Source organism: Saccharomonospora glauca K62, from assembly GCF_000243395.2.
Taxonomy (GTDB): domain Bacteria; phylum Actinomycetota; class Actinomycetes; order Mycobacteriales; family Pseudonocardiaceae; genus Saccharomonospora; species Saccharomonospora glauca.
Window position 1 is genome coordinate 4,287,820 of record NZ_CM001484.1, and the last position, 55,245, is coordinate 4,343,064.

Annotated in this window: 57 protein-coding genes and 1 tRNA gene (1 of these 58 only partly in view); 37 read left to right on the forward strand and 21 right to left on the reverse strand. The window is 68.7% G+C overall.

Going from position 1 to position 55,245, the window contains the following annotated elements; genetic code table 11:
• Positions 1-5 precede the first annotated feature (5 nt).
• Positions 6-2,069, reverse strand: coding sequence for an MMPL family transporter (locus SACGLDRAFT_RS20050; protein WP_005466827.1), 2,064 nt, complete (start codon positions 2,067-2,069; stop codon positions 6-8).
• 131 nt (positions 2,070-2,200) lie between these two features.
• Here SACGLDRAFT_RS20050 and SACGLDRAFT_RS20055 point away from each other — a divergent pair, with 131 nt between their 5' ends.
• Complete coding sequence (locus tag SACGLDRAFT_RS20055; protein ID WP_005466828.1) at positions 2,201-2,680, forward strand: MarR family winged helix-turn-helix transcriptional regulator; 480 nt, start codon at positions 2,201-2,203, stop codon at positions 2,678-2,680.
• Positions 2,681-2,685: 5 nt separating this feature from the next.
• Here SACGLDRAFT_RS20055 and SACGLDRAFT_RS20060 read toward each other — a convergent pair whose 3' ends face one another.
• Positions 2,686-3,399 carry a TetR/AcrR family transcriptional regulator C-terminal domain-containing protein gene (locus tag SACGLDRAFT_RS20060; protein WP_005466829.1) on the reverse strand — a complete coding sequence of 238 codons (714 nt, stop codon included), beginning with the start codon at positions 3,397-3,399 and terminating at the stop codon, positions 2,686-2,688.
• A 62-nt stretch (positions 3,400-3,461) separates the two neighbouring features.
• On the opposite strand from SACGLDRAFT_RS20060, the gene SACGLDRAFT_RS20065 reads away from it, so the two are divergent.
• The 8 genes from SACGLDRAFT_RS20065 (at position 3,462) to SACGLDRAFT_RS20100 (ending at position 11,224) form a co-directional block, all read left to right on the forward strand.
• Positions 3,462-4,403: a daunorubicin resistance protein DrrA family ABC transporter ATP-binding protein gene (locus SACGLDRAFT_RS20065; protein WP_005466830.1), complete on the forward strand. Its 942-nt coding sequence runs from the start codon at positions 3,462-3,464 to the stop codon at positions 4,401-4,403.
• Positions 4,400-5,260, forward strand: a complete 861-nt coding sequence (locus tag SACGLDRAFT_RS20070) for an ABC transporter permease (RefSeq protein WP_005466831.1) — start codon at positions 4,400-4,402, stop codon at positions 5,258-5,260. Before SACGLDRAFT_RS20065 ends, SACGLDRAFT_RS20070 begins: the two co-directional genes overlap by 4 nt.
• Positions 5,261-5,413: 153 nt before the next feature.
• Positions 5,414-6,298 (forward strand): homocysteine S-methyltransferase, encoded by an 885-nt coding sequence (gene mmuM, locus SACGLDRAFT_RS20075; RefSeq protein WP_005466832.1) that lies wholly within the window; start codon positions 5,414-5,416, stop codon positions 6,296-6,298.
• 247 nt (positions 6,299-6,545) lie between these two features.
• A complete protein-coding gene (idi, locus tag SACGLDRAFT_RS20080; RefSeq protein ID WP_040919357.1) occupies positions 6,546-7,175 on the forward strand; it encodes an isopentenyl-diphosphate Delta-isomerase in 630 nt (209 codons plus the stop codon).
• A gap of 175 nt (positions 7,176-7,350) precedes the next feature.
• Positions 7,351-9,831: a sensor histidine kinase gene (locus SACGLDRAFT_RS20085; protein WP_005466834.1), complete on the forward strand. Its 2,481-nt coding sequence runs from the start codon at positions 7,351-7,353 to the stop codon at positions 9,829-9,831.
• A gap of 20 nt (positions 9,832-9,851) precedes the next feature.
• Positions 9,852-10,268, forward strand: coding sequence for a roadblock/LC7 domain-containing protein (locus SACGLDRAFT_RS20090; RefSeq protein WP_005466836.1), 417 nt, complete (start codon positions 9,852-9,854; stop codon positions 10,266-10,268).
• A gap of 1 nt (position 10,269) precedes the next feature.
• On the forward strand, positions 10,270-10,635 hold the full coding sequence (locus SACGLDRAFT_RS20095; RefSeq protein ID WP_005466837.1) for a DUF742 domain-containing protein: 366 nt from the start codon (positions 10,270-10,272) through the stop codon (positions 10,633-10,635).
• Entirely contained in the window at positions 10,616-11,224 is a 609-nt protein-coding gene (locus SACGLDRAFT_RS20100; protein WP_005466838.1) for a GTP-binding protein, read from the forward strand. Before SACGLDRAFT_RS20095 ends, SACGLDRAFT_RS20100 begins: the two co-directional genes overlap by 20 nt.
• A 111-nt stretch (positions 11,225-11,335) precedes the next feature.
• Here the strand turns inward: SACGLDRAFT_RS20100 and SACGLDRAFT_RS20105 are convergent, their stop codons facing one another.
• Entirely contained in the window at positions 11,336-12,025 is a 690-nt protein-coding gene (locus SACGLDRAFT_RS20105; RefSeq protein WP_232284005.1) for a TetR/AcrR family transcriptional regulator, read from the reverse strand.
• 134 nt (positions 12,026-12,159) lie between these two features.
• On the opposite strand from SACGLDRAFT_RS20105, the gene SACGLDRAFT_RS20110 reads away from it, so the two are divergent.
• The 4 genes from SACGLDRAFT_RS20110 to SACGLDRAFT_RS20125 all read left to right on the forward strand — a co-directional run bounded on the left by SACGLDRAFT_RS20110 (position 12,160) and on the right by SACGLDRAFT_RS20125 (position 16,799).
• The gene (locus tag SACGLDRAFT_RS20110) at positions 12,160-13,593 is read left to right on the forward strand and encodes an MFS transporter (protein WP_005466840.1); all 1,434 of its coding nucleotides are present in this window, start codon (positions 12,160-12,162) and stop codon (positions 13,591-13,593) included.
• A gap of 259 nt (positions 13,594-13,852) precedes the next feature.
• Positions 13,853-15,046 carry a DNA cytosine methyltransferase gene (locus tag SACGLDRAFT_RS20115; RefSeq protein ID WP_005466841.1) on the forward strand — a complete coding sequence of 398 codons (1,194 nt, stop codon included), beginning with the start codon at positions 13,853-13,855 and terminating at the stop codon, positions 15,044-15,046.
• Positions 15,047-15,163: 117 nt separating this feature from the next.
• Entirely contained in the window at positions 15,164-15,589 is a 426-nt protein-coding gene (locus SACGLDRAFT_RS20120; protein WP_005466842.1) for a very short patch repair endonuclease, read from the forward strand.
• A gap of 307 nt (positions 15,590-15,896) precedes the next feature.
• Entirely contained in the window at positions 15,897-16,799 is a 903-nt protein-coding gene (locus tag SACGLDRAFT_RS20125; RefSeq protein WP_005466843.1) for an alpha/beta fold hydrolase, read from the forward strand.
• A gap of 250 nt (positions 16,800-17,049) precedes the next feature.
• Here the strand turns inward: SACGLDRAFT_RS20125 and SACGLDRAFT_RS20130 are convergent.
• Positions 17,050-17,125, reverse strand: a tRNA-Lys gene (locus SACGLDRAFT_RS20130).
• Positions 17,126-17,672: 547 nt separating this feature from the next.
• Between SACGLDRAFT_RS20130 and SACGLDRAFT_RS20135 the strand changes: the two genes are divergently transcribed.
• Positions 17,673-18,758 carry a hypothetical protein gene (locus SACGLDRAFT_RS20135; protein WP_005466845.1) on the forward strand — a complete coding sequence of 362 codons (1,086 nt, stop codon included), beginning with the start codon at positions 17,673-17,675 and terminating at the stop codon, positions 18,756-18,758.
• Positions 18,759-19,064: 306 nt separating this feature from the next.
• Here SACGLDRAFT_RS20135 and SACGLDRAFT_RS20140 read toward each other — a convergent pair whose 3' ends face one another.
• Together SACGLDRAFT_RS20140 and SACGLDRAFT_RS20145 are read right to left on the reverse strand one after the other, a co-directional pair.
• Positions 19,065-19,529: a DUF6328 family protein gene (locus SACGLDRAFT_RS20140; protein WP_005466846.1), complete on the reverse strand. Its 465-nt coding sequence runs from the start codon at positions 19,527-19,529 to the stop codon at positions 19,065-19,067.
• Positions 19,526-20,461, reverse strand: a complete 936-nt coding sequence (locus SACGLDRAFT_RS20145) for a DMT family transporter (protein WP_005466847.1) — start codon at positions 20,459-20,461, stop codon at positions 19,526-19,528. Before SACGLDRAFT_RS20145 ends, SACGLDRAFT_RS20140 begins: the two co-directional genes overlap by 4 nt.
• Before the next feature lie 118 nt (positions 20,462-20,579).
• Between SACGLDRAFT_RS20145 and SACGLDRAFT_RS20150 the strand changes: the two genes are divergently transcribed.
• On the forward strand, positions 20,580-21,146 hold the full coding sequence (locus SACGLDRAFT_RS20150) for a superoxide dismutase family protein (RefSeq protein ID WP_005466848.1): 567 nt from the start codon (positions 20,580-20,582) through the stop codon (positions 21,144-21,146).
• A gap of 62 nt (positions 21,147-21,208) precedes the next feature.
• On the opposite strand, the gene SACGLDRAFT_RS20155 is transcribed toward SACGLDRAFT_RS20150, so the two are convergent.
• Positions 21,209-21,595 carry a winged helix-turn-helix transcriptional regulator gene (locus SACGLDRAFT_RS20155; protein ID WP_005466849.1) on the reverse strand — a complete coding sequence of 129 codons (387 nt, stop codon included), beginning with the start codon at positions 21,593-21,595 and terminating at the stop codon, positions 21,209-21,211.
• Positions 21,596-21,671: 76 nt separating this feature from the next.
• On the opposite strand from SACGLDRAFT_RS20155, the gene SACGLDRAFT_RS20160 reads away from it, so the two are divergent.
• The 9 genes from SACGLDRAFT_RS20160 (at position 21,672) to pstB (ending at position 32,833) form a co-directional block, all read left to right on the forward strand.
• The gene (locus SACGLDRAFT_RS20160; protein ID WP_005466850.1) at positions 21,672-23,108 is read left to right on the forward strand and encodes a DHA2 family efflux MFS transporter permease subunit; all 1,437 of its coding nucleotides are present in this window, start codon (positions 21,672-21,674) and stop codon (positions 23,106-23,108) included.
• 57 nt (positions 23,109-23,165) lie between these two features.
• Positions 23,166-24,305 (forward strand): tRNA dihydrouridine synthase DusB, encoded by a 1,140-nt coding sequence (dusB, locus tag SACGLDRAFT_RS20165; protein WP_005466851.1) that lies wholly within the window; start codon positions 23,166-23,168, stop codon positions 24,303-24,305.
• A 96-nt stretch (positions 24,306-24,401) separates the two neighbouring features.
• On the forward strand, positions 24,402-25,088 hold the full coding sequence (locus tag SACGLDRAFT_RS20170) for a winged helix-turn-helix transcriptional regulator (RefSeq protein ID WP_040920224.1): 687 nt from the start codon (positions 24,402-24,404) through the stop codon (positions 25,086-25,088).
• A gap of 1,265 nt (positions 25,089-26,353) precedes the next feature.
• A complete protein-coding gene (locus SACGLDRAFT_RS23035; RefSeq protein WP_051036276.1) occupies positions 26,354-27,787 on the forward strand; it encodes an LCP family protein in 1,434 nt (477 codons plus the stop codon).
• 78 nt (positions 27,788-27,865) lie between these two features.
• A complete protein-coding gene (gene phoU / locus SACGLDRAFT_RS20180; protein ID WP_005466856.1) occupies positions 27,866-28,528 on the forward strand; it encodes a phosphate signaling complex protein PhoU in 663 nt (220 codons plus the stop codon).
• Positions 28,529-28,774: 246 nt separating this feature from the next.
• Complete coding sequence (pstS, locus tag SACGLDRAFT_RS20185; RefSeq protein WP_005466857.1) at positions 28,775-29,872, forward strand: phosphate ABC transporter substrate-binding protein PstS; 1,098 nt, start codon at positions 28,775-28,777, stop codon at positions 29,870-29,872.
• 120 nt (positions 29,873-29,992) lie between these two features.
• Positions 29,993-30,937 (forward strand): phosphate ABC transporter permease subunit PstC, encoded by a 945-nt coding sequence (pstC, locus tag SACGLDRAFT_RS20190; protein ID WP_005466858.1) that lies wholly within the window; start codon positions 29,993-29,995, stop codon positions 30,935-30,937.
• Positions 30,937-32,028: a phosphate ABC transporter permease PstA gene (pstA, locus tag SACGLDRAFT_RS20195; RefSeq protein ID WP_005466859.1), complete on the forward strand. Its 1,092-nt coding sequence runs from the start codon at positions 30,937-30,939 to the stop codon at positions 32,026-32,028. Before pstC ends, pstA begins: the two co-directional genes overlap by 1 nt.
• 25 nt (positions 32,029-32,053) lie before the next feature.
• Positions 32,054-32,833: a phosphate ABC transporter ATP-binding protein PstB gene (pstB, locus tag SACGLDRAFT_RS20200; RefSeq protein ID WP_005466860.1), complete on the forward strand. Its 780-nt coding sequence runs from the start codon at positions 32,054-32,056 to the stop codon at positions 32,831-32,833.
• A gap of 45 nt (positions 32,834-32,878) precedes the next feature.
• Here the strand turns inward: pstB and mshD are convergent, their stop codons facing one another.
• The 5 genes from mshD to SACGLDRAFT_RS20225 form a co-directional block, all read right to left on the reverse strand.
• A complete protein-coding gene (gene mshD, locus SACGLDRAFT_RS20205; RefSeq protein WP_005466861.1) occupies positions 32,879-33,802 on the reverse strand; it encodes a mycothiol synthase in 924 nt (307 codons plus the stop codon).
• Between the two features lie 25 nt (positions 33,803-33,827).
• Positions 33,828-34,520 carry an ABC transporter permease gene (locus tag SACGLDRAFT_RS20210; RefSeq protein WP_005466862.1) on the reverse strand — a complete coding sequence of 231 codons (693 nt, stop codon included), beginning with the start codon at positions 34,518-34,520 and terminating at the stop codon, positions 33,828-33,830.
• On the reverse strand, positions 34,517-35,344 hold the full coding sequence (locus SACGLDRAFT_RS20215) for an ATP-binding cassette domain-containing protein (RefSeq protein WP_005466864.1): 828 nt from the start codon (positions 35,342-35,344) through the stop codon (positions 34,517-34,519). The genes SACGLDRAFT_RS20210 and SACGLDRAFT_RS20215 overlap by 4 nt, the downstream gene beginning before the upstream one ends.
• A complete protein-coding gene (locus SACGLDRAFT_RS20220; RefSeq protein WP_040919365.1) occupies positions 35,344-35,676 on the reverse strand; it encodes a PadR family transcriptional regulator in 333 nt (110 codons plus the stop codon). Before SACGLDRAFT_RS20220 ends, SACGLDRAFT_RS20215 begins: the two co-directional genes overlap by 1 nt.
• A 100-nt stretch (positions 35,677-35,776) precedes the next feature.
• Complete coding sequence (locus SACGLDRAFT_RS20225) at positions 35,777-36,514, reverse strand: winged helix-turn-helix transcriptional regulator (protein WP_005466867.1); 738 nt, start codon at positions 36,512-36,514, stop codon at positions 35,777-35,779.
• Between the two features lie 215 nt (positions 36,515-36,729).
• Here SACGLDRAFT_RS20225 and SACGLDRAFT_RS20230 point away from each other — a divergent pair, with 215 nt between their 5' ends.
• The 6 genes from SACGLDRAFT_RS20230 to SACGLDRAFT_RS20255 all read left to right on the forward strand — a co-directional run bounded on the left by SACGLDRAFT_RS20230 (position 36,730) and on the right by SACGLDRAFT_RS20255 (position 40,688).
• Entirely contained in the window at positions 36,730-37,542 is an 813-nt protein-coding gene (locus SACGLDRAFT_RS20230; protein ID WP_005466868.1) for an LmeA family phospholipid-binding protein, read from the forward strand.
• 7 nt (positions 37,543-37,549) lie between these two features.
• A complete protein-coding gene (locus SACGLDRAFT_RS20235; protein WP_005466870.1) occupies positions 37,550-37,978 on the forward strand; it encodes a TlpA family protein disulfide reductase in 429 nt (142 codons plus the stop codon).
• A 162-nt stretch (positions 37,979-38,140) separates the two neighbouring features.
• Entirely contained in the window at positions 38,141-38,575 is a 435-nt protein-coding gene (locus SACGLDRAFT_RS20240) for a DUF4395 domain-containing protein (RefSeq protein WP_005466871.1), read from the forward strand.
• Between the two features lie 61 nt (positions 38,576-38,636).
• Positions 38,637-39,476, forward strand: coding sequence for a sulfurtransferase (locus tag SACGLDRAFT_RS20245; RefSeq protein WP_005466872.1), 840 nt, complete (start codon positions 38,637-38,639; stop codon positions 39,474-39,476).
• Positions 39,473-39,778, forward strand: coding sequence for a DUF1416 domain-containing protein (locus tag SACGLDRAFT_RS20250; RefSeq protein WP_005466873.1), 306 nt, complete (start codon positions 39,473-39,475; stop codon positions 39,776-39,778). Before SACGLDRAFT_RS20245 ends, SACGLDRAFT_RS20250 begins: the two co-directional genes overlap by 4 nt.
• A gap of 295 nt (positions 39,779-40,073) precedes the next feature.
• A complete protein-coding gene (locus tag SACGLDRAFT_RS20255; RefSeq protein WP_005466875.1) occupies positions 40,074-40,688 on the forward strand; it encodes an FABP family protein in 615 nt (204 codons plus the stop codon).
• Positions 40,689-40,698: 10 nt separating this feature from the next.
• On the opposite strand, the gene SACGLDRAFT_RS20260 is transcribed toward SACGLDRAFT_RS20255, so the two are convergent.
• Positions 40,699-41,547 carry an aminodeoxychorismate lyase gene (locus SACGLDRAFT_RS20260; protein WP_005466876.1) on the reverse strand — a complete coding sequence of 283 codons (849 nt, stop codon included), beginning with the start codon at positions 41,545-41,547 and terminating at the stop codon, positions 40,699-40,701.
• 49 nt (positions 41,548-41,596) lie between these two features.
• On the opposite strand from SACGLDRAFT_RS20260, the gene ygfZ reads away from it, so the two are divergent.
• The 3 genes from ygfZ to SACGLDRAFT_RS20275 are packed head-to-tail and all read left to right on the forward strand — an operon-like array spanning position 41,597 to position 44,338.
• Positions 41,597-42,727: a CAF17-like 4Fe-4S cluster assembly/insertion protein YgfZ gene (ygfZ, locus tag SACGLDRAFT_RS20265; protein WP_005466877.1), complete on the forward strand. Its 1,131-nt coding sequence runs from the start codon at positions 41,597-41,599 to the stop codon at positions 42,725-42,727.
• Between the two features lie 51 nt (positions 42,728-42,778).
• Positions 42,779-43,360: an RsiG family protein gene (locus SACGLDRAFT_RS20270; RefSeq protein ID WP_005466879.1), complete on the forward strand. Its 582-nt coding sequence runs from the start codon at positions 42,779-42,781 to the stop codon at positions 43,358-43,360.
• A 12-nt stretch (positions 43,361-43,372) separates the two neighbouring features.
• Positions 43,373-44,338: an asparaginase gene (locus SACGLDRAFT_RS20275; protein WP_005466880.1), complete on the forward strand. Its 966-nt coding sequence runs from the start codon at positions 43,373-43,375 to the stop codon at positions 44,336-44,338.
• Here the strand turns inward: SACGLDRAFT_RS20275 and SACGLDRAFT_RS20280 are convergent.
• Positions 44,299-45,204: a hypothetical protein gene (locus SACGLDRAFT_RS20280; RefSeq protein ID WP_005466881.1), complete on the reverse strand. Its 906-nt coding sequence runs from the start codon at positions 45,202-45,204 to the stop codon at positions 44,299-44,301. The genes SACGLDRAFT_RS20275 and SACGLDRAFT_RS20280 overlap by 40 nt on opposite strands.
• A gap of 206 nt (positions 45,205-45,410) precedes the next feature.
• Here SACGLDRAFT_RS20280 and SACGLDRAFT_RS20285 point away from each other — a divergent pair, with 206 nt between their 5' ends.
• Together SACGLDRAFT_RS20285 and SACGLDRAFT_RS20290 are read left to right on the forward strand one after the other, a co-directional pair.
• Positions 45,411-45,599: a DUF3073 domain-containing protein gene (locus SACGLDRAFT_RS20285; RefSeq protein ID WP_005460313.1), complete on the forward strand. Its 189-nt coding sequence runs from the start codon at positions 45,411-45,413 to the stop codon at positions 45,597-45,599.
• A gap of 178 nt (positions 45,600-45,777) precedes the next feature.
• Complete coding sequence (locus SACGLDRAFT_RS20290; protein ID WP_040919367.1) at positions 45,778-46,668, forward strand: Gfo/Idh/MocA family protein; 891 nt, start codon at positions 45,778-45,780, stop codon at positions 46,666-46,668.
• A gap of 7 nt (positions 46,669-46,675) precedes the next feature.
• On the opposite strand, the gene SACGLDRAFT_RS20295 is transcribed toward SACGLDRAFT_RS20290, so the two are convergent.
• Genes SACGLDRAFT_RS20295 through SACGLDRAFT_RS20305 form a run of 3 tightly spaced genes read right to left on the reverse strand, consistent with a single transcriptional unit; the run spans position 46,676 to position 49,731 of the window.
• Entirely contained in the window at positions 46,676-48,193 is a 1,518-nt protein-coding gene (locus SACGLDRAFT_RS20295) for a tripartite tricarboxylate transporter permease (RefSeq protein WP_005466883.1), read from the reverse strand.
• Positions 48,194-48,196: 3 nt separating this feature from the next.
• Complete coding sequence (locus SACGLDRAFT_RS20300) at positions 48,197-48,748, reverse strand: tripartite tricarboxylate transporter TctB family protein (RefSeq protein ID WP_005466884.1); 552 nt, start codon at positions 48,746-48,748, stop codon at positions 48,197-48,199.
• Complete coding sequence (locus SACGLDRAFT_RS20305) at positions 48,745-49,731, reverse strand: Bug family tripartite tricarboxylate transporter substrate binding protein (protein WP_005466885.1); 987 nt, start codon at positions 49,729-49,731, stop codon at positions 48,745-48,747. Before SACGLDRAFT_RS20305 ends, SACGLDRAFT_RS20300 begins: the two co-directional genes overlap by 4 nt.
• 145 nt (positions 49,732-49,876) lie before the next feature.
• On the opposite strand from SACGLDRAFT_RS20305, the gene SACGLDRAFT_RS20310 reads away from it, so the two are divergent.
• Entirely contained in the window at positions 49,877-51,460 is a 1,584-nt protein-coding gene (locus SACGLDRAFT_RS20310) for a sensor histidine kinase (RefSeq protein ID WP_040919369.1), read from the forward strand.
• Positions 51,457-51,795 (forward strand): helix-turn-helix domain-containing protein, encoded by a 339-nt coding sequence (locus tag SACGLDRAFT_RS20315; RefSeq protein WP_005466887.1) that lies wholly within the window; start codon positions 51,457-51,459, stop codon positions 51,793-51,795. The genes SACGLDRAFT_RS20310 and SACGLDRAFT_RS20315 overlap by 4 nt, the downstream gene beginning before the upstream one ends.
• A gap of 16 nt (positions 51,796-51,811) precedes the next feature.
• On the opposite strand, the gene SACGLDRAFT_RS20320 is transcribed toward SACGLDRAFT_RS20315, so the two are convergent.
• From SACGLDRAFT_RS20320 to purF, 4 genes are all read right to left on the reverse strand, one after another.
• Complete coding sequence (locus SACGLDRAFT_RS20320; RefSeq protein ID WP_232284006.1) at positions 51,812-52,522, reverse strand: hypothetical protein; 711 nt, start codon at positions 52,520-52,522, stop codon at positions 51,812-51,814.
• Positions 52,523-52,524: 2 nt separating this feature from the next.
• Positions 52,525-52,707 carry a hypothetical protein gene (locus SACGLDRAFT_RS20325; RefSeq protein WP_005466889.1) on the reverse strand — a complete coding sequence of 61 codons (183 nt, stop codon included), beginning with the start codon at positions 52,705-52,707 and terminating at the stop codon, positions 52,525-52,527.
• 313 nt (positions 52,708-53,020) lie between these two features.
• Positions 53,021-54,091, reverse strand: coding sequence for a phosphoribosylformylglycinamidine cyclo-ligase (gene purM, locus SACGLDRAFT_RS20330; RefSeq protein ID WP_005466890.1), 1,071 nt, complete (start codon positions 54,089-54,091; stop codon positions 53,021-53,023).
• Positions 54,092-54,121: 30 nt separating this feature from the next.
• A protein-coding gene (gene purF / locus SACGLDRAFT_RS20335; RefSeq protein WP_005466891.1) for an amidophosphoribosyltransferase crosses the window boundary here: on the reverse strand, positions 54,122-55,245 show its 3' portion. Its footprint extends 427 nt past the window's final position; the window shows 1,124 of its 1,551 coding nt (coding positions 428-1,551); its start codon lies off the right edge, out of view; it ends in the stop codon at positions 54,122-54,124.

A 55,245-nucleotide genomic window follows, 5' to 3' on the forward strand; every position in this document is an offset into this window, starting at 1 on the left:
ACCGCTCACTCACCCGAGCGGGAGTCCTCCTTCTCACCCTCCGGCGGTGTCGGCTCGGCCTTCGCCAGCTTCGACGGCCACCAGACCTTCCTGCCGATGTCGATGGTCAACGCCGGCACCAGCAGCGAACGCACGATGAGGGTGTCGAGCAGGACACCGAACGCCACGATGAACGCGAGCTGCGCCAGGAAGAGGATGGGCAGCACCGCGAGCGCGGAGAACGTCGCCGCGAGCACCACGCCCGCCGACGTGATGACCCCGCCCGTCACCGTGAGGCCGCGCAGGGTGCCCTCGTGGGTGCCAACCGACAACGTCTCCTCCCGCACGCGGGTCATGAGGAAGATGTTGTAGTCGATGCCGAGCGCCACCAGGAACACGAACCCGAACAGCGGCACCGCCGGGTCGGCGCCGGGGAAGTCGAACACGTGGTTGAACACCAGCGCCGACACGCCCATGGTCGCGGCGAACGACAGCACCACCGTGGCGATGAGCAGCAGCGGCGCCACCAACGCCCGCAGCAGCAGCGCGAGCACCGCAAACACCACCACCAGCACGATCGGAATGATCACCGTGCGGTCGCGCTCGGAGGTCGTCCGCGTGTCCAGTTGCTCGGCCGTCGACCCACCCACCAAGGCGTCCGCGCCGTCGACGGCGTGCACGGACTCACGCAGCCGCTCGACCGTGGCGATGGCCTCGTCGGAGTCGGCGGCGTCGGACAGCGTGGCGCTGATGCGGACGAGCCCGTCGGCGGTGCCGGTGATCTCCGCCTCCGCCACTCCCCGCACGCCCTCGGTGGCGGCGAGCACCTCGTCGGCCCGCGAGGCGTCGGCGATCACCACGGCGGGCGAGCCGGAACCGCCGGGGAAGTGCCGCGACAGCACTTCCTGCCCCGCCACCGACTCGACCTCGTTCAGGAAGATGTCGGACTCCGCCGTGCCACTCGCCTTCAGCTGCGGGACGAACGCCGCACCGACGAGCAACACCAGCGACGTCACCAGCCACACCGCGCGCGGACGCTTGTCGACCCGCTTGGCGATGCGGCCCCAGAGGGCACCGGACTCCGGCGGCGCCGAACCCTCCATCGGCCGGAACGGCCAGTACGCCGCCCGACCGATGAGTGCCAGCACGGCGGGCAGGAAGGTCATGGACGCCAGCACCGACGACACGATGCCGATGGTCGCCACGGGACCGAGTCCCTTGTTCGACTCCAGGTCGCTGAACAGCAGGCAGAGCAGGCCCAGGATGACGGTGCCCGCCGACGCCACGACGGGTTCGATCGTCGCGCGCCACGCCGTGCGCATCGCCGCCACCTTGTCGCCCGTCGTGCGCAGTTCCTCGCGGTAGCGCGCGACGAGCAGCAACGCGTAGTCGGTCGCCGCGCCGAAGACCAGGATGAACAGGATGCCCTGGCTCTGGCTGTTGAGGCTGATGACGTCGGCGTCGGCGAGCACGTAGACGAGCACGCTCGCCAGCGAGAGCGCGAAGACCGACGAGATCAGCACCACCAGCGGCAGCAGCGGGCTCCGGTAGACGACCACCAGGATCAGCGCGACCACCGCGGCGGCCACCAGCAGCAACAAGCCGTCGATGCCGCCGAACGCCTCGGCGATGTCCGCGACCTGCCCCGCGGGGCCGGTGACGTACACCGAGAGACCGTCCGGCGGACTTGCGAAGAGCTCGCGCATCGGTTCGACCACGTCGCCCGGTTTGGCGGTGATGGGCACGATGAGCTCCAGCGCCCGACCGTCCTCCGAGGGAATGGGCGGGGGACCCTGCATCGTGCCGTCCCAGCCGGCGATCTCCGCGCCCTTCTCGGCCAGGTACCGCTGGTCCTCGCCCGTGATGCCGGAACCGCGTTCGGCGACCACGATGGCCGGGATCGCCTCGGTGTCGGCGAACTGGCGTTCCAGCTCGGTCACGCGAGTCGACTCGGCCGATTCGGGCAGGAAGTACGAACTGTTGTTCTCGGAGATGCTGCTCAGCTTGCCCGCGTACTGCCCGCCGAACGAACCGACGGCGAGCCAGACGACGATGAGCAAGGCCGGGACCAGCCATCGAGCCGTGCGCACAGCGTTCCAATCTTTCGATTATCGAAACAAATCTACGGACGGAATACTAAGGCCGGGCTCCGAGCACGGCGTTTCGGGCCCGGACCTGGGTTACCTCTAGTGCCCCGAACCGAGGGAAAGGACACACGGCGGTGAGCGGCGACACACGCGGGGTGGACGACGGCACGCTCGTCGGTTACATCCGCGCGCTCATGATCGAATCGAGCCGGTTCATCAACGCCTTCGGCGACTCGCACGCCCTGCACCGCTCCGACCTGGCGGCACTGGTGGCGATCATGGACGCGGCCGGTCGCGGTCGTCCGCTCAGTCAGGGCGAGCTCGCGACCGAACTACGGCTCAGCGCCTCGGCCACCACGTCGGTACTCGACCGGCTGCAGGCACTCGGACACATCGAACGCCGCCGGGACTCCCGCGACCGCAGGCGGGTCGTCCTGCACATCCGCCCCTCGGCCCAGAAGCTGGGGTTCGAACTGTTCGGCCCGCTCGGCATGGCGTACGCGCAAGCCTGGGCCCAGTTCGACGAAGACGAGCGGCGTATCATCGCCCGGTTCCTCGCCGCGACCGTGGAGGCCACGAAGCACACCCGGCTCCAGCCGCACCGGGAGGCCTGAGTCGTTCAGTCCCCGACACGCTCGGCATGCCAGGCGCGCAGGCCGCGCACCAGCAGGTCCAGCCCGAACTGGAAGGTCTCCATAGGCTCACGGTGGGCGCCGACGCGAATGGCGGCCGCAAGGTACGGGTACCGCTCGGCGTCGGTGACGGCCGTGTACAGCTCACTGTCGTCGACGTCCTCCAGTGAGCGGTTCGCCTCCTGCTGCCATTCGAGCGCCATACCGCCGATGTAGCCCCCCAGCACGAAGAACACCTGCTGCGCGTCGGCGGGCGTGAACCCGGCGTCCACGAGCACGCCGATCGACCTGTCGATCTCGGCCAGGCTTTCGGGTGTCGGCCGGTTACCCGCGATGACCTGCGGCGCGTCGCGAACGGAGATCATCGCCTCGAACATCGCGCGGGTACGTTCCATCAACCATTCCCACCAGGGCTGACCGTCCGCGGGGCCGTCGAAGGAGTCGGTACGGCCACGCCGGAGCAGGTACTCGGCCATGCTGTCGAGCAGCTCCCGCTTGTCGGAGATGTGCCAGTACAGAGTCGGTGCGGACACGCCGAGTTCGGTGGCGATGCGGCGCAGGGTCACGGCGGCGAGTCCATGCCTGCCCAGCAGGTCCACGGCCTTCTCGACGATCAGCTCTTTCGACAGCGCCTTCCCGGCCTTTCCGGCCTTCCCCGACTTCTCCACCTTCTCCGGCTTTCCCGGCGCCCCACCAGCCATGCTTGACACTCTAACACCGTTAGAGGCATCGTTTTCTCTAACAGCGTTAGAGAGGGGATGCGATGACGACACCGGCGATCCACGTCACCGGACTGGAGAAGTCCTACGGCTCCACCACCGCCGTGGCCGGGATCGACCTCGACGTGCACCGCGGCGAGATGTTCGGCTTTCTCGGGCCGAACGGCGCCGGCAAGTCGAGCGCGGTCAAGGTGCTGTGCACGCTGACCGAACCCACGGCGGGCACGGCGGTGGTAGCCGGACACGACGTGCGTACCGAACGGCACCACGTGCGCAGACGCATCGGAGCTGTGTTCCAGGAGTCCACACTGGACATCTTTCTCCCGGCGGAGCAGAACCTGCGTTTCCACGGCGAACTCCACGGTCTGCCGAGAAAAGTTCTGCGTCGCCGCATCGACGAGGTACTCGACTTCGTCGGTCTGACGAAGCGCCGCCACGATCCGGTACTGAGCTTCTCCGGCGGGATGAAACGGAAGCTGGAGATCGGCCGGGGACTGCTGCACACGCCGGAGGTGCTCTTCCTCGACGAACCCACCGTCGGACTCGACCCCCACACCAGGGCGTCGGTGTGGGAGTACATCGCGACGTTGCGCGACGCCTGGAACGTCACGGTCTTCGTCACCACCCACTATCTCGACGAAGCCGAGCACTGCGACCGCATCGCCATCATGAACGAGGGCCGCATCGTCGCACTGGACGCACCGGACGCTCTCAAGAGCACCGTCGGAGCCGACCGCGTCCGGCTGCGCACCGAGAACGACACCGCCGCCGTCAAACAGCTCCGCGACTCCTTCGGCATCGACGCCACCGTCCACGACGGCTCCGTGACGTTCGCAATCGCCGACGGAGGCGCCTTCGTGCCCCGGCTGTTCGAACGCCTCGACATCGCCATCGACACCGTCACCGTGACCCGGCCGAGCCTGGACGACGTGTTCATGGCCTACACCGGGCGCACCATCACCACCCCGGAAGGAACCGCCCGATGAACCAGGCACTGACGACTACCCCGACATCCCTGCCGACCATGTCGCCGGGCGGCCTCACACACGAGCTGCGGGCCGTGGTCGCGGTGTGGCGCAGAGAGGTGGCATGGCTCGCCCACGACAAGCGGCGCGCCGTCATGACGCTGTTGCAACCGCTGATGTACCTGTTCGTCATGGGCACCGGTCTCGCCGGGATCGTCGAACCGGGTGGGCCGCTCGACTTCAAGACTTTCCTCTTCCCCGGCGTGTTGGCCATGGGCGTGGTGTTCACGGCCGCGTTCGGTGGCGTCTCCGTGGTGTGGGACAGGGAGACGGGCTTCCTCCGCGAGATGCTGGTGGCCCCGATCTCGAAGTCCGCCATCATCCTCGGCAAGGCGCTGGGAGCGGCCACCACCGCGATGGCGCAGTCGGCCGTCCTGCTGCTGCTGGCCGGACTCGCCGGCGTGCCCTACGACCCGCTGCTGTTCGTGGCCCTGCTCGCGTTGCTGTTCGTCGGTGCGCTGCTGGTCACGGCGTTGATCATGCTGCTCACCGTGCGGATAAAGCGCGCCCAGTCGGCGATGCCCACGAGCAGCATGGTGATCACGCCCATGATGTTCCTCTCCGGAGCGCTGTTCCCGGTGGGCGACCTGCCCGGCTGGCTGCACGTGGCCACGGTCCTCAACCCGTTCACGTACGTCGTGGGCCCCATGCGGGCGGCGGTGTTCGCCTCACTCGATCCCGCCGTGTCGGAGAACGTCCATGCCGGACTCACCTGGGCGGGCTGGGCCGTGCCCGTGCCGGTGCAGGTGTTGGTGGCCGTCGCGAGCACGGTCGTGTTGCTGGGCTCCGCCGTCGCGCGGTTCAACCGCACGGAATGAGCGGGTTTCCGACGGCCCGACGCGCTGTGGCCGCACCTCGTCACGGGGCGGACGCGTACCCGAACTGCGGACACGCGTGCGTAGCTTGCGGACACGCGTGCGTAGTCTGCGGACACGGCGGGGTGGCGGCCCGGCGCTCCTAGAGTGGTTTCCGTGGAACTGTTCGACGGTGGCCCCGTGGTGAGCGACGGCGGGTTGGCGACCGAGCTGGAGGCGCGGGGGCACGACCTCTCCGACGCGTTGTGGTCGGCACGGCTGCTGCTCGACGCCCCGGACGAGATCGTCGCGGCCCATCGCGCCTTCTACGAGGCGGGTGCGGTCGTGGCCACCACCGCGAGCTACCAGGCCTCCTTCCCCGGTTTCGCCGAACGCGGCCTCGACCGCGCGGAGACCACGAGGCTGCTGCACCGCAGCGTGGCGCTGGCGCGCCGGGCCGGGGAGGAGTTTTCCGGCGACGGACGGCGTCGGTTCGTGGCCGCCTCGGTCGGCCCGTACGGCGCGGCACTCGCCGACGGCTCGGAGTACCGGGGCGACTACGGGCTCACGGTGGCTCAGCTCCGCGACTGGCATCTCCCCCGCCTCGAAGCCCTGGCCGAGGCCGAACCCGACCTGCTGGCCGTCGAGACCGTTCCCGACGTCGTCGAAGCGGAGGCGCTGGTCGGCGCGTTGGCCGGACTCGGTGTGCCCGCCTGGCTGACCTACACCGTCGAGGGCGATCGCACCCGCGCGGGTCAGCCGCTCGCCGAGGCCCTCGCGGTCGCGGCGGAGGCACCCGACGTCGTGGCGGTGGGGGTGAACTGCTGCGCGCCCACCGACGTGGCGGACGCAATCGCTTGCGCCCGAGCCGTCACGGACAAACCCGTCGTGGTGTACCCAAACAGCGGCGAGAAGTGGGACGCGCGCCGACGCGCCTGGACGGGCCCCTCGCGGTACTCCTCGGAACTCGCGAGGCAGTGGGTGGCCGCGGGCGCGCGGGTGATCGGCGGCTGCTGCCGGGTGAGCCCGGCCGACATCGCGGAGGTCGCCCGCGTGCTGTGAGCGCCCCGCGCCTCACTCGAAAGTGACAGCGCCATTCATCGACAGACCGTTCCGGACGGTGCAACCGCGATTACCCGAAACGTGGTCGCAGGCATAGTCCCGAGGAAGTAAGGGAACACGCGAAGCGGCTCCGGCGAGTTGCCCGTGTACCGTAGAAGTGATCCACTCGAAGTCGGCACACGGGGCACGACACAACGCACGACACAACAATGTCTCGTGGGCGAGGATGAAGGGTGGTAATGCCGCGATGACCTCAATACTCGATCCCGACGTTGAGTACGTCGTGCTGTGCGGATCGCGGCACGAACGCATCGGCTACGCACCGAAGGCCGAGGTCCACCACGAGTCCACCCCGTTGCACCTGGCGTTCTCCTGCTACCTATTCGATCAGGAAGGCAATTTCCTGGTCACCTGGCGCGCCAAACACAAGCGCACCTTCCCCGGCGTCCGCACCAATTCCTGCTGCGGCCACCCCGGCCCCGGCGAAATCATTCCGGACGCGATCGCACGGCGGCTCGCCGAGGAACTCGGGACGACGGCCGATCGCATCGAGCTGGTGCTGCCCGAATTCCGCTACGAGGCCACCATGGCGGACGGCGTCCGCGAAAACGAGGTGTGCCCCGTGTACCGCGCCACGGTGAACACTCGACCGAACGTCGTTCCGAATCCCGAGGAGGTCGACGACACGGCCTGGGTCCCGTGGCGACAATTCGTGGCCGAAGTGGAGGCCGACCGCACCAGCGTGTCACCGTGGTGCGCCCTCCAGGTCGACCAACTGCTCGCTCTCGGCCCCGACCCGCTCTCCTGGCCGGTCTCCGACGACAGCCGGCTGCCCGACGCGGCACGGGAGCCGCTGGAAGCCCGCCGCTGGACGTAGGACCGCGGCAAAGCAGGGGCTGTCACACGACGACGAACCGAATACGCCATGATCACCCCTCGGCAAGGCACGAACGGGTGACCGATGGCACGGGCGCGAGTACGCCGTGCCCGGTCTCGGCGGACACCCGCATGTCAGGTGCCGGCAGCGGTTCGACAGGTCGTCGTGGAGCGTCGTGAGCAACGGAGACAAACCAACGCAGGACAACGGTCGGGGGCACCACAGGTCGATCCGGAAGCGGCTGGCGGGCACCGTGCTGGTCCCGAGCATCGCGCTCCTGCTGCTGTGGGTCGGAATGTCCGCGTACTTCGTCGTGGACGCGTTCTCCCTGCGTGCCGTGGGGTCGAGCGTGCAGCGGGTGTCGATCCCCGCGATCACCTCGCTGAGCCGACTACAGCAGGAACGGCAGCTGTCCCTGGTCTACCTCGAAAAGCAGTGGGTCGGCCTGCTGGAACTCCAGCAACAGCACCAACGAGTCGACGACTCCATCGCCACCCTGCGGGAGGCGATGGACGAGATCCGGGACGACCTGCCCGAGGAGATCGCAAGCCGTATCGGCGATCTCGAACGCGGCCTCGCCCGGCTTCCCGACGTTCGTTCCGGAATCAATCTGCGAACCTCCTCGCCCGAGGAGGTGAACGAGTACTACAACGGACTCATCGACACCGCCACGCGCCTGTTCGACACGCAGGCCCGCCTCGTTCCGGACGTGGAGGCCACCCAGAACGGTCTCATGGCGACTGAGCTCTTCCGGGCCTCCGACCACATGTCGCGGGCGGCCTCACTGGCCTCGACGGCCTTCGCCCACGGCAACTTCACCTCGACCGACCACCGCATGTTCTCCGAGCTGGTCGGCTCCTACCGCTCGATACTCAGCGCGGCCGCCCCCAACCTGCTCCCCGACACCCGCCGCTCCTACGACGAGCTGGTCTCGGCCGAACGCTGGGAAGCCCTGCAACGCGTCGAGAACGAGCTGATCGCCCACGGCCCCGGCCATCTCGACGTGGCCGGGTTCTCCCTCACCGGCGTCGAGCTGCGCGACCTCACCAACCAGGTCTCCAACGACCTCGCGTCACTCACCATCACGCAGGCCGATCGAACGGCGTCGGAAGCACTGGAGGGCGCGAGCAGCAATCTCACCAACGTGCTGCTGGGCAGCGCGCTCACGCTCCTCGCCGCCCTCGCGTCGATCCTGGTCGCCTTCCGGGTCTCCAACACGTTGGTCGACCGCACCCTGATGACCCGACTCGAACGGCTGCGCAACGACTCGCTCGAACTCGCCAGCACCCGACTGCCGAACATCGTGAAGCGGTTGAAGGACGGCGAGGCCGTGGACGTGAACGCCGAGCTGCCCCGACTCGACCACGGTCGGGACGAGATCGGGCAGGTGGCCGAGGCGTTCAACCTCGCTCAGCTCACGGCCGTCAACGCGGCGGTCAGCGAAGCGAAGGCCCGCAAGGGTGTGAACAACGTGTTTCTCGGCATCGCCCACCGCAACCAGGGCCTGGTGCATCGCCAGCTGCAGATCCTCGACCGGATGGAGAGCCGGGAGGAGAATCCGGCGCAGCTCAAGAGCCTGTTCCAGCTCGACAACCTCGCCACCCGAGCTCGCCGCACCACCGAGAACCTGATCATTCTCGGCGGAAAGCAGCCCGGTCGGCGCTGGCGCAAGCCCGTCAAGCTCCTGGACGTGCTCCGAGCCGCGATCTCCGAGACCGAGCACTTCTCACGCGTCGAGGTGGAGCCCGTCCCCGACGTGGCGCTCGTGGGGTCCGCGGTGGCCGACACCATTCACCTCGTCGCCGAGCTGGTGGACAACGCGACGACGTTCTCACCTCCGGGATCGCCCGTGTACCTGAGCGGGACGAAGGTGGCGCGCGGCGTGATCATCGACATCGCCGACCAAGGGCTCGGGATGAAGGACGAGGTCCGCGAATGGGCGAACTCGATGATGGCCGAGCCGCCCGAGTTCGACGCCATGGCCATGAAGGCCGATTCGAGTCTCGGCTTGTTCGTGGTCGCGCGGCTCGCACACCGCCTCGGCGCGAAGGTCACCTTTGACTCCTCCCGCTACGGCGGTACCCGAGCCACCGTGTTGCTGCCCACCGACGTGCTGGCCAGTGAGGAGCAGGCCACCGACACCGACTCGGGTTTTCACGCCATGCTGGCGAAGACGCCCGAGCTCAAGGTGCACGACCCAGCCGTCACGACGCCGGAGCAAGAGGCCGCGGCGGCAGCGACGCAGGCCTCGCCGAACCCGATGTCCGCCCCGGAACAGCCCACGCACCAGTCGCCCGCTCACGCGCCTCGGTTCGAGTCGGCCGTCCCCGTGAACGGGTCGTCCCCCACGACGCCGACGTCCCGACCGGGTGAAGCGGGGACGGCCCCCGTGCGGGAGGAGGAACCTTCGGCCACGGCCGGAGTCTCCGAAACGCCCGCCGGGGGACTTCCGCGGCGAAAGGGAGGACGCGCGCTGCTGCCGAAACGAAGGCCACAGGAAAATCTCGTTGAGCAACTGCGGAACGATCCCGAATCCGCCCACAGCGACTTCGAACGCTACGCGGACCGAACCCGCAATACGCTGACGGCGTTCCACAGGGGCACCCGCAGGGGACGCGACGCCGACGACGCGTCCCGATCGACCGAAGCTAACTGATAGGGGGAGCGGACCCAGCGATGAACGACACCGGTAATTCCGCGTCGGATCTCAACTGGCTGCTGGACGACATGGTGGATCGTGTGGTCGGGGCTCAGCACGCCGTGGTGCTGTCGGCCGACGGTCTGCTGATGGGCAAGTCCAACGCCTTGTCCAAGGACGACTCGGACCAACTCTCCGCGATGGCCTCCAGCCTCCAAAGCCTCGCCAAGGGCGTCAGCCGTCACTTCCAGCGCGGCCCCGTGCTGCAGACCCTGGTGGAGATGGCCGAGGGCTACTTGTTCGTCTCCGCCGCCGGTACGGGCGCGTGCCTCGCCGTGCTCGCCGAGGAGTCGGTGGACGTCGAAATGATCGCCTACGAGATGAACCGCCTGGTCAAACGCGTCGGCGACTACATGACCGCCGCGCCGAGGAACCCGGCGGCCTCGGGGACGTGAGATGGACGAGCAGTGGTACGACGAAGCGGCCGGACCGCTGGTGCGGCCGTACACCATCACCAAGGGCCGAATACCGGGGCCGGAACTCACCCTGGACATCGCCACCCAGGTGATGGCGCTGTCCGGAGCGAAACGCGAGGGGTCGGGCCTCACCCCCGAACACGTAGCGATCCTCGATCTCTGTGAACGCCCGTTGGCGATCGCGGAGATCGCGGCTCATCTGAAGGTCCCGATCGCCGTGGTGAAGGTGCTGTGCGGCGATCTCATCGAACGAGGTCAGGTGATCGTGCGGTCGCCCTCCCGACCGACGCAAGCCCCGGATCGTCACTTACTTCAGGCGGTGCTCGATGGTCTTACCAAGCTCTGACGGCGGCACGACGTCCGTGGTGCCCACCCCGCTCAAAATCATCGTCGCCGGTGGCTTCGGCGTGGGCAAGACCACGCTGGTGGGTTCGGTGAGCGAGATCCCTCCTCTGTCCACAGAGGAATTGATGACGACGGCCAGCGACGGGGTCGACGACCTCACCGGGATCGAGGCGAAGCGAACGACGACGGTCGCGCTCGACTTCGGCCGCATCACCATCTCGCCGCACCTCGTGCTGTACCTGTTCGGCACGCCGGGCCAGGAGCGCTTCTGGTACATGTGGGACGAGCTCGCGCGGGGAGCGATCGGCACCGTCGTGTTGGTGGACACCCGCAGGCTCGACAGCAGCTTCTCGGCCATCGACTTCTTCGAACACCGGCAGATCCCGTTCATCGTGGCGGTGAACCGCTTCGCCGACGCGGACGACTACACCGAGGAGGAGATCCGCGGCGCCTTGGCGATCTCGCCGAACGTGCCGCTGATGTTCTGCGACGCGCGCCAGCGGGAGTCCAGCAAGCTCGTGCTGATCCGACTCGTGCGCCACGTGATGAGCAAACTGCCCAAACCCGCGATGGCGGCCTCGAACGCCTAGGCCCGAACTCGCTGAAGGCCACCTCCCCGTCCGTGGGAGGTGGCCTTCGCCGTGGGCGAGTCGAACCCGGCGGGCGACTGTTCGCGGACGAGGTGCCGTGGCGGCCGCGTACTACGGTGTGGTCGACGTGGCTCGCGCGAGCAGCCCGTCGACGAAGGCCCGAAGCCCTTGCAGGTAGGTGTCCCGCGCCGAGAGGGTGACCCATTCCCCACCGAGAGAGGTCAGGTGCGGAAACCGGGTCGTGCTGAGATCGGCGAAGAAATCGTCGCGGTCGACGGGGCGCACGTCCTCCGGAGGTCGCCCCGCGGAACGCGCCCGGACCAGGATCTCGCCGACCGTGTAGTACCACAGGCTGCGGAAGACGTACACGGCCTGCGCGGGAGTACAACCGCCGGCGACGGCGCCCTCCACGATGGCCTCGACCAGCCGGAGGGCCGAGTCGCCGACCCGGACGACGAAGCCGTCCGCGGTGAGGATCTCCGCGGCCCACGGCCAGGCCGCGAGCGCGTCGTGGATGGCGGCCGTGGCCACGACGATGCGTTCCCGAGGATCGCTCGGCAGGTCGGGTAGCGGTACCCGGTCGGCGTACTCGCGGATCAACAGGAGCAGCAGGTCCTGTTTGCTCCGCACGTGGTGATACAGGGTCGTCGTTCCGACGCCGAGCTCGGCGGCCAGTTGCCGAACGGTCAGTTTCTCCCAGCCGTCGCGGTCGATGAGCCGACGGGCCGCCGCGAGGATCTGCGCGCGGGAGGTCACCGGCGGCCTGCCCGCACGACTTCGCGATTCGTTGCGTCGGACCACCGCCCCATCATGCCCCTCCCGCTCAGCCACCCGGCACTCGCCGTTGTGTGTTCGACAGCACTCCGCTTCGGTGCTACATTTCGGAACATGTTCGAAAATTATGCTGGGGGACGGCGCGGGGAGGCCGGGCCGCGATGACGAACACGGAATCGGCGCCCGACGGCCCCCGTCTGGCCGGAAACACTCGTTCCGGACTCACCCTTGCCTCGGTAGCGGTCGTTCAGTTCCTCGTGTCCGTGGACCTCACGATCGTGAACGTCGGACTTCCCCGGATCGCCGAAGGTCTCGGGTTCGACGGCGTGGGCCTCACCTGGGTCGTCCACGCCTACGCCCTCACCTTCGGAGGGCTGCTCCTCCTGGGCGGGAAGATCGCCGACCGGTACGGCCACAAACGCGTCCTGACATTGGGGCTCACCGTGTTCGCCCTCGCCTCGCTCGCCGGCGGTTTCGCCACGGAACCGGGCCACCTGATCGCCGCGCGCGCGGTTCAGGGCGTGGGCGCCGCCGCACTGGCGCCTGCCGCGCTCGCGCTACTGACCGCGACCTTCCCGTCGGGCGCCCCTCGCGTCAAGGCCTTCGGGATCTGGAGCGCGATGAACGCCGCCGGAGGCGCCCTCGGGGTTCTGATCGGCGGCCTGCTCACCGAGTACGCCGGTTGGCAGTGGGTCATGTTCGTCAACGTTCCGATGGCGGGCTGCGCATTGGCACTGACCTGGCGCGGAGTCTCCGTCGACCGGCCCGCCGCCCGCCGTGGCCGCCCGGATGTGCCGGGGGCCGTGCTCGCCACCGCGGGGATGACCCTGCTCGTGTTCGGCATCGTCCGGACCGAGCGGTATTCGTGGACGTCGACGACCACGTTGGCGACCCTGCTCATCGCCGTCGTCCTGCTGGCCGCGTTCCTTCACGTCGAGCGCACCACCTCCCGCGACCCGCTGATCCGGCTCGGGTTGTTCACCAACCGGTCGGTGGCCGGCGCCAACGCCTACAACCTGCTGCTCGGCGCCGCCATGGCCTCGGCCTTCTACTTCGTGTCCCTCTACCTCCAACGAGTGCTCGGCAGCGGCCCGGCACTGGCCGGTGTCCAGTGCCTGCCGTTCGCGATCGGGGTGATCGTGGGCTCCGTCCTCGCCGTCAAACTCGGACTCCGGGTGCCCCGCCGAACCCTTCTGGTCATCGGCGGTGTGGTGACCGCGGCGGGATTCGCGTGGTTCGGGACGCTGAGCGCCGACGGCTCGTTCCTCGCCGACGTCCTGGGCGCGTCGCTCGTCACCAGCGTCGGATTCGGGCTCTGCCTCGGACCGGTCGTCTCCACGGCCACCGTGGGCGTCGCACCCCACGAAGCCGGTACCGCGTCGGGCCTGCTCAGCAGCACCAGGCAGATCGGCGCGTCACTCGGCCTCGCCGCCCTCGGCACCACCGCCCACGACCACACCGGAGGAAGCACCACGGCCGAGGCACTCGCCGGAGGCTACGCACTGGGCATGACGATCTGTGCCGTGCTGCTGCTCGGGGCCGCGTTCGTCGCCCTCACCGTGTTGCCGCGCACGGACCCGAAACCGGCGACGTAGCACCCACTTCGAGGGCGACTCCCAATTGGTCCTAAAAGGATCGACCGACTTCGGAACGTAGCCGCCTGCCAGTTCATTGTGGATATCGAAATTCGCCGGGCGCGGCCGGTCGGCACGGCAGCGAGTTCGACCGCACCTCGCGGTGGTCCGTCGCGACCCGAACACGAAGCGTAGCGGTGTTCGAGCCACCGGTTGACCGGCTCTCGCCTCCCGCCTGTCTCACGAAAGTTGCCGCACCGGTCGACTAGGCTCCCTCCGCATGCCGGGTAGGGTCGCACGTTGGACCGTGGTGGACTTGTTCTCCGGTGCTGGCGGAGCCAGCGCCGGTTTTCACGCACATCCGGATTTCGCCGTTGTCGCCGCCGCGGACGCGCAACTGGGAAAACCCAGCAGCCCTCCCGGAAAACTCGGCTGCAACGACACCTATCGCACCAACATCGGCATCTCCCCGCTCGAAATCGATCTGGGCAGGTCGAGCGGGGACGAACTCAAGGAAATACTGCGACTGGCGGAACCGCCGACCGTACTGATCGCGTGTCCCCCTTGTACGGGATTCTCCCGCACCAACGCCACCAATCACCTCCGCGACGACCCCCGGAACAGCTTGGTGAGCCACGTAGCCGAGTACGTGAAATCACTCCGGCCGTCGATAGTCGTCATGGAGAACGCCAGGGAATTGCTCATGGGCCGCTTCGCCCATCACTTCCGCTCCCTCAAGGAACGAATCGAGGAACAGGGTTACGAGGTCCGAGCTCGAACCCACTTCCTCAACGAGTTCGGACTACCCCAGACACGGGAACGCGCGTTGGTCGTCGCCGCGCGTAAGCCGCTTCGCGTGCGCACCCTGGAAGAGTTGTGGGAGGGCTTTCGGATCGACGAGAAGGCCACCCACGTGCGCCGCGCCATCTGGGAGCTACCGCCGGTCAAGGCGGGGCAGACACACCCCGACGACCCCATGCACGTGTCCCCCACCTTCCGGAAGAGCACCTCGCTGAAAAGACTCAAGGCGATTCCGCGCGACGGCGGCTCTTGGCGCGATCTGACCCGCTCGAAAAGAACGCGTCGATTCATGACACCGGTGATGCGTCGCCTGGAGGAGGCGGGGAAGTTCGGCAGCTTTCCCGACGTGTACGGACGCCTGTGGTGGGATCGCCCTTCCGTCACCATCAAGCGGGAATGCAGCCATGTCGGCAACGGCCGGTACGCCCATCCCGAACAGGACCGACTCTGCACCGTACGCGAGATGGCCATCCTTCAGGGATTCCCCGCCGACTACGTCTTCGAGGGCAGCGTCAACAACCGCTACCGCCATATCGGCGACGCGGTTCCCCCGTTGATTTCCCGCCAACTCGCCAGTGTCTGTGAATGGGTTCTCAGCGGAAGGAAACCCGACATCGAGGAAACCATCCTGCCCAACACCCACCTGTCGGTCGGCGACATACTGCGCAGCTAGCTCGCCGCGACGAGGAAACCAGCTTTCCCGGCGCGTACAATCCGGCGAAGCTGACCCGCCCGACCGAAAACGGTCACGACGTTCGCTCGGCCCACGGACACGAGGCTCGGTGATGACATGGGTGCCGCCGGGAGAAACCCCGCTGCCTCCTCGCCCTCCGTGACGGCTCGCATGCGGTCGCAGCGAGAACGGGACACGACGACCGAGCTTCGCATCCGCAGGTTGCTCTGGCGGAACGGACACCGGTACCGGAAGCACTACCGGGCTCTTCCCGGCCTACGTCGCGAGGTGGACATAGCCTTTCCGGGGAAGAAAGTCGCCGTCTTCGTCGACGGTTGCTTCTGGCACGGCTGCACGGAGCACAAATCCACCCCGAAGGCCAACCGGAAGTGGTGGCTCGACAAGATCGAGGAGAATCGTCGTCGCGACCGGGACACCGACGAACGCCTGAAGAAGCTGGGCTGGACGGTGTTACGAGTCTGGGAACACGAAGATCCACATTCCGCTGTGGACAGAATTGTGCGCTTGCTGACCCAAGGGTGATCGTCCGGATCGAACCGATCGACTCGATCCGAGCGGCACCGCGACGGATGCCGCTTCCCGTGCTAGCAGAGCTACGCCGCCGCCAAGAATGCACCCCGCCTCCGCGGGCACTCCGGTATTAGCAAGATCACCTCCGTGTATCCTCCATACCCCGGAGACACATATCCGAGATTGCCGAGAACCGTGCATCGACGAAAATTTGGCCAAGCGTTTCAGCAATTTGCTCATATGAGCGGAACGACCTGTCGGCCGCTGGACGAATGGCTCGGTCTCCGCACGTTGCCGCATGACCATTGATGGGGTACTCATGTTTCGAAATGTCAAGTCGACCGCCGTCGCCGCGATGCTCTGCGCCGTGACCGGGGCCGCACTGGCCGGGTGCGACGAGGGGTCGGAGTCGGAGGCGGAGGCACCGAAGTCCTCGGCGAACGCCGAAGCCGGCAAAGAAGCGTCCTCCGGGGCGGAGAAGATCACCGTCGAGGGGCACTCGGTGAACGTCTCCTGCTCGGGTGAGGCCGCCGAGGACCAGCCGGTGGTCGTTCTGCTGCCCGGCCTCGGCGACGACGTGAGCAAGATGGCCGATCTGCAGCAGACCCTGAGCGAGAAGACCAAGGTCTGCTCCTACGACCGGCTCGGCCAGGGTGAGAGCGACCAGCCGGAGGACGTGCAGACCCTCGACAGCGTCGACAAGCTCCTCACCGGGGTGCTGGACAATGTCGCCGAAGACCGTCCGGTCGTGCTGGCCGGGCACTCCCTGGGGGGCCTGCTCGCCGCTCAGTACGCTCCCGCCCACACCGACCGGGTCGTGGGACTCGTCCTCATGGACGCCACGCCTCCGTCCACTCTCGACGACACCAAGGAGGCCATCCCGGAGTCGGCCAGCGGTCCGGCGGCCGAGCTGCGTGCCCAGACCATCGCGATGTACAGCGGTGAGAACCCGGAGATGCTCTCCCTCGAAGGGGCGAAGGTGGGGTCCGCCGGGGACATGCCGGTGGAAGTGATCGAGCACGGGCAGCCCTACCTCGCCGAGCTCCCCGAGTACGGCGAGCTGCTGGAGAAGGCGTGGGGCGAGGGACAGCGCAAGTGGCTCGAACTGTCCGAGAACAGCAACCTGACCACCGCGAGCGAAAGCGGCCACCACATCTACGTCGACCAGCCCGACGTCGTCGTCGAGGCCGTTGAGCGCGTCCTGGCCGAAGCCGGGAAGTAACGGAACGGAACTCGGTTCGCGCGGCCCTTTCCCGCGGACCGACTTCCGCTCGAATCATCGAAAACGCGAGGAAGCCCGTTGCCGTGCCGGATCACGCTCTCGACCCGGCACGGCAAGGGAGCCGATGCGAGGTTCGCCGGGCGCAGCGCTTGAGGACGTCTTCGGTGAGAAGTCCGAGTGGTTCCCCTGGGTAAAGGGTGAGCCGCTGTCGCCGCGGGGCGTCCGGCATCCGGGCTGATCCGGACTTCGTTGGTGGGCCGCCTGGGACTCGAACCCAGAACCTATGGATTAAAAGTCCACAGCTCTGCCAATTGAGCTAACGGCCCGCCCTGGAGTGTAGCGTCGAGCGGGTGCGGCGAGCGCAGGAGGCGGTCGTTGGACCGAGCACCGCAGCTCACCGCGTCCTCAAGCGGCGGGCACGAGCGGGTACGGCGTTCGAAGACACGTGCCCCGGTCCGCACGCCGTTGTGCGGCGCGGGGCACGCGGTGAACTCCCGAAGGAGCTTCTCAGCACTTTCCGCAGCAGCCGCAGTTCGGACCGCTGCAGGAACCGCAGCAACCACACCCACTCATGGCAATCACCACCCTCTCGGGACGTGTTCCGTGCCAGCCCCTGACGCTATGAGTCCCCCACCGCACGCGGCACCACTACCAGGGTGAATCGACCGGTAGCTCTCCGTGAAGCTCCTCGCCCGTTCCGGCCCGTCGCGCCGGGGCCCGGCGACTCCGGCGCGAAGTCGCTCCCTCGACCCGCCCACCGCTGGTCACGGCACGTACCGGGGCATGTTCGAAACGAACGTCGCGGTCCGAAATCGCACGCGGTCCGCGGGCTGGTCGGGCTGAGTTCCCGCCGGACGTGTCACACTGCGCAACGTGGAGTACCAACTCACGGCCGAACTCGCCTCCCCACCCGAGGCGCCGGACCTGGACCCGTTGCAGCAGGTCGGCGTCGTCTCGCTGCTCGACGAGCGGTTGAACAACCTCGCGAGCATCGAGGGCCCGGACGGCATGGAGATCGTTCCGGTTGAGCACTCCATCGAAGCGCATCTCGGTGGTGCCGTGGTGAACTGGCTGCTCGACGCGCCCGCCCTGGTGTTCGCCGAGGACGCCACCCGCTCCGTGCTGGAGCAGCTGATCGACGAGATCGACCTGCTCGCGGGCTGGGAGGTCAAGCACTGCGCGGTGACCGCGACCGACGACCAACTCGCCAGCGCGCTGGCGGTGTCGCTCGACCCGGACGAGTTCCCCGACGGACTGCCCTCGGACCTCGACGACACCGGTCTCGCGCGCACCTTCGTGCTCGACTCGGGGGAGACCGACGAGATCGCCTCCGCCATGTCCGAGGCCGAGCTGGTCGACCGCAGAGCGAGCCTGCTGCGCGCGAGCACCTACTTGAAGGCCTTCGGCCTCGACGTCTTCGGCGTGGCCGACGAGGAGCGCGCGAGGTACGTGGCCGGGGCGCTGATGCACGGTGTCGAGATGCTCATCGACGAGTTGTTCGGCGACGTGCAGATGCTGGAGGACGAGGACGCCACCGCCGACGAGGTGGAGGCCCTGTGGGCGGTGGACGAGTTACCTCAACAGTACGTGGACCGGTACAGCGCGCTGTTCGCCAAGCAGTTCCTCGTCACCACCTCGATTCTCGGGCACCGGCTCACCAGGGAAGGCTGGGGCGGGCCGTTGTCCGTGGCCGAGGCGCTCGCGTTGCGTATCGCGGAGTCGCGCGCCGAGGTGGAACTCGATCTCGCCGAGATCCTGGACCCCGACGAGATCGACGGCGTCTACACCGCCTTCAACGAACGCGCCCTGGCCGGGCTCGACCTCGACCTGCTGTACACGGTCCCCGAGTCCGAGCTCACCGCCGACCTGGCCTTCCCCAGTTGGTTCAGGCCACGCGCCGAGTCCGGCGACACCACGCCGCACCCGTACCTGGCCGACGAGGACGACGGCGAGGACTGACGAGGACCGGCCTCCTTTCGGCTTGGGCTTTCCGAGTGATTCCCGTGGGCGGCGCGTTCCGGCGTTAACCGAAAACGCTTCACGATTCAAGACTGCACAGGGCAGCGCCTCCCACCTAGCGTGCGGGCCTACCCCTCGCCCTCTGCGCGACCACGGCTCCGGCGGGGCCGGAGTGGAAGAGGTCCCGGTCCGCGCGGGCTGACACGGCGGGCGGCGTGAGGGCGGCCGCCGAGCCCGAGAACCCGCGATCGCGAGGTGTCTCAAGCCCGCGCGGCCGGGACCCGCGCCGTCGCTCGGCTCCCGACCTCACTGCCGGTTCCCGCCCCGGAGCAGGTGGGGAACGACGAACCACAGCAGCGTGAACCCTCCTCCGACGACGACCCAGAGCACGATCATCACGACGGTCCCGAAGATCACCTTGCCGATCAGGGAGACCGTGAGCGTGACGGCCACCGCGAGGCAGCCCAACCCCGCCACGACCACCCGGTTGCCCACCCGCAGGATCTCGGTGCGCCGCCCCTCCCGGAAGAGCAGCCGGTGCCAGGCGGCGGGTGCCGTGAGCAACGCGGTGGCCGTCGCGGTGAAGAGCACCGTCACCAGGTAGAGGACCTTCTCGAAACCACTCGCGTCGCGGAACAACTCCGTGAACGCCACGGCGAGCAGGAAGCCGAAGAGGATCTGCACCCCCGCCTGCGCGACACGCAGCTCGGCGAGCAGCTCGCCCACGTTACGCGCGAGCTGCTGGTGTTTCGGCTCCCCGGTCTCGCTCACGTACCCGCCTTGACCCGTTCCTCGGGAACCACCACCGTGTCCGAACGAGACCGTTCGTGCCAGCCCAACGCGGTGATCGAACACACCACCACGGCCAGGCCGAACCACTGCGTGGCCGACAGGGTCGAGTCGAGCACGGTGACACTGATGATCGCCGCGGTGGCCGGGAAGGCCAGTTCGGCCAGCGTCGCCCGCGCCGCCGGGGTGGCCTGCATTCCCACGTAGTAGAGGCTCAACGCGAGCAGTCCGGGCACCACGGCCAGCAACACCAGGCCCACCGCGTTGTCCCAACCCACCGCGAACGGATCACCCTGCACCGCCACAATGATTGCCGCCACCGGCAGTCCGACGGTGAACCGCAGCGCGGTCACCTCGCGGGGCTGCAGCTTCGTCGACACCAACCTGCCGAGCACGGTGCCACTCGCCCACAGCGCCGCGGCACCGAGTGCGAGCAACGCCGTCCGCAGGGCCGAGACCCGGATGTCGAGCGGGTCCTCGAACGCCAGCAGCCACGCACCCGCCAACGCGGGAACGGCGAAAAGCAGGTAACCGGGCCGCAGCCGCTCCCCCAGGACGACGAAGGCGGCCAGCATCGCGAACAGTGGTTGGAGTTTCTGCAACACCAGCGGGGTGACCGGGTCGCCGCTTTGGAAGGCCGCGGTGAACAACGCGGTGGCCAACGCCGACGCCCCACCGCCGATCAGTAGGACCGCCACCCACTCCCGTGGCCCGCACCGCGCCAGCGCCCGCAGCGCCGAGGGCAGGAACGGCAACAGGAGTACGGCCACGATGAGGTGTTCCCAGAACACCACGGGCGCGGCGGGAAGGTCCTCGGCCAGGGGAAGCCTGAGCAGTCCGTCGGTGCCCCACAGCGCCGCGGCGATGGCCACGAGCCAGGTGCGGTCGGTCCGATCCGATTCGGGCGATGTCATCACGAACCCAGGCTACGAGCGGTAACCGCCCATGGGGACTGTGAGATCAGGCAGTGGAACACCCTCCGACGTGTGATGTCGCGTTGCGACTCCCACCGCCGTCTGGTTAGCACGGTTTATGCGCAACCGAATCGCCGCCCTGTTGGTGACGCTCACGGCCGCCACGGCCGTCACCACCGTGGCCCTGCCCGCGTCCGCCGCGGAGTACGGCATCACCGCCGTGGTCACCACGTTCCAAAGCGACCACCGCTTCGGCGACGCCGTCACCTACGACCCCGATCTCGTTCCGGTGGGCTCCCTGGTCGGCGTCGCCACGGTGACCGAGGAAGAAGGCATGGTCACCGAACTGAAGGTGCGTGGCCTCGTGCCCGATCGCGAGTACGGCGCGCACGTCCACGTCAACCCCTGCGGTGCGACCGGGGACGACGCCGGACCCCACTACCAGCACGTCCGGGACCCGAAACAGCCGTCCACCGACCCCGCCTACGCCAACCCCGAGAACGAGATCTGGCTCGACTTCACCACCGACGCGCAGGGTGCGGGAGAGGCTCGTTCCGAGGTCGCCTGGTCCTTCGGTGATCGGCGTCCCGCCTCCGTGGTGATCCACGAGCACCGTACCTCCACCGCCGAGGGGAAGGCCGGAACCGCGGGCGCACGCCTGGCCTGCGTCGACGTGTCGTTCTGACCGATCACGGGCCCGCTGCGCCGTCCCCGAGGCGTGGCGGGCCCTACCCCTGACAGTGCGGGTCAGGCCCGTTGCGCGGCGTCGTAGCGCGCTCGGGCCGCCGCGATGTCCGCGCGGTGTCGCTGTGCCCAGTCGGTGAGGGAGCGCAGCGTGCCGTACAACTCGCGCGCCATGTCCGTGAGTTCGTACTCCACCTTCGGCGGCACCGTCGGGTAGACGGTGCGCCGCAGCAACCCGTCGCGTTCGAGCCTACGCACCGTGAGCGTCAGCATGCGCCTGCTGATCCCCTCGACCGCGCGCTCCAGCTCGGTGAACCGCACCGGTCCGTGCGCGGCGGCGACGAGCACCCCGATGCTCCACTTTCCCGCGACGTGGTCGAGAACTTCGGCGAGCGGGCAGGCCTCCTCCTCGATGACCTGGGCGGTCACATTCGTGTGACTCCGGGACATGAAAGTGCCTCCTTCCGACCGCCGCGATGGTCACACATGATGACTCCTGTTACAAGTCGTGCACCATGGAGTCGAAATGGAACCATCGACCATCGCGCTCCCATCCCGGACTCGCTGGCTGGCGCTGGTCGTCCTGTGTGCGGGCGCGCTGATGGCCATCGTCGACGAGACGATCGTCGCCGTGTCGCTTCCGGTGATCCAGTCGGACCTGGGGTTCACTCAGGCGGGCGCGAGCTGGATCACCGGCGCCTACCTCGTCGCCTTCGCGGGTCTGCTGCTACTCGCGGGGCGACTCGGTGACCTCGTCGGACGGCGCCGGGTGTTCCTCGTCGGCCTCGCCGGTTTCACCGTGTCGTCGGCCCTGTGCGGGCTGGCCCCGAACCCGGTCGTGCTCGTGGCGGCCCGGTTCGTCCAGGGAATCGGTGGCGCCGCGATGACGGCTGTGCTCCTCGGGATGATCGTCACCCTGTTCACCGAACCCGGCGAGCGAGCCAGGGCCATCGGAGCGTTCAGCTTCGTGCAGGCGTCGGGCGGCACCCTCGGCGCCCTGATCGGTGGTCTCGTCACCGAGGCACTGAGTTGGCACTGGATCTTCTACCTCAACGTGCCCCTCGGGGTACTGGCGTTCCTCCTCGCTCTGCGGGTCCTGCCGGGGGACGAGGCCCCGCACACCCGGCAACGGTTGGACGTTCCGGGGGCGGTACTGGCCACCGGAGGACTCGCCACGCTCATCTACGCGATCACGGGGCTGGAACGGACCGGTTGGGAGGAGGCGTGCGCCTTCGGCGTCGTGGCCGCCGCCCTGCTCGGCGGTCTCGTACTCCGTCAGAGGAAGACCGACGCACCGCTGCTGCCGCTGCGGCTGCTGCGGTCACGGCGGCTCGTGGGCGCCAACGTCGTCCTGCTCCTGCTCGTGGCGGCCATGTTCGGCTTCATGTTCCTCACGATGCTCACCGTGCAGCGGGTGTTCTCCTTTGACACTCGCCAGGCCGGGCTCGCGATGGCTCCGGTGTCCGTGGCCATCGCCGTGCTGTCGCTGATCGTGACCCCGAGACTCAACACCCGCTTCGGGGAACGTCTCGTGCTGCCGGTGGGACTCACCGTCATCGCGGTCGGCTTCGCGCTCCTGGCCACACTGCCGCCCGACGCGAGTTACGTCCCGCACCTGTTGCCCGCGCTGATGCTGCTGGGCACGGGCTTCGGCCTCGCCATGCCGTCGCTGATGTCGCTCGGCATGGCCGAGGCGACGCCGCGGGACTCCGGCGTGGCGTCCGGGCTGTTCAACACGACGCAACAGGTCGGTGGGGCGTTGGGGTTGTCGACCCTGCTCGTAGTGGCGACGGCACACGCCGACGCACGGCTGGCCGAGGGCACGCCGGAGCCCCTCGCGCTGCTCGACGGCTACCGCCTCTCCTTCGGCATCGGGGTGGGGCTCGTGCTCACGGCTTGCGCGATGACTCTGGTTCTCCTCTCTCGTCGGGGACCCGGAACGGAACGACCGGCACGCTCCTGACGGCCCGGACCGGCGGCCCCCCGCAAGCTCACCGATCCGACCAGCGACAATGGGGAGGTGACCGCGACCCTGTCCAAGCCCGCCCTGAGGATCGGCCCCTACCAGGTCGATCCTCCGGTCGTGCTCGCTCCCATGGCCGGCATCACGAACGTCGCGTTCCGCCAGCTCTGCCGGGAATACGGCGCCGGACTCTACGTCTGCGAGATGATCACCGCCCGCGCCGTCGTCGAGCGGCATCCCGGCACGATGCACATGATGACCTTCGGGCCCAACGAAAAGCCCAGGTCGGTGCAGCTCTACGGGGTCGACCCGGCCACCATGCGCGAAGCCGTGAAAATCATCGTCGGCGAAGGACTGGCCGACCACATCGACGCCAACTTCGGCTGTCCCGTCGCCAAGGTGACCCGCAAGGGCGGTGGCGCCGCGCTGCCGTACAAGCGGAAGCTGTTCGCCAACATCGTGAGGGCCTCGGTGGAGGCCGCCGAGCCCGCCGGCGTGCCGTTCACGGTGAAGTTCCGCGTCGGCATCGACGACGAGCACCACACGTTCCTCGAAGCCGGCCGCATCGCCGAGGCCGAGGGGGCCGCCGCCGTGGCCCTGCACGCGCGCACCGCCGCGCAGCGGTACTCGGGGAAGGCCGACTGGTCGCAGATCGCGCGGTTGAAGGAAGCCGTCACGAGCATCCCCGTGCTGGGCAACGGCGACATCTTCACCGCTCACGACGCGCTGCGCATGGTCGCCGAGACCGGATGCGACGGCGTCGTGGTGGGCCGGGGGTGTCTCGGCAGGCCGTGGCTGTTCGGCGAGCTGGAGGCGGCGTTCGCGGGCAAACCGATCCCCGAGGGGCCGAACCTCGGTGAGGTCGCCCGCGTGTTGCGACGCCACGCCGAACTGCTGGTGCGGCACGACGGCCCGGACAAGGCCATGCGCGACCTGCGCAAGCACATGGCGTGGTACTTCATGGGCTTCCCCGTCGGCTCCCAGCTCCGCCGCCGGTTCGCGATGGTGTCGTCGCTTGACGAGCTCGACGAGCTGATCGCGCAGCTCGACCACGACGCGCCGTTCCCCGCCGACGCGCTCGGGCCCCGCGGTCGCCAGGGCTCACCGGGCAAGGTCACGCTCCCGCACGGCTGGCTGGACGACCCGGACGACCCGTGCGTGCCCGAGGGCGCCGACATGATGCATTCGGGCGGCTGACCGGACCACGCGACCGCTTCCGCCCGATCCACGGGTTATCCGCTTGCGAAAAGCAAGCACGCTTCACAACCGCCAGGGTGACGTACCATGCGCACCATGGGGCGGCGAAGCTACGGGCAGTACTGCGGCCTCGCCCACGCCGTCGAACTCGTGGGCGAACGCTGGGCCCTGCTCATCGTCCGCGACCTGCTGGTCGGTCCCAAACGGTTCACCGACCTGCGCAAGGGGCTCGTACGCGTTCCCACCAACATCCTCTCGGCGCGGTTGAAACAGCTCGAAGCCGACGGGATCGTCCGGCGGCGGGTGCTGCCCCGGCCCGCCAGCGCGGTCGTCTACGAACTCACCGACTACGGGCGTGACCTCGAAGACATCGTGCTCGCCCTCGGTCGCTGGGGTGCGCGAACACTCGGCGAGCCACACCGGGACGACGTCGTCACCACGGATTCGGTTGTCACCGCCCTGCGCGCGACGTTCCGGGCGGAACGCGCACGGGGAGTCCACCGGGTCGTCGAGCTGCACCTGGCGGATGTCGTCGTGACGGTCCGGATCAGCGACGGCGTGCTGACCGTGTCCGAGGGAGAGACCGATCACGCCGACGCCGTGGTGAAGACCGGGCCGATGCTGCGTGCCGTCCTGGCGGGCGAGATCACCCCCGAGGACGCCGTCGCCAGCGGCGCGCTGGCGGTGTCGGGAGACGCCTCGGCAGCGAGTGTGTTCGGCAGCGTCTTCGCCCTCGACCCCGCGCCGGCAGGAGCGTCCAGGGTGCCGGAAAGCCAGCACTGACAGTGAAACAGCACTGCGCCATTTTCGTGATACGAGCCACGCGGAACACATTGCGTCGACGAGCACAAGCCGGTATAGCAACGCAGAGTAAGAAGTTCACGCCATGGTGTCGTCACAACCGGCTGATATACGTACGATAACGAAAGCCCGCCTCGCGGCGATCAACAAGCAGATGTGGGAGCCCCACAGGGGAAACCTGAGTGAAGGGAGCGTGCGTGTCCGACGATCACGGCACTCCCGGCCTTACTTCTCAGGCGCAGGAATGGCGAGCACGCGCACAGCGCAACCGCGAGGAAGCTGAGAGGAAGCGGCGCCGGGCACTCGACACCCAGGGTGGTATCAGCGTCGCCGAGATGCTCGCCAGACACGCCGCCGAACGTGGCACGTCGGAGTCGAACGGACGCACGCGTCCGTCGCGACTGCACCGACGAGCCGCCGAGCAGAACGACACCGTGCTGCCGCGGGGCGCCCGACACGCCGCCGACGAGCCGGACGTCGAGGAAACTCCGAGCGAGCCGCCCACGCGCACCGGCCGCCACCAGCGGCCGAGCGTGCCCGAACCGCCGGTCGTGACCGCGCGGCCGCCGGAGCGGCCGCGGGGCGCGAACCCACCGGCTCCCGCGAGCCTCGAACGCCGGGACTCCGGTCGGCCCCAGCCGGTACGGCCGGAGCCGCCCCTGCGCCGCCCCGCTCCGCTCGACGAGGAGCACGCGGACGTCGACCGTCCGCGTGCTCACGGAACCCAACCACCCCAAAGGCCCGAGCCGACACCGCGCTCCGGGTACTTCCCGATGCCCGAACCCGGCTTCGGCGAGCCGCCGCGGCACATCCCCGTACGCGGTGACACCTCCGTGCGGGACCACCCCGCGGCACAGCGACCCTCCGCCCGGTTCCCGACTCCTCCGCCCCCGACCCGGCCCGGCCCTCCGCCCCCCGGCATCGGGGCCAGGCTCGACGCCCCACCGGAACGCAAGGGCGAGACGCCGCCTCCCCCGTCGCGGGCCCCGGAACCCCCGAACCGCAGGCCGCCCGCGCCCACGAACGGCAATCCGCTGCCTCCGAGGGCTCCGCGCCCCGTACCGGCACCGCCGCCCCCGCCCCCGGCGCCCCTCAAGCCCCCGGTCCCCGCCGAGCCCGACCCCGTCGTCGCGCCCGAGACCCCGCCCGTCGCGGAGGACCCGGCACCGGCGCCGCCCGCACCTCCGAAGCCTCGGCGCCGTCCCGCGCCCGAGGAACCGGAACGGTCACTCGAGGACCGGCTCACCATGACCGACCAGTTGGAGCCGGTCGACGACGCCACCAAGTACCGCCGCAAGATCGACGAGTCGCTGGCGCGTTTCTCGGCCGCGCACGACGAACTCGAGGCGGAGGAGCGCAAGAAACGGCAACGGCGGCAGCGTCTCCTCGAACACACGATGACCGCGTTGCAGCGCGTGGTCCCGGTGGGTTCGAGGTCGCCTCGCCGAGGCAACGCCCGCCGTACCAACACCGACCCCGACGACGACGGTGAACCTGCACCGGCCGAGCCCGCCGAGGAAGCCCCCGAGAAAACCGCCGACCCCGAACCCGAACCGGCGTCCACCCCACGGAGCAAGGCCCGTAAGCGCCGAGTCCTCGCTTCGCGCGCGACCGCCGTCGTGATCGCGACGCTGGTGTTCCTCGGCACCGGCATCGGCTGGGGAGCCAAGACGTGGTTCGAAAGCCAGTTCAACGAGATCGCGGCCCTGGACGAGAACTCCTCGGACATCCGCCAGGCCGCCGAGCAGCTCGGCGACGAGAACTTCCTCATCGTCGGGTCCGACACCAGGGAGGGCGCGAGCGCCGAGGACAACGTCGGAACGGCCGAAACGGTGACCGGCGCACGGTCCGACACCGTGATGCTCGCCCACATCCCCAAGGACCGGAAACGCGCCGTCGTGGTGTCGTTCCCGCGCGACCTGGAGATCACCCGGCCCGAGTGTCAGCGCTGGGACTCGGCCACCGGCGAGTACGGCGAGGTCGTCCCCGCGGCCGAGGAGGTGAAGCTGAACTCGGCGTTCAACGTCGGCGGCCCCCGGTGCGTGACGAAGGCCATCCAGCAGATCTCCGGTATGAAGATCAACCACTTCGTCGGCATCGACTTCCAGGGCTTCAAGGGCATGGTGGACGCCGTCGGCGGGGTGACCATCCACTTCACCGAGCCCATGGAGGACGCCGAACTCGGGCTGATCGTCGCGGAGACCGGGGACGTGGTGCTCAAGGGCGATCAGGCCCTGAGCTACGTACGAGCCCGCAAGGTCTACGGCGACCCGACGTTCTCCGACTACGGCAGGATGCAGCGCCAGCAGCAGTTCCTGTCGTCCCTGCTGCGCAAGGTCATGTCCAGCGACGTGCTGTTCGACATGGGCAAGATGACCAGCTTCGTGCAGGAGTTCGCGCGGTCCACGTTCGGCGAGAACATCGGCGTCGACCAGATGATCACCCTCGCGCAGTCGATGCGGGGCATGGACGCGGGCAAGGTCACCTTCCTCACGGTCCCGACCGTCGGCGAGGCCAACGAACGCGGCAACGAGGTGCTGCTGGAGTCCGCGGCCGAGGAGCTGTTCCAAGCGCTCATCGAGAACACCCCGCTGCCCGGTGAGGAACCGACCCAGCAGCCGAACGACCAACCCCCGGCGGACTCCGACTCCGCCACCACCCAGCAGGCCGCGACCGCATGACGGCCGTACAGCTTCGGTTCATGCAGGGTTCACCGAGCTGTACGGCAGGGGTGCTAACCCGGACGTAGAGTGAGCCTCATGCGCGAGGCTTACCACGTCGAACTGGAGAACCTGGCCACGAAGCTGGCCGACATGTCCGCTCAGGTGGCGGATGCCATGGAGCGGGCCACCAAGGCCATGCTGGAGTCGGACCTCGAACTCGCCGAGCGGGTCATCAGCGACGACGCGCTCGTCGACGACGCCCGTGCCGACTGTGAGGAGCAGGCCTACGCGCTGCTCGCCCTGCAAGCGCCGGTGGCCACCGACCTGCGGATCGTGCTCGCCGCCATCCACGCCGCCGAGAGTCTGGAGCGGATGGGCGACCTCGCCCTGCACGTCGCCAAGGCGACCCGACGCCGCCACCCCGAGCCGGTGCTGCCCGACAACGTGCGCCCGTACTTCGCGGACATGGGCAAGATCGACGTTCGGTTGGCCCGCCGCGTCGAGCGCATCATCAAGACCCGCGACATCGAGGCAGCCCGCAGCCTGGAGGCCGACGACGACCAGGTCGACGACATCCACCGCCACTTGTTCAGCGTCATCATGGACAAGAACTGGGAGCACGGCGTCGCCACGGCCGTGGACGTGACCCTGCTCGGCAGGTTCTACGAGCGGTACGCCGACCACGCCGTGTCGGTGGCTCGCCGGATGGTGTTCGTGGCCACAGGGCGTATGCCGGGCTACTCGATCGCCGAGCCGTGAAACACCCGAAAAGCTGCTTGCCCCACACCGGGTGTCCATGTTGCGTACCGCTGATGGCCCATTCGGCGCTAACGCTGCGTCACGTCTTTGTGATGTCGCCGTGACGTTCGACGGATGTCCGACTTCGTTCAGCTTCTGTTCACCAACGCTGTCCTGCCGCGTCACGTGGCGCCCATAGCGTCCAGCATCGTGAGCATCCCCCGAGGTCGGCAGCGACCGGCCTCCACCTTTCGGAAGAGGTCTACTGTGAAGCGTTACCCCCTGGGCCGCGTCGTCGCCCTTCCGGCGGCTGCCGCTCTCACCCTCGGCATCGCGGCCTGCGGTTCGGCCAACGAGCAGGGCGGTGGACAAGGCGGCGACGACTCGGGACTGTCCGGCACGATCTCGGGCGCCGGCGCCAGCTCGCAGGAAGCCGCGCAGAAGGCGTGGCAGGCAGGCTTTCTGAACAGCAACCCCGACGTGACGGTGAACTACGACCCGATCGGCTCCGGCGGCGGTCGGGAGCAGTTCATCAACGGAGGTTCCGACTTCGGCGGCAGTGACGCCTACCTGGATGACGAGGAGCTGGCCGCGGCCAAGGAACGGTGCGGCGACGTCGTGGAGATTCCGACGTACGTGTCGCCGGTCGCGGTGATCTTCAACCTGGAGGGCGTCGAGGAGCTGAACCTCAAGCCCGAGACCATCGCGAAGATCTTCAACCAGAAGATCAAGAAGTGGAACGACCCGGAGATCGCCGCCGACAACCCGCAGGTCGATCTCCCCGACCTCGCCATCACCCCGGTCAACCGCTCGGACGAGTCGGGCACCACGGAGAACTTCGTCGAGTACCTCAAGGCTACCGCGGACGAGGAGTGGCCGTACGAGGTCAGCGGCGACTGGCCGGTGAAGGGCGGCGAGGCGGCCCAGGGCACCTCGGGCGTCGTCCAGGCCGTCAGCAACGGCAACGGCACCATCGGTTACGCCGACGCCAGCCAAGCCGGCGACCTCGGCACGGTGCGGATCGGGGTCGGTGACGACTTCGTGGCCTACTCGCCGCAGGCCGCCGCCAAGGTGCTGGAGGTCTCCGAGCGCATCTCCGGCCGCGGCGACACCAGCTTCGCCTATGAACTCGCGCGCGACACCACCGAGGAGGGGACCTACCCCATCGTCCTGGTCTCGTACGCCCTGGCCTGCACCAACTACGATGACCCGGCGAAGGCCGAACTCGTGAAGTCGTACTTCAACTACATGATCAGCCCCGAGGGGCAGCAGGCTGCGGCGGACAACGCCGGTTCCGCTCCCATCTCCGACGCGCTGCGCGAGGAGATCCAGCCCGCTGTCGACGCGATCGGCTCCGGAAGCTGACACTGACAACCACAATCGTTCGGGTGGTCACCGAACCCAGGTGACCACCCGAACGCCGTGTCCGGGGGTCGTGGCACGTAATGACGCGGGCATCGCGACCAGCACCAGAAGGGATGGCAATTGCCCAGCAAAGCGGAAGGGCCGCGGGCGCGAAAAGTGCCGCAGCGGCCGGGTGACCGCATCTTCGCTGGCGCCTCCACAGGCGCGGGCGTCCTGATCCTTGTCGTACTCGCGGGTGTCGCGGCGTTCCTCCTCGTGGAGGCATGGCCCGCGCTCGTCGCTCCCGCGGAGGACATCCCCGGCGGGGAAGGACTCGCCGTCTACATTTGGCCGCTGCTGTTCGGCACCCTGCTCTCGGCGGTGTTCGCCCTCCTCATCGCCGCACCACTCGCGGTCGCCATCGCATTGTTCGTCACCTACTACGCCCCGCGCCGCGTCGCGCAGGTCCTGGGATACGTGATCGACCTGCTCGCGGCCGTGCCGAGCATCGTCTACGGCCTGTGGGGCTTCAACCAGCTCGCGCCGCTCACCGTGGAACCGACGAGCTGGCTCGCGGAGCACCTCGGCTTCATCCCGTTCTTCGCGGGCCCCCCTTCCGCCACGGGCCGCACGATGCTCGTGGCCATCCTCGTCCTCGCCGTGATGATCCTGCCGATCATCACGGCCGTCGTGCGTGAGGCGTTCCTGCAGACACCGCGGCTGCACGAGGAGGCGGCACTCGCGCTGGGCGCCACCCGGTGGGAAATGATCAGGATGGCGGTGCTGCCGTTCGGCCGGTCGAGCATCATCGGTGCGTCGATGCTGGGCCTCGGCCGTGCACTCGGCGAGACCATGGCGGTGGCCATCGTGCTGTCGGTGTCCGGTGGTGTCACCTTCAACCTCATCAGCACGGGCAACCCAGGGACCATCGCGGCCAACCTCGCGCTGCAGTTCCCCGAATCCACCGGCCTTTCCGTCAACACGCTGATCGCGTCCGGGCTGGTGCTCTTCGCGCTCACCCTGATCGTGAACATGGCCGCCCGCGCGGTGATCGAGCGGCGCAAGGAATTCTCGGGAGCCAACTGATGTCCAGCTCGACCACCTCTCCCGACACCGACCGCACCGACCTGCACACCCCGCTTTCCGGGGTGCCGCTCACCCACGGGCAGCTCCCGAAGTACGGGGCGTGGCTCGTGCTGGCGGTCGCCGTGCTCGCGGGTCTGGCGCTCTGGCAGTTCGCCGACTGGAACATCGCCGGCGCGGCCGTCGTCGCCGCCATCGGCTACACCGTCGTCGTCTACGCCTGGGCTCGCGCGGTCGAGGGCGCTCGCAAGGCCAAAGACCGACTCGTCACCGCCCTCGTCACGGGCGCGTTCCTCCTCGCCCTGCTGCCGTTGGTCTCGGTCGTGATCACCGTGGTGTCCAAGGGGCTCGCCCGTTTCGACACCGAGTTCTTCACGTACTCGATGCGCGGCATCCTCGGCGAGGGCGGCGGTGTGCACCACGCCATCATGGGCACGCTGATCATCACCGCGCTCGCCACGGTGATCTCGGTGCCCGTGGGCATGCTCACCGCGATCTACCTGGTGGAGTACGGGCGCGGCAAGCTCGCCAAAGCCATCACGTTCTTCGTCGACGTCATGACCGGTATCCCGTCGATCGTCGCCGGTCTGTTCGCGTACGCGCTGTTCGCCCTGGTCTTCGGGCCGGGCGTACGCATGGGCATCATGGGCGCCATCGCACTGAGCGTGTTGATGATCCCCGTGGTCGTGCGCTCGACGGAGGAGATGCTCAAGCTCGTGCCGAACGAGCTGCGTGAGGCGTCGTACGCGCTCGGGGTACCCAAGTGGCGCACTATCCTGAAGGTGGTGCTGCCGACCGCCCTGGCCGGGATCGCGACCGGTGTCACCCTCGCGATCGCGAGGGTCATCGGGGAGACCGCGCCGTTGCTGGTGACGGTGGGTATCACCACCGGCGACAACTTCGACCCGTTCGACGGCCGCATGGCCACGTTGCCGGTCTTCGCGTACTACCAGTACGTCGCCCCCGGCACCCCGCCCGAACCCGCACTGGACCGAGCCTGGGCAGCGGCGCTGTTGCTCATCGTCATCGTGATGGCACTCAACCTCGTCGCCCGGCTCATCTCCCGACTGTTCGCGCCGAAGACCCGCGGCTGAAGCTCAAACACGGATAGGAAGCACTGTGGCAAAGCGCATCGAGGTCAAGGATCTCGACATCTACTACGACAAGTTCCTCGCCGTGCAGGGCGTGTCGATGACGATCCAGCCACGGTCGGTCACCGCGTTGATCGGTCCTTCCGGCTGCGGCAAGTCCACGTTCCTCCGCACGCTCAACCGCATGCACGAGCTGGTGCCGAACGCACGGGTGGAGGGCCAGGTCTTCATGGACGACCAGGACCTCTACGGGCCGAACGTGGACCCCGTGCGGGTGCGCACGCAGATCGGCATGGTCTTCCAGCGGCCCAACCCGTTCCCCACGATGTCGATCTACGACAACGTGGCCGCGGGGCTCAAGCTGAACAACCGGAAGATGAAGCGCTCCGACATGGACGACATCGTTGAACAGTCGCTGCGCTCGGCCAACCTGTGGAACGAGGTCAAGGACCGGCTGAACAAGCCCGGCTCGGGGCTTTCCGGTGGGCAGCAGCAGCGCCTCTGCATCGCCAGGGCCATCGCGGTGCAGCCGGACGTCCTGCTGATGGACGAACCGTGTTCGGCGCTCGACCCGATCTCCACGCAGGCCATCGAGGACCTGATGTTGGAGCTGAAGGAGAACTACACGATCGTGATCGTCACGCACAACATGCAGCAGGCTGCCCGCGTGAGCGACGCGACCGGGTTCTTCAACCTCAAGGGCGTCGGCCAGCCCGGCGAGCTCGTGGAGATCGACGAGACCGCCAAGATCTTCTCGACCCCGAAGCACAAGGCCACCGAGGACTACATCTCCGGCCGCTTCGGCTGACACCGGCCTCGGCCACGAGGGGTGTGGACGGGCGAAAAGGCCCGCTCACGCCCCTCGTTCGTACTGGACGTCGGTCTCGACGACGTCGAAGCCGAGCTTGCGGTAGACGGCGAGGGCGGGCGCGTTGTCCCCTTCGACGTAGAGGATGACCTGTTCCGGGCCGCGCTCCCGCAGGTACCGCAGGCCGGCGAGGGTCAGTGCCTTGCCGAGCCCCCCGCCCTGGGCGTCGGGGTCGACACCGACGACGTACACCTCGCCGACGGGCCGTCCGCCGAAACGATGCGGGTTCGCCGGGTGCACCTTCGTCCAGTGGAAACCGATCACCCGCCCGTCGGCGTTCTCGGCGAGGAAGAACCCCTCCGGATCGAACCAGCTCTCGCGCTGTGCCTCCCGCAGCGCGGCGATATCGAACGCACTCTGCTCCGGGTGCCAGTCGAACGCTCGGGCGTTGACCTCGATCACGGCCCGTTCGTCCCGCCCCGGTACGAACGTCCGCAGTCGCACACCGTCGGGCAGGGCGGGCTCCGGCCACTCGTGCTCGGCCGCGGTCGCCCCCATGACCAGCAGTTCCCTGGCTCGCGAGAGCCCGAACCGCTCGGCGAGGCGGGCGGCGGCGGGATGGTCGCCGTGCGACCACACCCGGAGCGGCCCGCTGCTTCGCCGCAGCACCTCCTCCAACGCCGCCGCCCCGTGGCCGCGCCGCCGATGCGCCGGGTGCACGATCAGCTCGGCCACCTGCCGTCCGAAGGCGTCCCCACGCTGATCGAGGTGGGCGTAGGCCGCGAGCGCGGTGGTGGGCCCCTCCCCGACGAGGCCCAACAGGTGTCGGGGGCCCGCGAACTCCCCGGGAAGCGAGCCACCGGGCTCGACGTCCGGCCTACCGTCGGTCTCGCGGGCAGCCAGCAACAGCGCCCGCACGTCCTCGGCCCGCTCGCCCGTCAACTCGTCGGCCCACACGAAATCGCGCATGACCCAACCCTAGCCCGGTGAAGGGTCACCGGGACGGCACGAACCGCAGGTGGGACCGCTGCCTCAACCGCAGCGCGAACGCGCCCGCGACGACGGCCAACAGCACCACCGTGCAAAGCGCTCCGTGCGCCAACCCCCGCAGCAGGTACGCCTCGTCCACGCCGTCGACCGCGTACGTGGCGATCTCCCGGCTGAACCAGAACGGCAGCATCTTGGCGAGCAGGGTCGTGGGATCGGCCATCATCTGCAGCCCGGTCACGGCGAGCAGGATGAGCGTCCCCTCCAGTTCCCTGGGGAACACGGCGCTGAGGGCGAGTCCGAAGGGAGCCGAGATCAGCACAGTGATGGCCATGATGAGCGCCACGGAGCCGTGCCGGACGCCGGACTGGTCCACCAGGATCAACACGAAGTACGGGGTCGAGAGCACGACGCCCACGAGCCACAGCGCCCCGAGCCTGCCGAGGTAGAGGTGATGGCTGCGGTAGCCGGACAGGCGCAGTCGCGGCTCCAGCGACCTGCCGGAGTTCCCCGCGAACAGCGCGGCCGTGCTCAGCGCCCAGCCGAGGCCGAGGCAGACGAAACGGATCGACTGCCCGAGGTGATCCCCACGCCTGCTGAGATAGAACGCCAACGGCAACAGCAACAGGATCACCAACACCGAACGGCGCCGCAGCACCTCTCGCAATGCCATCTCGGCGACCGTGACGACCTTGTTCACGCGACAGCCCTCCTAGCCGGGGTCAGATCGAGCACGGTGTCCACGCGGTCGAGCTGGCTCAGCAGGTGGGTCACCACCACGACGGCCTTGCCGGCGTCCCGCCATTCCCACACGTGCTGCCAGAAGTCCAGATAGGACCCTCGGTCGAAGCCCTGGTACGGCTCGTCGAGCAACACGATGTCGGGGTCGCCGAGACCGGCGAGCACGAGATTGAGTTTCTGCCGAGTACCGCCGGAGAGGTGACGTGCCTGATGCCCTCGCTCGGGTTGCCAACCCAGCTCCGCTGCCCTGCGACGCCCGGTGTCCGTGGCGCGGCGCCGGGTCAACCCGCGTCCGGCTCCGATGAGGACGAAGTGCTCGTCGGCCGACAGGAAGTCGGCCGTGCCGCCGTTCTGCGGGCAGTAGCCGAGCGTCCCGTAGGCCCGGACCTCACCGTCGTCGGCGCTCACCAGCCCGGCGCAGATACCGAGGAACGTGCTCTTGCCGCAGCCGTTGGCGCCGACGACGGCCACGATCTGGCCCGCCCGCACCGTGAGGTCGACACCGGACAGCACCGTCCGGCGACGGTACTTCTTCGTGATGCCCCGGACGTCCAGCAGCACCCGGCCGGGCGGACGCCGCGTCCGGCCGATGCTGTCGACCACCACGTCGGCGTACGTCTGCGGGCTGCCGAACGACTGCACCGGCGGTTCCCCGCTGTCCTGCAGGTGGGTGGCGGTCTCGGCGACCACCTGCCGTAGGACGGGCGGCGCCACTCCTCGCCTTCGCAGCTCGTTCGCGAAAGCGGCGAGCCAGCCGTCGTACTGCGTCCTGCGCGTCGTCATCAGCGTCCTTTCCCCAGGATCGAGTCCACGCCGTGGCGGAAGGCGTGCCACTCCGCAGCGGCGTCCCGCAAGGCCACTTCGCCTGCCGGGGTGATCCGGTAGTACTTGCGGGCCGGACCGACGGTTCCCTCACGCCACGTCGCGGTGATCAACCCTCGGCGTTCGAGGCGCAACAGCAGCGGGTACAGCGTGCCCCCCTTGATGGCGCCCAGTCCGGCCTCCTCCAGCGCGGCGGCGAGCTCGTACCCGTACGACTCCCGGCGCCGCACCAGCGCCAGCACACACAGCTCCAACACGGCGCGTAACCACTGAGCCCGTCGATCGTGCTGCACGGGCGTGAACGGTAACAGCAGACTAAGTAGTCTCGCTACCTAGTAGGCCCGAAGAAAGCCATCCCGCCCTCGGACGGGATGGCTCGACGGTCTCGTGGCGTCAGCGGGAGGCCAGCTCCCGATCCCGAGCCACCCCTTCGGTGAGCTCGGACGCCTTCGTGGTTTTCGGGCGTTCGAACTTGTACCCGACGTTGCGCACCGTGCCGATCAGCTGCTCGTGCTCGGGGCCGAGCTTGGCACGCAAGCGGCGGACGTGGACGTCGACCGTGCGCGTCCCGCCGAAGAAGTCGTACCCCCATACTTCCTGGAGCAGCTGTGCCCTGGTGAACACGCGCCCCGCGTGCTGCGCGAGGTACTTCAGCAGCTCGAACTCCTTGTAGGTCAGTTCGAGCGCCCGCCTGCGCAGCCGCGCCGTGTAGGTGGCCTCGTCGATCACCAGATCGCCCACCCGCAATTCGGTACCGGCCGTAGCCGACGCGCTCTCGCGGGTGGTGACCAGCCTCAGGCGGGCGTCCAGCTCCGCGGGCCCGGCGGTGGGGAGCACAATGTCATCGGTGCGCCATTCCGAGCTCACGGCCACGAGTCCGCCCTCGCCCACCACGGCGATCACCGGCGTGGAGTTGTCCGCCTCGCCGGCACCCTTCAACAGGCGGCACAGGCTCTTGGCCGACGCCAGGTCGCTACGAGCGTCGACGACGACGACGTCGAGGTGTCCCGCGTCCAGGAGGGCGGTGACCTCGGGTGCGCGTACCCGTACCGTATGCGGCAGCAGCTCAAGTGAGGGAAGAACGGAGGTGGCTCGCTGTTCCGGGGTCAACATCAACAGGTCCAGGCTCATCGCCACCACCTCGCACGACAGGCTTTCCACCGAACACCGAAACGATGTCTCGGTTCAATCGAGAATAGTGTCGCCTTCCACGGCCACAGGGGTTCTGGAACCGGCGTCACACCAATTCGGGTTCGGTGAAACATGCTTTTAACAGAACGGATGTGATCGTGGACACCGCGGTAACACAAACGGCGCAGTCGGACGGAACGAGGAGCCGGCGTCGAGTGAAGCGCATCGTGATCGTGCTGGTCGTACTCGTGGGGCTGCTCGTGGGCGCCGACTTCGCGGCGGCCGCCTTCGCCGAGCACACCGTGTCGCAAAAGGCTCGCGAACAACTCGAACTGAGCCAGGACCCCGCGGTCGAGATCCACGGTTTTCCGTTCGCCACTCAGGCTTTGTCCGGCGAATACGATCACATCGACATCAGCGCCGACGGAGTACGGGTGGACCCGTTGCGGGACGTCTCCGTGCGCGCGGATCTTTACGACGTCACCGCCCCGATCTCCGATCTCACGTCGGGAAACGTCGACAACATCAAGATCGGCAGGCTCGCGGGGGAAATCACGCTCAAGGCCAGCGACATCGCTCGGGTGGCGCCGCTGACGAACATCGACGACCTGCGCATCGAACCGTCCTCGAAGGCGTACGTGCTCCACGGCGAGGGCGTCGACGAGGAGCAGGCGGCGCAGATCGAGCAGGACAGTGACGAGTCGACCGCGGGAGTACGGCTGTCCGGCAAGGTCGACGTCGCGGGCGAACGCATCGAGATCTTCGCCTTCGCGATGATCGAGCTCGACGGCACCGTCATCCGCATCACGCCGCACCGCCTCCAGTTCGGCAACGACCGCGAGACCACCGTCGTGCCGGAGGCAGTGCAGAAGGCACTGCTGCCGACCTTCGAGGCCGACATCAACGCCGGCGACATGCCGTTCACGGTGACCCCCACCGCCATCAGGGTCGACTCGGGCTCCCTGACCCTGCACGGCGAGGCGGAGAACGTCACGTTCGCCAACGTCTCCGGCGCGTTCGGCGGGTGAGCGACCCATGACCGGAATCCTCGTGCTCGTGGGCACGCTCCTCGTCGGCGCGCTCGCGGGCACGGGGCTGTCCCTACGCAACGGGAGGATCCGCCGCCCCGCCATGGCTTCCGACTCGACGCCCCCACCCACCCCCGTCGCCGACGCGCTCGTTCCCGGCGCGGTGACGCTCGTCCAACTGTCGACCACGTTCTGCGCGCCTTGCCGTCACACGCGGGCGGTGCTGTCGCGGATCGCCGAGAGCACGGCCGGGGTCGCGCACGTGGAGTTCGACATCGCCGACCGGCCTCAGCTCGCCGAGGACCTGCGGGTCATGCGCACCCCCACCACGATCGCCTTCGACGACAAGGGCACCGAACTGCTGCGAATCGGCGGGGTACCGAAGCTCGACGCGCTCCGCGCCGCCTTGGCCCCCCACGTTCGTCTCACAGACTGAACGCCGTTTCCGGAGCGGTATCGCCTGAGTACGCTGAGCGCGTGACCAGGCTGCCTCTCTACCTCCTGACGCAACGGCGCGCCGTCGACCTGTGCCGCGTGCGGAGCAGCCTGTGTCCGTCCGACAGCACGGAGGGAAATCGGCCGACGTACTGGAGGTGACATGTCCGCAGAGGCATCCGTGGACCCTCGTGGCCCCCGGTTCGCGGCTGCGATCACCACAGTCGTCCTCGCGATCGTGCTGGTCAGCGGATGGTGGCCGCTGCTGGCCTTCCAGACCGTGGTGTTCGCCCTCGGTGCTTTCGGTGGACTTCGCATGGCCCCGTATTCGGTGCTCTACCGCGTGCTGATCGCCCCCAGACTGCGACCGACGACCGAACGTGAGGACGCCGCGCCGCTGCGTTTTGCCCAGGGGGTCGGATTCGGGTTCGCCCTCGTCGGGGTCGTCGGCTACGTGACCGGGATTCCCGCGGTAGCGCTGACCGCCACGGCGTTCGCTCTGCTCGCCGCGTTCCTCAACGCGGCGTTCGACTTCTGTCTCGGCTGCGAGGTGTATCCGCTGCTGCGGCGGGTCACACCACGAGACAAGCGCGCATAAGGCGTCCGTAGAGGCAACCCGGTCATTTTCGTTTTGTCGATGGAAGAAAGTGAGTGCCGCCATGAGCCGTGAAGACGTGCTGGTCACCACCCAGTGGGCCGAGGAGAACCTCGGCACGCAGGGAGTCGTGTTCGTCGAGGTCGACGAGGACACCACCGCCTACGACGGCGGCCACATTCCGGGCGCCGTCAAGATCGACTGGAAGAACGAGCTCCAGGACCCCGTACGGCGAGACTTCGTCGACCGCGAGGGCTTCGAGAAGCTGCTGTCGGAGAAGGGCATCGCCAACGACGACCTGGTGATCCTCTACGGCGGCAACAACAACTGGTTCGCGGCGTACGCCTACTGGTACTTCAAGCTGTACGGCCACGAGAAGGTGAAGCTGCTCGACGGCGGCCGCAAGAAGTGGGAGCTCGACGGTCGTCCCCTGTCCACCGACCCGGTGACCCGCGAGCGCACGGACTACAAGGCCAAGGAGCAGGACCGCTCGCTGCGCGCGTTCCGTGACGAGGTCGTGGACGCCATCAACAAGAAGAACCTCGTGGACGTCCGCTCGCCCGACGAGTTCTCGGGCAAGCTGCTCGCCCCGGCCCACCTGCCGCAGGAGGCGGCCCAGCGCGCGGGCCACATCCCCAGCGCGATCAACGTGCCGTGGTCGAAGGCGGCCAACGAGGACGGCACCTTCAAGTCCGTCGAGGAGCTCGAACAGCTCTACAAGGAGGCGGGCCTGGACACCTCCAAGCCCACCATCGCGTACTGCCGCATCGGTGAGCGTTCCAGCCACACGTGGTTCGCGCTGCACGAGCTGCTCGGCCTTGAGGACGTGAAGAACTACGACGGTTCGTGGACGGAGTACGGCTCGCTGGTCGGCGTGCCGGTGGAGACGGGAGAGCGGCGATGACGGACGGCTGCGGAGCGCCGGTACAGACGGCCCTGTCCGACGACGAGGACACTCGCGGACAGGTCGTGGTAGCGGGCAAGGTCACCGGCGCGGGCGGCCCGGTCGGCGGCGCGTACGTGCGCCTGCTCGACTCGGCGGGTGAGTTCACGGGCGAGGTCCAGGCGTCACCGGAGGGGGACTTCCGGTTCTACGCCGCGCCGGGTACGTGGACGGTACGCGCGCTGCATGCCTCGGGCAACGGCGAGGCCAGTGTCCGGGCCGACGGGCCCGGCGTGCACCGGGTGGCCGTCACCGTCGCCTGAGAAATCGTCCCGCGAGGCCACCCCACCGCACGGTGGGGTGGCCTCGTGCTGTGTCGGGGCTCTCAGGGGCCGGACACGTCCCGGACCGGGTCAGCGGGTTATCCTTCCGCCGTGGAGTTCATCTTTACGACCCTGATGGTGTTGATCGTCATCGCGTCCGTGTGGTTCAGCGCCTACGTGGTGTACCGCCTGTACGCCGACAACTGACACCTTTGACGAGAACACCGGCCGACACCGACCGGGGCCTCCCGGTCGCCATCGACCGAACGCCGAGACAGCGAGCCACGACGACGTCATGACAAGCGGCGACGACGCTATCCGAGCTGCCGCGGAGCGAGCCGAGAAGACCGCCCACCGCAACCTGCCGCAGTTCGACGACCTGCCCATTGCCGGTGACACCGCGAACCTGCGCGAGGGAGCCGGGCTCGACGACGCCTGTCTCGCGCTGCTCCCGCTCGTCGGGGTCTGGCGCGGTGAGGGCGAGGTCAGCTACCCCACGCTGGACCGCACGTACCGATTCGCCCAGCAACTCACCATCGCCCACGACGGCAGGCCCTTCCTCTACCACGAGTCGCGCACCTGGCTGCTCGACGACGACGGCGGCATACTGCGGCTGGCCGCGCGGGAGACGGGCTGGTGGCGCCCGCAACCCGACGACACCATCGAGCTGTTGCTCTCCCACTCCACGGGCATCGTCGAGCTCTACTACGGCAGGCCCAGGAATCAGAAGGCGTGGGAACTCGGCACCGACGCCGTGGTGCGCTCGGCCAGCGCCAAGGAGGTCACGGCGGCCAAGCGCTTGTACGGCCTCGTCAACAACGGCGACCTCGGCTGGGTCGAGGAACGCGCCATGATGGGGCAGCCGATGGCCCCGCACGCCTCCGCCGTGCTTCAGCGCGTGGTCGGCTGAGCACCCTCACTCACGCGTACAGCGCTTCGTAGGCCTCGCACAGCTCCCGGTGCAGCGCCGTGGAATCGGGCAGCCGGATGCCGTCGAGCGTGTGCACCCTCGTCACCTTCCGCACCGACGACGCGAGGAACACCCCGTCGGCGGACGACAGCTCCGCGGCCGGGATGTTCTCCACCTTCACCCCCCAGCCCACGGCCTCGGCGGCTCGGAAGACGGCCCGCTGGGTGGTTCCCGGCAGGATGCCGACCGTGGGCGGCGGCGTGTAGAGCGTGTGGTCCCTCACCACGATCACGGTCGACGTCGGCCCTTCCAGCACCGAACCGTCGGTCGTCGTGAAGATGACGTCGTCGGCCCCGCGGCGTTCCGCCTCGCGCAACGCGGCGAGGTTCACCGCGTACGACAGCGTCTTGGCACCGAGGAGCAACCACGGTGCGCGCTCGGCGATGTCCGGGCCGTACCCCCGGTTCAGCAGCGCCACCGCGATGCCCTCGTCCCTGGCCTTCTTGATCTTCTCGTCGATCTCCATGCCCAGCGCGTAGCAGAACGGCTCGGCGTCCGGGTCGCCCTCCGAGCCGCGCGTGTAGACGAGTTTGACGGCGATCTCCGAGGACCCCCGCCAGTTGTCGATCACCTGCTGCACGGCGCCTTCCCACGCCGCCAGGTCGGGCTCGGGGAGATCGAGCATGGCGGCCGACCGGGCGAGCCGGTCGAGGTGCGGTCCCAGCTCCCTGGGTTTGCCGTCCACGACAAGAACCGTTTCGAAGATGCCGTCACCGCGAAGCACTCCGGTGTTGTCCACCCGGACGTACGGTTGAGCGGGGTCTCCGAGGGAACCGTCGAGAAAGGCCAGTACGCGCATGGAACCACCGTACTCACCGACCGTGGGCGGTCCAGCCTACGATCGGGGCATGGCGTATGAGTCTCCGCTGCTGAGGCGTTCCGGCGCCGTCGCACCCCCCGAAGACCACCCCGAAGCCGGTGTTCCGTGGCACTGGGGCGACCCCTTCGCCGAGCAGCGCACCGCCAGCCGCGGCGTGGCCGTCGTCGATCGCTCGCACCGCCGGATCATCACCGTGACCGGCGAGGAACGGCTCTCCTGGCTGCACCTGGTGATCTCCCAGCACGTCACCGCGTTGCCCGACGGCGAGGGCACCGAGGCGCTCGTGCTCGACAGCCAGGGCCGCATCGACGCGCACATGGTGCTCGCCCACGTCGACGGCACCGTCTTCCTCGACACCGACCCCGGCGCCACGGCCACCACGGCACTGCCGAGAAGCGACGAGAAACAGCCGCTCCTCGCCTACTTCGAGGCCATGAAGTTCTGGTCGAAGGTCGAAATCGCCGACGCGAGCGACGACTGGGCGCTGCTGACCCTGCTGGGGCCCGAGACCTTCGACCTGCTCGCGCGTTTCGGCATCGAGCTCGACAAGCGCCCCTACGCGGCCGGCCGGTTCTCCGAGGTCGTGGCGCGGCGGATGCCGTGGCCCGGCCCGTCGAGCGTGGATCTGCTCGTGCCCACCTCGGAGCTCGAAGCCTGGTGGGTGCGGCTGACCGACGCCGGAGCCCGCCCGGCAGGGTCGTGGACGTTCGACGCGCTGCGCGTGGAATCCCTCCGCCCCAAGCTGGGCGTCGACACCGACGAGCGCACGATCCCGCACGAGGTGAACTGGATCGGCTCGGCCGCCCACGTGGCGAAGGGCTGCTACCGAGGACAGGAGACGGTCGCCAAGGTGCACAACGTGGGCCGACCGCCGCGCAACATGGTGCTGCTGCACCTCGACGGCTCACAGGAGATCTACCCCGAAACGGGCGATCCCGTGCTGTTGGGCGACCGCACCGTCGGTCGGGTCGGTAGTGTGGCCCAGCACCACGAACTGGGCCCCATCGCGTTGGCCCTGCTCAAGCGCTCCACGCCCATGGACGTCCAACTGACGGCGGGCGAGCAGGATCGTGCGGTGCAGGCCTCGGTGGACCCCGACTCCGTGCCTCGGGAGCACATCGCCCCCGGACGGGAGGCCGCACAGCGCCTACGCGGCTGACGTGCTCACGTTCCACTGGTGGATTCCAACGTCGTAGAGCAGGATGACCACGTGATCGAAGTCCGGCCCGGCGGACGCCGTCGAATCGACCGAGTGCTGGCCGCCGACTACGCCCGCGACCTCGACCGCCTCCCGATGTCGACATTGCGCGAACGACGTGACGAGGCGGCACAGGAGGAGACCGACCTCTCCTACCTACGACGGCTGCTCCACGCCCGGATCGACATCGTGAAGGCGGAGCAGCAGCGCCGCGCGTCCGGCGGACAAACACGGGTGGTGGACCAGCTCACCGCGATCCTCGCCGACAACGCGTTGGGACCGGCCACGGGCTCGGGTCGCTACCAGAAACTGGAACCGTCGAGGGCGGGCGAGTACCGGCGCAGCGCGGAAGCGCTCGTGGGTGACGCCGATCTCTCCGACGTCACCTCGCTGTCCGACGCCAAGCTCGCGGAGACCCTGGAGAGCTATCGGGAACAGGAGAGATCCGTCTCGCAACGCCGACGTGAGGTCCAAGCCGTCGTAGATTCGTTCAACGCGGAGATCGCACGCCGTTACGCCCAAGGGGTGGCGTCGGTCGACGAACTACTGGAGAGCGAACGCCGCCGGAGTCATTCGGGCAACGACGAGGACTGAGAACGGATCCACATGAGCTTCGCGACAGGCAATCCCGTGCTGGTCGAGGTAATGCGGTCGGGTTTCACCGAGAGCGTGCACCGAGGTGCCGTGGTCGTCACGGCGCCCGACGGCACGGTTCGCGCCGCCCTCGGTGACGTGGACACGCCGGTGTTCCCGCGCTCATCGAACAAGCCGTTCCAGGCACTCGGCATGCTGAAGGCGGGGCTGGAGATCGACGACACCGATCTCGCGCTCGTCTGTGCGTCGCACTCGGGGGAGCCCGGCCACGTCAACCGCGCCCTGGCGATGCTGGCCGCCGCGGGGCTGAGCGAGGACGACCTGCACTGCCCGCCCGAGCCGCGGCGAGCGGCCATGAACTGCTCCGGCAAGCACGCCGGGATGCTCACGACCTGCGTGCAGCGGGGCTGGTCGACGGCCGACTACACCGACCCCGAGCACCCGTTGCAGCGCACGATCGCCGACACGGTGGTCGAGCTGACGGGCGAGAAGATCGCCGCCGTCGGTGTCGACGGGTGCGGCGCTCCTCTGTTCGCGTTCTCGCTCACCGGGCTCGCGAGGGCGTTCTCCTCGGCCTCCCGCACCAGGGTCGGCGAGGTCATGCGCACGAACCCCTGGCTCGTCGCGGGCACCGGCCGGGAGGACACGCTGCTGATGCTGGCGGTGCCGGGCCTGCTGTGCAAGGGAGGCGCCGAGGGCGTGCACGCCATGACGCTGCCGGACGGCACCACGGTGGCCCTGAAGACCGACGACGGCGCGTCGCGAGCGCGGGGGCCGCTGCTCGTGGCCGCGTTGCGGGCGCTCGACGCCGTACCCGACAACCCCGCGGCCCGCTCGGTGCTCGACGGCCTCGGGCGGGGTTCCGGGCTCGTGCTGGGCGGCGGCCGGGAGGTCGGGGAGCTACGCGTGACCACCGAGTTCGCAACCGAGCTGGCGCGTCAGTTGAACCGCTCCCGCGAGGCCAACTCGCTCCAGTAGTCGCGCAGGTTCTCGAACGGCTCGGCGATCTCCTCGACGGCTTCCCGCCGCAGGGCGTCGAGGATGGCGTGCACTTCCTCGGCGCTCGTGTCGGTGGCGAGCACGGGGTCCTCGATCAGCTGGACGAGACCGCCGTAGTCGAGTTCCACGGCCGAGTGAGGGTGGAAGCTCGACAACCACCGGTTGGTCTCGGCGAGGATGCGGGCCGGCCCCGTGTCACCGAGCGCATCGCGTACCAGCACCTCCGCCTCCGTGATGCGCCGCAGTGCGTCGCCCATGGCCACCCGCCACGACACCTCGCGGATGGGGTCCGACGGCCCGCTGCCCAGCACGATCCGCCGTTCGTCGGGATCGACGATCGTGAACCACGGCAGGGGCACGGTCCAGTTGGTCGACAACACGTGCATGCTCGACCCGTACAGGTCCCGCAGCGCGGTGCGTGACCGGCTTCTCACCAACTCGGGAGTGAGCCCCTTCGCGTCGAGCACGGCGTTCCGCAACGCGGGGGGCGCGTCGTCGAGGAAGCTCGCCAGCGCGGCGGCCGAGCGCGCCCTGATCTCCAACGGGCACACGAGCGGCTCCGAGGGCAGCTCCACCGACTCGTCGCTGATCGGCACCTCGCCGGGTTCGATCACGAGCACGTCGGTGAGCAGGCTCGGCGCGGCCCGGCCGTCACGTGTCTCGGCGGGCAACGTGTAGGAGGGTGACACCTGTGATTTCAGCCATAGCCACTGCTCGTGAGCTATCGCTTCGTTGGGTGTCATGTCGGACCGTTCCACCGCCGCGAGCAGCGTCTCGTCCGGCGGGTCGCCGAAGGACGACAGCGGTTCGTACACCCTCAGGTAGGCCGCGAACGGTCGAAGCACCCGTGAATCGTGACATGAGTCGCCCTCTCGCCGGGCACCGGCTGGTCTGTTGAGGGCCTTGCGGGGGATACTGTCAGCGTTCGCACACCGTGCCACGTCGCATAAGCACCCTCGGGCACGGTACGGTGTGTTCAGGAAAGTAGTCGAGACGACGCGGGGCCGCCGATTCCCCCGGCCGCCCCGCCCCTGTGCAAGGGGGTCGAGCCATGGGGCGCGGCCGAGCTAAGGCCAAGCAGACAAAGGTGGCCCGGGAGCTCAAGTACAGCGTTCCCACCACGGACTTCGATGCACTGCAGCGTGAGCTGTCGGGCAAGTCGTCTAACGACGACAGCCGCGAGGACGAGGATCGGTACGAGGACCCGTACGACGACGGGTACGACGACTACCGCCGCTGATCCGACGCGGACGCGAGGGTGGATGCGGAAGGCACCTCGAATCCACCCTCGCGTCCGCGTGTGCTGCGCATCGAGTCCGTGGCGGGCGTTCGCCGGCACTCACCGTGCCGGCGAACGCCGGGCCAGTCATGCCGTCATCCCGGTGACCTAAGCTGCGGCTGTGGACACCGTGGAGCCAGTGGACTCACCAGTGAGGGTCGGCCTCGTCGGCGCCGGGTCATGGGCCCGGCGGGTGCACGCACCGGGCCTCGCTGATCACCCCGCCACCACGTTGAGCGCCGTGTGGACGCGCAGGCCCGAGGCCGGCGCCGAGCTGGCCGAGGCATACGGCGCGACCGCCTGCGACACGTTCGCCGACCTGCTCGGCACCGTCGACGCCGTCGCCTTCGCCGTTCCGCCCGCCGTGCAGGCGGAACTCGCCGTCACCGCGGCGGAAGCCGGCAAACACCTGATCTTGGAGAAGCCGCTCGCCGCCGACCTGGCCGGGGCCGAGCGCGTGGCGCGGGCCGTGTCCGGGTCCGGCGTGGTGGCGCTGCTCATGTTGACTCTGCGTTACGCCCTGCGCACCCGCGACTGGCTGGCCGGTCTCGCCGACACCGGAGGCTGGACCGGCGGGAGCGTCCGGTGGCTCTCGGGCGCCCTGCTCGGGGAGAAGTACGGCAAGGCCGCGTGGCGGCACGAGGTGGGCGCGCTGGGTGACATCGGACCGCACGTGTTCGACCTCATCGACGCGGCGCTCGGCGAGATCACCGCGGTGGTCGCGGCCCGTCGCGACCCCGGTGGGACGTGGCACGTCATGCTGGAACACGACGGCGGCGCGACCAGCACGGTGAGCCTGGCGTCGCGATTGCCGATCATGCCGACGGCCATCGAGTTCGCCGTCCACGGACAGCACGGCCTGCGCCTGCTCGGCAGGGAGCCCGACGGCGAGGCGGCGTCGTTCACCTCGCTGCTCGACGACTTCGCCGCGATGATCGACTCCGGTGTGCGGGAACACCCCTGTGACGTGCACAGGGGTGTTCACCTGCAACGCATCCTCGAAGAGTGCCGCAAGCACGTCGAGGGCTGACCGATCCTCAGGCGGTCGGGGCCTTCTCCCGCTCCTGCTTGCGTGGCAGCAGCCGCCGCAGCGCCGGCCAGGCCAGGACCAGCGCCACGACCACGTAGACCGTCACCGCCATCGGCGAGTTGACGAGCCCGACGAGATCACCGTTGCTGATCTGCAACGCCCTCCGCATCTGCAACTCGGCGGCGGGGCCGAGGATCACCCCGATGATCGCGGGCAGCACGGGCAGCCCGAACCGCCGCATCACGAAGCCGATCACACCGATGCCGAACAACAGCAGCAGGTCGATCACCTGGCCGCCCACCGAGTACGCGCCGACGGAGGCGAAGAACAGGATCCCCGCGTACAGGTAGGGCCGGGGGATGCGCAGCAGCTTCGCCCACAGCGGCGCCATCGGCAGGTTGATCACGAGCAGCAGCGCGAGCCCCACGAAGAGACTGGCGATCAGCGTCCACACGAGCTGGCCCTCGTGGTCGAACAGCAGCGGGCCGGGCTGGATGCCGTACTGCTGGAACGCGGCCAGCATCACCGCGGTGACGGCCGTGGTCGGCAGCCCGAGGGTGAGCATGGTGGTCAGCGTGCCCGCCGCCGACGCGCTCGCGGTGGACTCGGGACCGGCCACTCCCTCGATGGCTCCCTTGCCGAACTCGTCCTTGTGCTTCGACAGGCGCCGCTCGGCGACGTACGACAGGAAGGTGGGGATCTCCGCGCCCCCGGCCGGGATCGACCCGAACGGGTAACCGATCACCGAGCCTCGCAGCCACGGCTTCCAGGTGCGCCGGAGGTCCTCCCGACCGAGCCACGGTGTGCCCGTCGGCAGCGGTTTCTCCGGTGTCTGCCGCAGGTGAGCGGCCACCCACAGAGCCTCGCCCACGGCGAACAGGCCCACGGCCACGATCACCACGTCGACGCCGTCGGCCAGGTGCAGCGAGCCGAACGTCAGCCGGGCCTGCCCGGTCATCTGGTCGAGCCCGATGAGCCCGAACGTCAGGCCGATGAGTAGTGAGGCGAACCCACGTACCCTGGAGCGACCGAGCACCGAGGTGACGGCGACGAAAGCCAGCACCATCACCGCGAAGTAGTCCGGGGCACCGATGTCCACCGCCAGTGACGCCACCACGGGCGCCAACAGCACCAACGCGATCGTGCCGAGCAGCCCGCCGACGAAGTTGCCGATGGCCGCGGCGGCGAGCGCCTGCGGGGCCCGCCCCCGTTTCGCGAGCGGGTAGCCCTCGATGGCGGTCACCACCGAGGCGCTCTCACCGGGGGTGTTGAGCAGGATCGACGTGGTGGACCCGCCGAACATGCCGCCGTAGTAGATACCGGCGAACATGATGAACGCCCCCGTGGGGTCGAGGCCGTAGGTGACGGGCAGCAGCAGGGCCACCGCCATCGCGGGCCCGATGCCGGGCAACACGCCGATGGCCGTGCCGAGCACCACCCCGATGGCCGCGAACAGCAGGTTCGTCGGGGTGAGAGCGGTGCCGAAGCCGTCGAACAGGTTGGAAAGCGACGCTGCGACGTCCATCGACTACAGCACCTCCATCAGGGGACCACCGGGCAGGGGAACTCCCAGCAGCTCGTTGAACACGATCCACGTCACCACCGACAGCACGGCCGCGACGAGGGGATCGCGCACCGAGTTGCGGCTGCCCAGGGCGTACGCGGCGCCCCAGAACATCAACGCCGACGACAACGGGAACCCCACGACGTCGATCAGCGCGGCGTTGACGAGGAACGCGGCGGCCAGCAGCAGGATCGTCCTGGTGTCGGTGGGCGCCGACAGATCGACGTCCTCCCCGCCCTCGGCCTCGCCTCGGCCGCCCCGAAGGACGTCCCGAGCCAGCAAACCGGAGACGAGCAGCAGCAATGTGCCCACGACGACGGGCACGGCCTTCGGTCCGAGCGGTCCGCGCTGCGCGAAGTCGGTGGGCAGGCTCAGCGCGTCCACGACGACCAGGACCCCGAGCACGAACAGGAAGGCGCACAGTCCCAGCTCGCCACGCCCGCGCCACCAACCTCCGCGAGTTGGCTTCTCGTCCGCGCCGGGGTCGTCGGTGGTGTTCACGACGGATGTGCTCATGCCAGACCCAACTCCTTCAGCACCGAGGCGACGCGTTCGTTCTCCTCGGCGAGGAACCGCGCGAACTCGTCGCCCGTGGAGAACGCGTCGCTCCAGCCGTTGACCCGCAACGCCTCACGCCACTGCTCGGTGTCGTGCATCGCGGTGAACAGGTCGATCAGCTTCTGCCGATCCCGCTCCGACAACCCCGGCGGGGCAACGATGCCGCGCCAGTTGGTGAAGCTGACGTCGACCCCGACCTCCTGCAGGGTGGGCGCGTCGATACCGGGCACCCGCTCCGGACTCGTCACCGCCAGCGCTCGCAACTCACCCGCCTCGATCTGGTCGCGGGTCTCACCGATGCCGGACACTCCGAACGCGACCTTGCCGCCGAGCACCGACGCCATCAACTCTCCGCCGCCGTCGAACGGCACGTAGTTGACCTTCTTCGGGTCGAGGCCGATGGCCTTGGCCGTCAGCATCGGCGCGAGGTGGTCGGGACCACCGGGTGAGGAACCACCGCCCACGGGCACCTCGCCGGGATTCGCCTTCCACGCGTCCAGCAGCTCGTGGATGTCCTCGTAAGGCGAGTCCTTGCCGACCACGATGATGTCGGCTTCCTCGGTCAGCTTCACGATGGGCGTCGTGTCCTGCAGCGTGGAAGGCGACGAGTTCGTGTAGACGGAGCCGACGACGCCGAGCCCCATCGACATGGCGAGCTTGCCGTTGCCGCGTTCGGCGACGAGCCGTCCCAACGCGACGGTGCCACCCGCGCCCGGCAGGTTGAACACTTCGGTCGGCCCGTTGAGATCGCTCTCCTCCAGCACCTTCACCGCCGTGCGAGCGGTGATGTCGTAACCACCGCCGGGCGTGTTGGGCACCATCACCCGCAGGCCCCGGATACGAGAACCCGTGTCGTCACCACCGGACGAGACGAGCGGGGGCACCAGCAGGACGAGCAGCAGCGCGCCGAGGACCGCGAGCCACGTCTTCGGTTGGCGCAATTCCCACCTCACTGTGAGCAGGCTGTTCCTTCGTCAGCGCGTCATCGTGCCCCGGGGGCGCCTTCGAGTCGCGCTTGTGGACGTAACGCTCGTTGTGGTCTTTGTGGTCATCCGATCCCGGCCTCCCCGCTGTCATAGTGACCGGGTGGGTAGCAAGGGTTCCTTGGCCAGGCAACTCCTCGGGTGGCACCTGTCGCTGGTGTTCGCGCTGCTCGGCTGCGTCACCGTGTACTCGGTGATCCAGTCGAAACACAACTTCACCGAGGACGAGGGCCGGGCGTTGTTGTCCGTGGCGGAGAGCGTGGCGGCGACACCGGGCGTACGGGTGAGCCTCGCCGACCCCGTGAACCGCGACCCGTTGTCGATCTTCGCCGAGAGCGCCCGGAGCCTGTCCGGGGCGGACTTCGTCACCGTCGCGGGCCCCGACCGGACCGTGCTCGCCTCACCCGACCCCTCCCAACGGGGGAACCCGCTGCCGCTCGGCGAGAGCACGGTGACCTCCGGACATGCGTGGGTGGGCGAGGTGAACGGCTCCCTCGTCGCACACGTGCCCGTGTTCGGGGAGCGGGGCGACATGCTCGGAATCGTCGCCGCGGGCAAGGCCGAACCCGGCTTCTTCGCGGGCATCACCAACCGGCCCGCCGACGCCCTCGCCCTGCTCGGCATCGCCCTCGTGCTGGGGGTGACGGGATCACTGCTGCTCGCGTGGCGGGTGAAACGGCAGACCCTCGGCCTCGAACCGCGGGAGATCACCGGTCTCGTGGAACACCGCGAGGCACTCCTGCACGGCATCAAGGAAGGCGTGGTGGGGCTCGACCAGCAACACCGCATCACGCTCGTCAACGACCACGCGCGGGAGCTGCTCGCACTACCCGACGACTGTGTCGGCACCGCCGTCGACGACCTCGACATCAGCGGCCGGCTCCGCGACGTGCTCACCGGGCGGACGGACGGCGCCGACCAGATCGTGCTGCGGGCGGGCCGGGTGCTCGTGCTCAACCGCATGCCGGTGTCACGCGGCGGACGCAGACTCGGCGCGGTGGTCACCCTCCGCGACCGCACCGAGCTCGTGACCCTGCGGGAGGAGCTGGCCGCCACTTCGCGCACCACCGACACACTGCGTGCTCAGGCACACGAGTTCTCCAACCGCCTGCACACCATCGCCGGACTCATCGAACTCGGCGAGTACGACGAGGTGCGCAACTACGTGAATCTCGTGAACAGGACACACGAGGAATGGCACGAACGCGTGAGCGAGCGGATCGGGGACACCGCCGTCGCCGCGCTGCTCATCGCCAAGTCGAGCCTGGCCGCCGAACAGGGCACGGGCCTGCGGCTGGCCGACGAGAGCCACCTGTCGGAGACCGACGACCGCATGTCGGCCGACCTCGTGACGGTGGTGGGAAACCTCGTCGACAACGCCCTCGACGCCGTGCGCGGCGCGCCCGACGCCTGGGTCGAAGTGGACATTCGCGAGCGGAGCTCGGCCGTCACGGTGGTGGTGCGCGACTCCGGACCCGGCGTCGCGCCGGAGATCGCCACCGAGGTGTTCGCGCACGGATTCACCACGAAAGCCGCCGAACACGGAGGACAACGTGGCCTGGGGCTGGCGCTCACCCGGCAGGCGTGCCGTCGTCGGGGCGGGCACGTCGAACTACGAAACGACGGTGGCGCGGTGTTCACAGCGGTCTTGCCCTACGCCACGGCAGCGGAGAAGGTATCCCCGTGATCCGCGTACTGGTGGTCGACGACGACTTCATGGTGGCGAAGGTGCACAGCGGATACGTCGACCGCACGCCGAACTTCACCGTGTTCGGAAGCCGGCGTCCGGGCACGGCGCCCCTGCCCAAGGGGCTCACCGAGCAGACGGCGGAGCTGGTGAAAGCCGCTCTGACCGACCACCCGGAGGGGCTTTCGGCCATGGAGTGCGCGCACGCCACGAGCTTGTCCCGGCCGAGCGCGAGACGGTATCTGGAGCACTTCGTCGAAACCGGCCGGGCGGAGGTGCGACTGCGTTACGGCAACACCGGTCGTCCCGAGCGGCAGTACCACTGGCGAGGCTGAGCGAGACGTCGCGGTGTCAGCGCTCGTACAGGGCGGCCTCGTTGGGCGCCCGCGGCCCCTCCGGAGGAGGCACCACGGTGTATCCCAGGCTTCCGAGCACCGCGGCCGCCGTGTCGGGTGAGTCGCGGACCACGGCGCGGGTCTGCAACAGCCGCCAGCGGCGTCGGCCGCTCCTCACTGCGGCTTCCCAGCCGGGGCAGGCGTCGAAGTTGAACTCCCTCAGCAGCATTTCGAGGAAGTCCTCCAGACACGGCCGATACCGCGTACCGCCGACGGGGATGTGCACTTGCGACAACAGTCCCTTGTGCTTCGGATTGCAGCGCGCGAGCAGCACGGAGGCGGCTCCCCGCTCGGCGTGCACGTTCCAGTGAGCGGCGGGCACGCTGCGAGCGTCGTGGAGATAGTCCAGCCGCAACAGCGGGGTGCCTTCCTGAAGCGACCTCACCTCGAAGCTCGACTTACGCACGGCGAGGTGGGAATCGGCGTGGTCGGGAGCGCACCAGTAGTACAGGTTCAGATCGGCCACGTGGGCGCCGTCGTGAAGGAGCCGGATGCTCTGGGACTTCTCGGCGCTGCCGGGTCGGATGACCCGCCATTCCCGCTTCCGGATCACCTTCAGACGCCGTTCCTCGGGGTCCGCCTCCCGGAACGGCGGAAGCACGGAGTCGAGCAGGTCTTGGATCTGTTGGGCGAAATCGGTCGTGGCGTGGTCGAGATCGAAGGACACGCTCACTCGCCGAGCAGGAACGAGATCTCGTCGAGCCGCTGAAGCGCGTCGCGTTCCTCGGAAGTGGCGACCTCGCTGCGCACGCGCTCACGCAACTCCTCGGGCGTGAGCCGCAACCGCTGCAACAGCACTTCACGACTACGGAGTAGTTCCTCGGTAGTCACATCGATCACGGCCACCGTCATTTTCGCCTCCCCTCGCGAGTTCATTGTCCCCCACCCAGCGACAGGTTCGAGGCACTCTCAGCCACTTCAGTACCCGATTGGGCGAAGCCCGAACCTCTGGCCAGGCGTTTCTGCCCACCCCGAAGGAAATCCATTCGAACAGGTGTACGAATCACCGTGTCCGCAAGTTACGCACGCGTGTCCTCAATCTGCGAACGCGTGTTCGCACTTCTCGTACGGGAGCCCCGGCGACACCTGGGGTTCGGGGGTCCCTGAAGTGCGAACACGCGTGCATAACCTGCGGACACGCGTGCACAGGCTGAGGACACGGCGGTCAGAAGCGGGGGTGGTCTCCCGTGAGCGTGACGCGCGGGCCGTCCGGGTCGTCGGACGGGCGAACCTCGCCCAGCACCCACGCGGGCAAGTGCCTCGCGGTGAGCAGCGCCAACGCCCGATCCACGTCCTCCGGCGACACGACGACCACCATGCCGACGCCCATGTTGAACGTGCGCTCCATCTCGTCGCGCTCGACCCGACCGCGCTGCGCGATCACCGCGAACACCGGGTCGGGCGTCCAAGTGTTCCGTTCGAGCTGGGCGACGACGCCGTGGGGCAGCACCCGCGCGAGGTTCGCCTGCAACCCACCCCCCGTGATGTGCGCGAACGTGCGCACCTCGGTCTCGGCCACGAGGGCGAGGCAGTCTTTCGCGTAGATCCGGGTGGGTTCGAGCAGCTCCTCGCCGAGCGTGCGGCCGAACTCCTCGACGTGCCCCTCCAACGGCATGCGCGCGATGTCGAGCAGCACGTGCCGGGCGAGCGAGTACCCGTTGGAGTGCAGGCCCGTGGAGGCGAGCCCGATCACGACGTCCCCCGGCCGCACCAGGTCCGGCCCGAGCACGGCCGACGCCTCGACCACGCCGACGCCGGTGGCGGACACGTCGTAGTCGTGCTCGCCCATCATGCCGGGGTGCTCCGCGGTCTCCCCGCCGAGCAGCGCGCACCCGGCGCGCACGCAGCCTTCCGCGATCCCCGAGACGATCGCCTCGATCTTTTCGGGGATCACCTTGCCGACCGCGATGTAGTCCTGCAGGAACAGCGGCTCCGCGCCGGTCACCACGAGGTCGTCCACCACCATCGCCACGAGGTCGATGCCGATGGTGTCGTGCTTGTCCAGCGCCTGCGCCACCGCGATCTTGGTGCCGACCCCGTCGGTGGAGGAGGCGAGCAGTGGTTCGGTCCACCGTCCCGTCTTGAGCGCGAACAGCCCGGCGAAACCACCGACACCGCCCACCACCTCGGGCCGCGACGCCCGCGCGGCATGGGGTTTGAGCAGCTCGACGGCTTTATCGCCTGCGTCGATGTCAACACCGGCGGCGGCGTACGTGGCGCGCGCGGACTCGCTCACGAAAGCGGCTCCATCCTCATTCCGTAACGACTAGGGACGCCGAACGGCATCCTCGGCACCGTACCCCGAGGCCGAGGTGGGTAACTGACTCGGCTTGTCCCCCCAGCTCTCCTCGGAGTCGTCGGAGGAGCCGAGGTTCTCCAGCAGATGCTTGCCGATCAGTTCCTCGTCGGGGAGCGGGATCGGGTACTTGCCGTCGAAGCAGGCGGTGCACAGCCGGGACACGGGCTGCTCGGACGCGGCCACGAGGCTGTCCAACGAGACGTATCCGAGCGAGTCGGCCCCGATCGAACGGCGGATGCCGTCGAGATCGGCCCCGTTGGCCACGAGTTCGGCCCGCGAGGCGAAGTCGATTCCGTAGAAGCAGGGCCAGCGAACGGGCGGCGAGGCGATGCGGACGTGTACCTCGACGGCTCCCGCCTCGCGCAGCATCCGCACGAGCGCGCGCTGCGTGTTCCCCCGCACGATGGAGTCGTCCACCACGACCAGCCGCTTGCCGCGGATGACCTCGCGCAACGGGTTGAGCTTCAGCCGAATGCCCAGTTGGCGAATGGTCTGGGAAGGCTGGATGAAGGTGCGCCCGACATAGCTGTTCTTCACCAACCCCGAGCCGTACGGGATGCCCGACGCCTGTGCGTAGCCGATGGCGGCCGGGGTGCCCGACTCGGGCACGGGGATGACCAGGTCCGCGTCCGCGGGGTGTTCGCGCGCCAGCCTGCGGCCGATCTCGACGCGGGTGGCGTGCACACTGCGTCCCGCGATCACCGTGTCGGGGCGAGCCAGGTAGACGTACTCGAAGACGCAGCCCTTGGGCTCGGGGACGGCGAACCGGGAGGACCGGATGCCGTCCGCGTCGATGGCGATGAGCTCGCCGGGCTCGACCTCGCGCACGACGGACGCGCCGATGATGTCCAGTGCCGCGGTCTCGCTCGCCACCACCCAGCCGCGTTCGAGCCTGCCGAGCACGAGTGGCCGGATACCGTGCGGGTCACGAGCGGCGTAGAGCGTGTTCTCATCGGCGAACACGAGGCAGAACGCCCCCCGAACGCTCGGCAGGAGTTCGAGGGCCGCCGCCTCGATGCCGCGGTCGGCGGCGGTGTGGGCCAACAGCCCGCACAGCAGGTTGGAGTCGGTGGTCGCACCGCCGCGCTCGA

What these genes read in the sequence shown, in the direction of transcription:
- SACGLDRAFT_RS20060 (WP_005466829.1), bottom strand. Translation starts at nt 3,399, where the DNA reads ATGGCTGGTGGGGCGCCGGGAAAGCCGGAGAAGGTGGAGAAGTCGGGG.
- SACGLDRAFT_RS20065 (WP_005466830.1), top strand. Translation starts at nt 3,462, where the DNA reads ATGACGACACCGGCGATCCACGTCACCGGACTGGAGAAGTCCTACGGC.
- SACGLDRAFT_RS20070 (WP_005466831.1), top strand. Translation starts at nt 4,400, where the DNA reads ATGAACCAGGCACTGACGACTACCCCGACATCCCTGCCGACCATGTCG.
- idi (WP_040919357.1), top strand. Translation starts at nt 6,546, where the DNA reads ATGACCTCAATACTCGATCCCGACGTTGAGTACGTCGTGCTGTGCGGA.
- SACGLDRAFT_RS20090 (WP_005466836.1), top strand. Translation starts at nt 9,852, where the DNA reads ATGAACGACACCGGTAATTCCGCGTCGGATCTCAACTGGCTGCTGGAC.
- SACGLDRAFT_RS20095 (WP_005466837.1), top strand. Translation starts at nt 10,270, where the DNA reads ATGGACGAGCAGTGGTACGACGAAGCGGCCGGACCGCTGGTGCGGCCG.
- SACGLDRAFT_RS20100 (WP_005466838.1), top strand. Translation starts at nt 10,616, where the DNA reads ATGGTCTTACCAAGCTCTGACGGCGGCACGACGTCCGTGGTGCCCACC.
- SACGLDRAFT_RS20110 (WP_005466840.1), top strand. Translation starts at nt 12,160, where the DNA reads ATGACGAACACGGAATCGGCGCCCGACGGCCCCCGTCTGGCCGGAAAC.
- SACGLDRAFT_RS20115 (WP_005466841.1), top strand. Translation starts at nt 13,853, where the DNA reads ATGCCGGGTAGGGTCGCACGTTGGACCGTGGTGGACTTGTTCTCCGGT.
- SACGLDRAFT_RS20120 (WP_005466842.1), top strand. Translation starts at nt 15,164, where the DNA reads ATGGGTGCCGCCGGGAGAAACCCCGCTGCCTCCTCGCCCTCCGTGACG.
- SACGLDRAFT_RS20125 (WP_005466843.1), top strand. Translation starts at nt 15,897, where the DNA reads ATGTTTCGAAATGTCAAGTCGACCGCCGTCGCCGCGATGCTCTGCGCC.
- SACGLDRAFT_RS20145 (WP_005466847.1), bottom strand. Translation starts at nt 20,461, where the DNA reads ATGACATCGCCCGAATCGGATCGGACCGACCGCACCTGGCTCGTGGCC.
- SACGLDRAFT_RS20150 (WP_005466848.1), top strand. Translation starts at nt 20,580, where the DNA reads ATGCGCAACCGAATCGCCGCCCTGTTGGTGACGCTCACGGCCGCCACG.
- SACGLDRAFT_RS20155 (WP_005466849.1), bottom strand. Translation starts at nt 21,595, where the DNA reads ATGTCCCGGAGTCACACGAATGTGACCGCCCAGGTCATCGAGGAGGAG.
- SACGLDRAFT_RS20160 (WP_005466850.1), top strand. Translation starts at nt 21,672, where the DNA reads ATGGAACCATCGACCATCGCGCTCCCATCCCGGACTCGCTGGCTGGCG.
- SACGLDRAFT_RS20170 (WP_040920224.1), top strand. Translation starts at nt 24,402, where the DNA reads ATGGGGCGGCGAAGCTACGGGCAGTACTGCGGCCTCGCCCACGCCGTC.
- SACGLDRAFT_RS23035 (WP_051036276.1), top strand. Translation starts at nt 26,354, where the DNA reads ATGACCGACCAGTTGGAGCCGGTCGACGACGCCACCAAGTACCGCCGC.
- phoU (WP_005466856.1), top strand. Translation starts at nt 27,866, where the DNA reads ATGCGCGAGGCTTACCACGTCGAACTGGAGAACCTGGCCACGAAGCTG.
- pstA (WP_005466859.1), top strand. Translation starts at nt 30,937, where the DNA reads ATGTCCAGCTCGACCACCTCTCCCGACACCGACCGCACCGACCTGCAC.
- mshD (WP_005466861.1), bottom strand. Translation starts at nt 33,802, where the DNA reads ATGCGCGATTTCGTGTGGGCCGACGAGTTGACGGGCGAGCGGGCCGAG.
- SACGLDRAFT_RS20215 (WP_005466864.1), bottom strand. Translation starts at nt 35,344, where the DNA reads ATGACGACGCGCAGGACGCAGTACGACGGCTGGCTCGCCGCTTTCGCG.
- SACGLDRAFT_RS20225 (WP_005466867.1), bottom strand. Translation starts at nt 36,514, where the DNA reads ATGAGCCTGGACCTGTTGATGTTGACCCCGGAACAGCGAGCCACCTCC.
- SACGLDRAFT_RS20235 (WP_005466870.1), top strand. Translation starts at nt 37,550, where the DNA reads ATGACCGGAATCCTCGTGCTCGTGGGCACGCTCCTCGTCGGCGCGCTC.
- SACGLDRAFT_RS20240 (WP_005466871.1), top strand. Translation starts at nt 38,141, where the DNA reads ATGTCCGCAGAGGCATCCGTGGACCCTCGTGGCCCCCGGTTCGCGGCT.
- SACGLDRAFT_RS20245 (WP_005466872.1), top strand. Translation starts at nt 38,637, where the DNA reads ATGAGCCGTGAAGACGTGCTGGTCACCACCCAGTGGGCCGAGGAGAAC.
- SACGLDRAFT_RS20250 (WP_005466873.1), top strand. Translation starts at nt 39,473, where the DNA reads ATGACGGACGGCTGCGGAGCGCCGGTACAGACGGCCCTGTCCGACGAC.
- SACGLDRAFT_RS20255 (WP_005466875.1), top strand. Translation starts at nt 40,074, where the DNA reads ATGACAAGCGGCGACGACGCTATCCGAGCTGCCGCGGAGCGAGCCGAG.
- SACGLDRAFT_RS20260 (WP_005466876.1), bottom strand. Translation starts at nt 41,547, where the DNA reads ATGCGCGTACTGGCCTTTCTCGACGGTTCCCTCGGAGACCCCGCTCAA.
- ygfZ (WP_005466877.1), top strand. Translation starts at nt 41,597, where the DNA reads ATGGCGTATGAGTCTCCGCTGCTGAGGCGTTCCGGCGCCGTCGCACCC.
- SACGLDRAFT_RS20275 (WP_005466880.1), top strand. Translation starts at nt 43,373, where the DNA reads ATGAGCTTCGCGACAGGCAATCCCGTGCTGGTCGAGGTAATGCGGTCG.
- SACGLDRAFT_RS20285 (WP_005460313.1), top strand. Translation starts at nt 45,411, where the DNA reads ATGGGGCGCGGCCGAGCTAAGGCCAAGCAGACAAAGGTGGCCCGGGAG.
- SACGLDRAFT_RS20295 (WP_005466883.1), bottom strand. Translation starts at nt 48,193, where the DNA reads ATGGACGTCGCAGCGTCGCTTTCCAACCTGTTCGACGGCTTCGGCACC.
- SACGLDRAFT_RS20300 (WP_005466884.1), bottom strand. Translation starts at nt 48,748, where the DNA reads ATGAGCACATCCGTCGTGAACACCACCGACGACCCCGGCGCGGACGAG.
- SACGLDRAFT_RS20325 (WP_005466889.1), bottom strand. Translation starts at nt 52,707, where the DNA reads ATGACGGTGGCCGTGATCGATGTGACTACCGAGGAACTACTCCGTAGT.